At 67.3% G+C, this 42088-nt stretch carries 27 protein-coding genes and 2 pseudogenes (1 of these 29 running past the window's edge); 6 read left to right on the top strand and 23 right to left on the bottom strand.

Annotation, left to right across the window (positions count from 1 at the left end; all coding sequences use genetic code 11):
• The first annotated feature begins 518 nt into the window (after window positions 1-518).
• Complete coding sequence (locus O3W51_RS21105) at window positions 519-2903, top strand: RICIN domain-containing protein (protein ID WP_269287150.1); 2385 nt, start codon at window positions 519-521, stop codon at window positions 2901-2903.
• Between the two features lie 322 nt (window positions 2904-3225).
• Here the strand turns inward: O3W51_RS21105 and O3W51_RS48490 are convergent, their stop codons facing one another.
• The 12 genes from O3W51_RS48490 to O3W51_RS21045 all read right to left on the bottom strand — a co-directional run bounded on the left by O3W51_RS48490 (window position 3226) and on the right by O3W51_RS21045 (window position 18929).
• A complete protein-coding gene (locus tag O3W51_RS48490) occupies window positions 3226-3666 on the bottom strand; it encodes a hypothetical protein (RefSeq protein WP_138357531.1) in 441 nt (146 codons plus the stop codon).
• Window positions 3667-3970: 304 nt separating this feature from the next.
• Window positions 3971-4855 carry an ABC transporter permease gene (locus O3W51_RS21095; RefSeq protein ID WP_138357530.1) on the bottom strand — a complete coding sequence of 295 codons (885 nt, stop codon included), beginning with the start codon at window positions 4853-4855 and terminating at the stop codon, window positions 3971-3973.
• Window positions 4852-5778: an ABC transporter permease gene (locus O3W51_RS21090; protein WP_138357529.1), complete on the bottom strand. Its 927-nt coding sequence runs from the start codon at window positions 5776-5778 to the stop codon at window positions 4852-4854. The genes O3W51_RS21095 and O3W51_RS21090 overlap by 4 nt, the downstream gene beginning before the upstream one ends.
• Complete coding sequence (locus O3W51_RS21085) at window positions 5775-6944, bottom strand: ABC transporter ATP-binding protein (RefSeq protein ID WP_244809550.1); 1170 nt, start codon at window positions 6942-6944, stop codon at window positions 5775-5777. The genes O3W51_RS21090 and O3W51_RS21085 overlap by 4 nt, the downstream gene beginning before the upstream one ends.
• Window positions 6941-8194 (bottom strand): extracellular solute-binding protein, encoded by a 1254-nt coding sequence (locus tag O3W51_RS21080; protein ID WP_138357528.1) that lies wholly within the window; start codon window positions 8192-8194, stop codon window positions 6941-6943. The genes O3W51_RS21085 and O3W51_RS21080 overlap by 4 nt, the downstream gene beginning before the upstream one ends.
• A 67-nt stretch (window positions 8195-8261) precedes the next feature.
• Window positions 8262-10043, bottom strand: a complete 1782-nt coding sequence (locus O3W51_RS21075; protein WP_269287149.1) for an IlvD/Edd family dehydratase — start codon at window positions 10041-10043, stop codon at window positions 8262-8264.
• Window positions 10043-10972 (bottom strand): dihydrodipicolinate synthase family protein, encoded by a 930-nt coding sequence (locus O3W51_RS21070; RefSeq protein WP_269287148.1) that lies wholly within the window; start codon window positions 10970-10972, stop codon window positions 10043-10045. Before O3W51_RS21070 ends, O3W51_RS21075 begins: the two co-directional genes overlap by 1 nt.
• 7 nt (window positions 10973-10979) lie before the next feature.
• Complete coding sequence (locus tag O3W51_RS21065; RefSeq protein WP_244809548.1) at window positions 10980-11651, bottom strand: GntR family transcriptional regulator; 672 nt, start codon at window positions 11649-11651, stop codon at window positions 10980-10982.
• 74 nt (window positions 11652-11725) lie between these two features.
• Window positions 11726-14533, bottom strand: a complete 2808-nt coding sequence (locus O3W51_RS21060; protein WP_244809546.1) for a glycoside hydrolase family 2 TIM barrel-domain containing protein — start codon at window positions 14531-14533, stop codon at window positions 11726-11728.
• Window positions 14534-14910: 377 nt separating this feature from the next.
• Window positions 14911-16395 carry a glycoside hydrolase family 28 protein gene (locus tag O3W51_RS21055; protein WP_269287147.1) on the bottom strand — a complete coding sequence of 495 codons (1485 nt, stop codon included), beginning with the start codon at window positions 16393-16395 and terminating at the stop codon, window positions 14911-14913.
• Between the two features lie 140 nt (window positions 16396-16535).
• Window positions 16536-18629, bottom strand: coding sequence for a PQQ-dependent sugar dehydrogenase (locus O3W51_RS21050; protein ID WP_269287146.1), 2094 nt, complete (start codon window positions 18627-18629; stop codon window positions 16536-16538).
• Window positions 18630-18746: 117 nt separating this feature from the next.
• A complete protein-coding gene (locus tag O3W51_RS21045) occupies window positions 18747-18929 on the bottom strand; it encodes a hypothetical protein (protein ID WP_269287145.1) in 183 nt (60 codons plus the stop codon).
• Window positions 18930-20337: 1408 nt separating this feature from the next.
• On the opposite strand from O3W51_RS21045, the gene O3W51_RS21040 reads away from it, so the two are divergent.
• Window positions 20338-20820 (top strand): glycoside hydrolase family 88 protein, encoded by a 483-nt coding sequence (locus O3W51_RS21040; RefSeq protein WP_138357521.1) that lies wholly within the window; start codon window positions 20338-20340, stop codon window positions 20818-20820.
• A gap of 631 nt (window positions 20821-21451) precedes the next feature.
• Here O3W51_RS21040 and O3W51_RS21035 read toward each other — a convergent pair.
• Both O3W51_RS21035 and O3W51_RS21025 read right to left on the bottom strand, forming a co-directional pair.
• Window positions 21452-23197 (bottom strand): glycoside hydrolase family 27 protein, encoded by a 1746-nt coding sequence (locus O3W51_RS21035; protein WP_138357520.1) that lies wholly within the window; start codon window positions 23195-23197, stop codon window positions 21452-21454.
• 1105 nt (window positions 23198-24302) lie between these two features.
• Window positions 24303-25955, bottom strand: coding sequence for an ATP-dependent nuclease (locus O3W51_RS21025; RefSeq protein WP_187145095.1), 1653 nt, complete (start codon window positions 25953-25955; stop codon window positions 24303-24305).
• Window positions 25956-26183: 228 nt separating this feature from the next.
• Here O3W51_RS21025 and O3W51_RS48910 point away from each other — a divergent pair, with 228 nt between their 5' ends.
• Window positions 26184-26402: a transposase gene (locus tag O3W51_RS48910; RefSeq protein WP_138357519.1), complete on the top strand. Its 219-nt coding sequence runs from the start codon at window positions 26184-26186 to the stop codon at window positions 26400-26402.
• A gap of 106 nt (window positions 26403-26508) precedes the next feature.
• Here the strand turns inward: O3W51_RS48910 and O3W51_RS21015 are convergent.
• Both O3W51_RS21015 and O3W51_RS21010 read right to left on the bottom strand, forming a co-directional pair.
• Window positions 26509-26667, bottom strand: a pseudogene (locus O3W51_RS21015) (IS110 family transposase); the annotation flags it as partial.
• Between the two features lie 174 nt (window positions 26668-26841).
• Complete coding sequence (locus tag O3W51_RS21010) at window positions 26842-27543, bottom strand: SDR family NAD(P)-dependent oxidoreductase (RefSeq protein WP_269287144.1); 702 nt, start codon at window positions 27541-27543, stop codon at window positions 26842-26844.
• 100 nt (window positions 27544-27643) lie between these two features.
• On the opposite strand from O3W51_RS21010, the gene O3W51_RS21005 reads away from it, so the two are divergent.
• The gene (locus O3W51_RS21005; protein WP_138357517.1) at window positions 27644-28525 is read left to right on the top strand and encodes a helix-turn-helix transcriptional regulator; all 882 of its coding nucleotides are present in this window, start codon (window positions 27644-27646) and stop codon (window positions 28523-28525) included.
• 76 nt (window positions 28526-28601) lie between these two features.
• Here the strand turns inward: O3W51_RS21005 and O3W51_RS21000 are convergent, their stop codons facing one another.
• The 4 genes from O3W51_RS21000 to O3W51_RS20985 form a co-directional block, all read right to left on the bottom strand.
• Window positions 28602-29588, bottom strand: a complete 987-nt coding sequence (locus tag O3W51_RS21000; protein ID WP_269287143.1) for an MBL fold metallo-hydrolase — start codon at window positions 29586-29588, stop codon at window positions 28602-28604.
• Window positions 29585-30733 carry an ABC transporter ATP-binding protein gene (locus O3W51_RS20995; RefSeq protein ID WP_138353675.1) on the bottom strand — a complete coding sequence of 383 codons (1149 nt, stop codon included), beginning with the start codon at window positions 30731-30733 and terminating at the stop codon, window positions 29585-29587. Before O3W51_RS20995 ends, O3W51_RS21000 begins: the two co-directional genes overlap by 4 nt.
• 91 nt (window positions 30734-30824) lie before the next feature.
• On the bottom strand, window positions 30825-32507 hold the full coding sequence (locus O3W51_RS20990; RefSeq protein WP_138353674.1) for an ABC transporter substrate-binding protein: 1683 nt from the start codon (window positions 32505-32507) through the stop codon (window positions 30825-30827).
• Between the two features lie 205 nt (window positions 32508-32712).
• Window positions 32713-33729: a LacI family DNA-binding transcriptional regulator gene (locus O3W51_RS20985; RefSeq protein WP_138353673.1), complete on the bottom strand. Its 1017-nt coding sequence runs from the start codon at window positions 33727-33729 to the stop codon at window positions 32713-32715.
• 417 nt (window positions 33730-34146) lie between these two features.
• Between O3W51_RS20985 and O3W51_RS20980 the strand changes: the two are divergent.
• Window positions 34147-34881: pseudogene (locus O3W51_RS20980) on the top strand (family 1 glycosylhydrolase).
• A gap of 110 nt (window positions 34882-34991) precedes the next feature.
• Complete coding sequence (locus O3W51_RS20975; protein WP_187145090.1) at window positions 34992-37085, top strand: beta-galactosidase; 2094 nt, start codon at window positions 34992-34994, stop codon at window positions 37083-37085.
• A 415-nt stretch (window positions 37086-37500) separates the two neighbouring features.
• On the opposite strand, the gene O3W51_RS20970 is transcribed toward O3W51_RS20975, so the two are convergent.
• From O3W51_RS20970 to O3W51_RS48905, 3 genes are all read right to left on the bottom strand, one after another.
• On the bottom strand, window positions 37501-38094 hold the full coding sequence (locus O3W51_RS20970) for a putative collagen-binding domain-containing protein (RefSeq protein WP_138353671.1): 594 nt from the start codon (window positions 38092-38094) through the stop codon (window positions 37501-37503).
• Between the two features lie 106 nt (window positions 38095-38200).
• Entirely contained in the window at window positions 38201-39553 is a 1353-nt protein-coding gene (locus tag O3W51_RS20965) for a DUF1996 domain-containing protein (protein WP_244809534.1), read from the bottom strand.
• Window positions 39554-39719: 166 nt separating this feature from the next.
• Window positions 39720-42088 carry the 3' portion of a discoidin domain-containing protein gene (locus tag O3W51_RS48905; protein WP_443048308.1) on the bottom strand. It continues 673 nt past the right edge of the window, so the window shows 2369 of its 3042 coding nt (coding positions 674-3042); the start codon falls outside the window, past its right edge; the stop codon is at window positions 39720-39722.

The raw sequence follows: 42088 nt of genomic DNA, 5'->3' as shown, positions 1-42088 counted from the left end.
GGGAGTTCGAAGAGCACTACAACTCCCACCGGCCCCATCAGGGCATCGCCAACGCCCGCCCACTGCACCCGCTGCCGGTTCCCGTCACCGATCCAGAACAGATCGACCGCCTAGACATACGTAGACGTGAACGACTCGGCGGCATCCTCCACGAGTACCAACGTGCCGCGTGACCTGCACGGATGAGGTTATCGGCAGGGGCAAGGTCATCGCGTCGTAGCGCTCGTCGGAAGCCTGGTGCATGAAGTCCCCTCCAAGGGAAGCACGATCGGAATGCCGCAAGCCGCCGTAATCGCCCGGACCCCGGGGCCGGGATGAGGACCGTCTTGACGCCGACCTCCGCGCCTGTGACCTGTGGTGTCGCAGTAATCGGAAAGTGTGTGAACTTGTTTCCTTGTCGTGAGGGTTGACCTAAAAAGAAACACGACAGCACAATGTGAACCATCCTCCTGGCGGTACGCGGCGCTCCGTTCGGGCTTGCCGCGCTTCCTTCCGCCCCCATGTCGAAGGATGGCTTCATGCCAATAATCAAAAGATTTGCCCCGTTATGGGCCTTGGCGCTGCTCGCCGCCGTGTTGTCGGTGACCAGCACGCCGGCGCAGGCGGCGACCACGTCCATCGCGGTGGACGGTTCGCAGAGCGGCCGGACGTTCGACGGGATCGGTGCGATCAGCGGTGGCGGTGGGAACTCCCGTCTGCTGACCGACTACCCCGCGGCCCAGCAGTCGCAGATTCTGGACTACATGTTCAAGCCCGGTTACGGGGCAGCCCTGCAGTCGCTGAAGATCGAGATCGGCGGTGACGCCAACTCCACCGACGGCTCGGAACCCTCCATCGAGCACTCCCGCGGCACCATCAACTGCAACGCAGGTTACGAGTTCTGGCTGGCCGAGCAGGCCAAGGCCCGCAACCCCGACATCGCCCTCTACGGCCTGGCCTGGACCGCACCCGGCTGGATCAACGGCGGCTTCTGGTCCACCGACACCATCAACTACGTCGTGTCCTGGCTGGGCTGCGCCAAGCAGCACGGCCTGAGCATCAAGTACCTCGGCGGCTGGAACGAACGCGGCCACGACGCCAACTGGTATATCCAGCTGCGCTCCACCCTGAACAGCGCCGGCTACGGCAGCGTGCAGATCGTCGCCAACGACAACGGCTGGGACGTCGCCGACGATATGGCGAAGAACCAGGCGTTCAGCAACGCCGTGTCCATCATCGGAACGCACTACACCTGCGGATACGGCAACGACAACATCGGCCAGACCTGCTCGACCACCAACACCGCCCGCAACAGCGGCAAGCCGCTGTGGAACTCCGAGGGCGGCTCCAACGATATGAACACCGGCGCCCCCGCCCTGATCCGCCAGATCACCCGCGGCTACACCGACGCCCGCCTGACCAGCTATTACAACTGGCCACTGATCGCCGCGATCACCCCCAACCTGCCCTACTCCACCGTCGGCCTCGCCACCGCCGGCTCCCCCTGGTCGGGCAACTACACCATCGGCGCCAGCACCTGGGCGACCGCGCAGGTCACCCAGTTCACCAAACCCGGCTGGAAGTTCATCGACTCCGCCTCCGGCTACCTCGGCGGCTCCGAGAGCAACGGCAGCTACATCACCCTCAAGTCGAACACGTCCTCCGACTACTCCACCGTCCTGGAGACCACCACCTCCGGCTCGTCGCAGACCGTCAACGTACACGTCCAGGGCGGACTGTCCACCGGCACGGTGCACGTGTGGGCCACCAAGCTCAACGCGAGCAGCGACGCGACGTCCTTCGGCCACACGCAGGACATCACGCCGAACAACGGCTCGTACTCCCTGACGATGCAGCCCGGCTACGCCTACACCGTCAGCACCCTGAACACCGCGGGCAAGGGCACCGCGACCGCGCCCGCCGTCCACTCCCTCGCCCTCCCCCACAACGACAACTTCGACGGCTACGCCACCGGCACCCAGGCCCGGTACATGTCCGACATGCAGGGCTCCTTCGAGGTCCAGCCCTGCACCGGCCGCTCCGGCAAGTGCGTGCAGCAGATGGCGCCCGTCAAGCCGATCGAGTGGCAGAGCGACTCCGACGCGTACACGCTCGTTGGTGACACCGCCTGGTCGAACTACACCGTCAGCGCCGACGTGCTGCTGCGCGGCGCCGGCACCACGGAACTGCTCGGCCGGGCCAACACCCAGCTGCGCCCACAATCGCACATGAACGCGTACTACCTGCGCATCCGTGACACCGGGCAGTGGTGGATCGAGAAGATGTACACGGACGGCTCGAACCACACTCTGGCCACCGGCACCACCACCGCACTGGGCACCGGGACCTGGCACAACCTGTCCTTCGCCTTCCAGGGCAGCCAGATCACCGCCAAGGTCGACGGCAAGCAGATCGGATCGGTGAACGACTCCTCCTTCCAGTCCGGACAAGCCGGACTCGGCATCCAGGGCTACCGCACCGACCAGTTCGACAGCCTCTCCATCACCCCGGGCTCCGGCACCGGAGGCGGAACGGGCACCGGACCGGTCACCTCGGCCCTGAACGCCGGCAAGTGCCTGGACGACTACACCGGCTCGACCGCTCCTGGCGCCGTGGTCGACATCTGGGACTGCAACGGCTCCGGCGCCCAGCAATGGACCGTCGGCAACGGCGCCGTCACGAACAACGGCCTGTGCCTGGACATCGTCGGCAACGCGACCGTCAACGGCACCCTGGTGAACCTGTGGACCTGCAACGGGCAGGGCAACCAGCAGTGGAACGTCAGCAACGGCACTCTGGTCAACCCCGCCTCCGGGCGCTGCCTCGACATCCCCGGCGGCAACACCGCCAACGGCACCAAACTCGCCATCTGGGACTGCAACGGCGGCACCAACCAGAAGTGGAACATCCCCGCGGCCTCATGACGTCCGTGGACATGTGACGAGCTCGCCCTCCAACGGCACACACCCACGCGACCGGTCGACCCGGTCCAGGCAGGTGCTTCGTCAGACAGACGCCCGCCCGGACCGCCATCCACCGAAATCCTCTCCCCAGGTCGGAGAGGACTCATATATGAGGTACCGCACGGCAGGCCGGCAGTGGCGGTGACGCCGCTACCGGCCTGCCGTGCACCCCGAGCACGATGGACCGACGCCTCCGCCCCGACCGCTGCGGTCGGGACGGAGGCGTCGGTGTGGCGCGGGACGCATTCCCCAACATCGGTCAGAGCGACGTCAGAACCTCGGCTCAGCGCTTGGGGTGACGGGAGTTGAGCCGGGTGAATAGTCGGTCGGCCCGAGCGATCGTCGCGGAGTCGATGTCCGGGCCGAGGTCGGCCTGCTCGCGAAGGAAGATTGCTGCGGGCTTGTAGTGGTTGAACCGCGCAACGAGGCAGACGCCGCGGGCGTCGCAGACCTTGCCGGGGCCGGGCTTGCCGGGGGCAGGCTCGCCGCGGGTGGTGAAGACCGGGCCGTGGGTACGGCCTGTGAGCAGGCGGGGCAGGAGGCGGGCGGTGCCAGCATCCCAATAGACGGTCTGCAGCACGTACTGGTCGCGGGCGGCGCCGCCGCGGCGCGTGATGGGGATCGCCCCCTTTGGCCTTGACCTGGCCACAACGAACGGCAAGGTCAAGTCTTCGATGTCGAGGGGGAGGGTTTCCTCAGCCCGCGCGCAGGTCTCGTACAGCATCCGCCACAGTGTCCTCTCCCGCACGTGGATGCCGCGGCGGCCGATGAGCCGGTCGATGGCGGTGCGGGAGTGGGCGGGGGTGTCGGAGTCGAGCGGGGTGAAATGCTTGGTCCAGGGGGCGCGGCGGGGGCGTCGTGGCCGCGCTCGACGCACCGAGCGAGCCAGGACTGAACGGCGGCGCGGCGGGCGTTCCCGGTGTTGACTCCATTGCTGCCCAGGCAGGCTGGATGGACCGTCCAAGCCGCACCGAGCTGTGTCTCATGAGACATATCGAAGTTCGGAGAAGCTTGGCACGGGTCGGGGGTCAGCTCGCATCGCGTGCGACCAGTTGGGTCGGGTTCACGAACCGCAGGGCGATCAGGAGGAGCACCGCCATGGACGTGGTGTAGATGACGGCCATGGCGTCGATGGACTGGGGGCTGCGGATACCCGCGGAGAAGACGGCGGAGAAGAGAGCGACAATGAGGGTTTCGCTGTCGGGCCCCGACGTCAGGAAGGTGAGTTCGAACATGCCGAACGTGCGGACCAGCACGAGGATGCCCGCAGCGAGCATCCCGGGCAGCAGCAGCGGCCCGAGAATGCGGACGAGGACCGACCTGGTCGAGGCGCCGCACATCCGCGCCGCGGCTTCGAGACGGGGGTCGATCTGCTCGATGAAGGGCGTCATGGTGAAGATGACGAAGGGGATGGACGGGACCAGGTTGGCGAGAACGACGCCGGTGAGCGACCCGGCCAGGTGGAACTTGTACAGCACGGTGGCCAGCGGGATGCCGTAGGCGATCGGTGGCACCAGGATCGGCAGCACGAACAGCGTGTTGACGAACTTCTTGCCGGGGAAGTCGCGGCGGGCGAGGGCGTACGAGGCCGGGACGCCGACCAGCAGGGACAGGGCGACCACCAGGAAGGACACCTCGACGGTGACCCACATGACCTGGCCGAGATCGAACTCGCTCCAGGCCTTGCTGTACCAGGAGGTGGTGTAGCCCTGCGGCCCCCAGCCGGAGAACCAGGTCCGGCCGAAGGAGTTGAGGACCACCGCGCCGATGACGCCGAGCACGGCGAGGAAGAACGCGGCGAGAGCCGCCCAGACCACCCAGGCGCCCGGGCGCAGCGTGATGCTCCGGCGGCGCACCGGGGCAGGGCGGGGCGATGACTTCACGGGAGCTGTGGACATCATGGGGACGGTCATCCCTTGCCTCCTGTGGAGCCGCGGTAGAGCCGCGAGCGCAGTGCCATGGTGAGGCCGATGACGGCGAGCATCAGGGCGGTCATGACCATGGCGATGGCGGAGCCTCCGGAGTAGTTGAAGCGCTCCAGGGCGGTTTCGTAGGCCTCGATGGAGATGACGTGGGTCTTGCCGTCGGGGTCGCCGACCATCATCGCGGAGGGGAAGACCGCGAAGGCCAGCACGAAGGTCAGCACGAACGTCGTCATGAGCCCGGGGAGGAGCAGCGGGAAGGTGACGTACCGGAAGCGCTGCCACCAGGTGGCGCCGAGGGTGGCGGCGGCGCGCTCCAGGGCCGGGTTGATCCCGGAGAGGTAGGAGTGGGTGAGGAGGAAGGCGAAGGGGAAGCCGCTGATGATCAGCGAGAGCAGGACACCCGAGTAGTTGTGGGTGAGCCGGACGGGCGAGTCGGTCAGGCCGAGCCACTGCAGGGTCTGGTTGAACCAGCCGACCGGGCCGAAGAACTCCAGTATGCCCTCGGCGGTCAGGACCGTGCCCAGTGTGATGGGCACGACGAGCAGCGCGAGCAGCAGCCGCTTGCCGCGGAAGTCCTGCCGCATCCGGTAGGAGATGGGGACGGCCGCCCCGACGTTGATGAGTGCGGCGGGTACGGCGAGTTTGAAGGTGATGGCGATGGAGCCGACGGCGAAGGAGTTGGTGAAGAAGTCGCGGTAGGAGCCGAAGACACCGCCGTGTTCGGGCTGGAAGGAGAGCTGCAGCCCGTACAGGAACGGGTACGCGAACAGCGCGATCACCGCGAGCAGGCCGGGGACGAGCAGCAGCAGGGTGCGGTCGACACCGCGTTCTGCCAGCCGGTGCCGCAGCGCGGTGCGCCCGGGCGCGGGCGGGGCGGACCGGGACTCGGGGGGACGGCCAGCGGCGCTCATCCGGTGGCCTCCCGCCCGTCCTCGGGATCGCGTGCGAATACCAGCGCCCGCTCGGCGGGGACGATCAGGCCCACGGCGTCGCCCGGGTGCACGTGGGTGGCGGACTTGAAGTGCACGCGGTCGCCCGCAGCCGTGATGGCTTCGATGTGGAAGAGCCGCCCGTGGTACTCGACGATCTCGGCCACGGCTTCGACGTCGGCGCCGTCCTGGGCGAGGTGGATGTCCTCGGGACGGATGGCGACTACGACCTGCTCGCCGGCGGCCGGCGTACGGTCGCCGACCGGCGTGCCGCGCAGTTCGAGCCCGCGCCCCCGGGCCAGCAGCCCACGGGAGTCGGCGGACGCGACCTCCAGGTGCAGCAGGTTGCGGTAGCCCATGAAGGCCGCGACGTGCGAGTTGGCGGGGTGCTCGTACAGATCGGCGGGGGTGCCCATCTGGCTGACCCTGCCCTCGTGCAGCACCACCAGGCGGTCAGCGAGCGACAGCGCCTCCTCCTGGTCGTGTGTCACGTACAGCGTGGTCAGGCCGAACTCCTGGTGGATGCGCCGGATCTCGCTGCGCATCTCAAGACGCAGGGCCGCGTCCAGGTTGGACAGGGGCTCGTCCATCAGCACCAGGGGCGGCTGCAGGACGATGGCGCGGGCTATCGCGACCCGCTGCTGCTGGCCGCCGGAGAGCTGGCCGGGGTGCTTGCGTGCCTGTTCGTCGAGCCTGACCAGGGACAGGACGGCTTCGACGCGTCGGTCGATCTCCGCCTTGGGCGTCTTCCTCATCTTCAGGCCGAAGGCGATGTTGGCCCGGACGGTCAGATGCGGGAAGAGCGCGTAGTTCTGGAAGACCATGCCGAAGCCGCGCTTTTCCGGCGGCAGGGTGTCCATCCGGCGTCCGTCCAGACTGATCTCACCACCCGTCAGCGGCAGCAGGCCGGCCAGGCAGTTCAGCGCGGTGGTCTTCCCGCACCCGGACGGGCCGAGCAGGGCGACGAACTCGCCGCCGTGCACGGTCAGGTCCAGCGGGTGCAGCGCGGTGTGCGTGCCGTAGTCGCGGGTGACGCCGTGCAGGCGCAGCTCGCCCAGTTGCGAGCCGGCCCGGTCGTCAGCGGACCGCGCCTCCATCGGTCGGTCGCCGGCGGGGGTGATGGGGTTCGTCGGGGTCACAGCACTCACTTCGTCGATCCGATCCTGCGGTCCCACAGGTCGAACGCGGTGACCTGGGTCGTGGCCGGCAGGGAGTTCTTGATCGGGTACTGCTGGATCCAGCTGTCGAACTGCGGCTCGCCGAACTGGGCGATGACCTTCTGCGACGCCGCGGGTGCCTTGCTCAGCGGCACGTCCTTGACCGCGGGACCGGGGTAGAAGTAGCCCTGGTCATAGGCGAACGCCTGCTGCTCCGGGGTGAGCATCCACGCCAGCAGCCGCAGGACCGCGGTCAGCGTGTCGGACGAAACGCCCTTGGGCACTACCCCGTACTGGGCGTCGCACACCCAGGTGAAGGTCTGGAACTTGGCCACCTTCATCCGCGGCGGCACCGTGCCCAGCACGCGCGGGTTGATGTACCAGCCGGTCGTGGACGCGATCATGTGGACCGTGCCCGCCGCGAGGTTCTTCATCGTGTCGGTCGTCCCGGACGGGTAGGACTCGATGTGCTTGTTCAGCTCCGTCAGATACGCCCACGTCCTCGACCACCCGTTCGTCGGGTCCGTGGGGTCGGAGTCACCGAGCAGGTAGGGCAGACCCATCAGGAACGTCCGGCCGGGGCCGGAGTTGGCCGGGCGCGCGTGCTGGAACTTCCCCGGGTTGGCCTTCGCCCAGTCCAACAGCGCGTCCGGGGTCTCCGGGGGGCTGGTGACCTTGCCCGGGTCGTATTCCAGCAGCGGCCCCGACGGGTACCAGACCAGTTCGATGCCCTGGTCCTGCGCCAGTGTCGTCATGGAGGCCGCGGCCGGCTGGTAGTTGGCCATCAACCCGGGGAAGAACGCGTCGTAGTATGGCTTGACGTTGTACCACAGGCCCTTCTGGATGCCCGCGGCCAGCCCGTCGGTGCCGGTGAGGACCAGGTGGATCTGCGCGTTGCCCGCCTGCTGCTGCGCCTGCACCTTCGACGAGAGCTGCGGTGCGGTGCCGGTGCTGTAGGTGACGCGGGAGACGACGTCGGGATGCGCGGACTTGAATGCCTCGATCATCGGCTTGGTCAGGGCCAGGTTCCCGGCCACGTCGAGAATGTTGAGGGTGACCGGCTTGCTCGGCGTGGTGCCCAGTGACGTGGGTGCGGGGTCCTTGCTGCTGCTGGGGCTGCTCGGGGAGGAACAAGCCGCGAGGACCGGTGCGGCGGCCCCGGCGACGGCCAGGGTCGACAACACCCGGCGGCGCGGGAGACCGCGGGGGGTTGGGACGGATCTTCCGGGGAGTTCAGACATGACGCATCGAACCTTTCGTTGGTGCGGTGGCCAAATCGGCTGTGCGGTGGGCAGGTGGTGTGTCGCCTCAGCGCGGGTCGGGTGCCGGGTTGCGGCCGGGTGAGGCGAGGAAGTCGAAGTCGCACCCCTCGTCCGCCTGGGTGACGTGCTCGTTGAAGAGGGCGCCGTAGCCGCGGGTGGCCTGGAGCTCCGGCGGCCGCCAGGCGCGACGCCGTTCCTCCAGCTCGACCGGGTCGATGTCCAGTTGCAGGAGGCGGCGCCCGACGTCGAGGGTGATCATGTCCCCGGTGCGTACCAGCGCCAGCGGGCCGCCCGCGTGGGACTCGGGGGCGATGTGCAGGACGCAGGTTCCGTAACTGGTGCCGCTCATCCTGGCGTCGGAGATCCGCACCAGGTCGGTGACCCCCTTCTCCAGCAGGTACGCGGGGATGGGCAGCATTCCGTACTCCGGCATGCCGGGCCCGCCGAGCGGTCCCGCGCCGCGCAGCACCAGGACAGTTTCCCGGGTGATGTCGAAGGCGGGATCGTCGATGCCCTCCCTGAGCTGGGCGTAGGAGTCGAAGACGACGGCGGGGCCGGTGTGGCACAGCAACTCGGGCGCGGCGGCCAGGTGTTTGATCACCGCGCCGCCCGGCGCGAGATTGCCGTGCAGGACGGCTACGCCGCCTTCGTCGTGGAGGGGTTCGTCATGTCTGCGGATGGCGGGTCCGTGGATCTCGGCGTCGGCGAAGTACGCCGCGAAGGAATGGCCGGCCACAGTGGAGCGGTCCGGGTGCAACGCCCCCGGGATCTCGTTCAGCTGCCGCAGCAGTGCCGGTAGTCCGCCGGCGTAGTAGAAGTCCTCCATCAGATAGGCGCCCACCGGGCGGACGTCAGCGAGGACCGGGACGCGGCGGCCGATGGCGTCGAAGTCCTCCAAGGACAACGGGACCTCGAGCCGTCCGGCCATGGCGATGAGGTGGATCAGCGCATTGGTGGAGCCGCCGAGGGCCAGTACGGTCGCGGCGGCGTCCTCGAACGCCTCCCGGGTCATGACGGACGCCGGAGTGACGTCCTCCTTCACCAAGCCGACGACGCGCCGTCCGGCTGCCGCGGCCATCCGGTGATGGGCGGAGTCCACCGCCGGAACGGCCGAGGAGCCGGGCAGGGCCATGCCCATGGCCTCGGCGGCAGCGGTCATCGTGGATGCCGTGCCCATAGTCATGCAGTGGCCCGGCGACCGCGCGAGGCCGCACTCCACCTGCGACATCTCGCACTCGCCGATCCGTCCTGCTCGGTACTCGTCCCAGTACGCCCACAGGTCGGTGCCACTTCCCAAAGTCTGCCCGCGGTAATGGCCGCGCAGCATGGGACCTGACGGGACGAGCAGGGCGGGCAGGCCGGCGCTCGCCGCTCCCATGAGCAGCGCGGGCACGGTCTTGTCGCAGCCGCCCATCAGCACGGCCCCGTCCACGGGGTACGAACGCAGCAGTTCCTCCGTCTCCATCGACAGCAGGTTGCGGTACAGCATGGGCGTGGGCTTCTGGAAGGTCTCCGAGAGGGTCGCGACGGGAAACTCCAGCGGGAATCCGCCGGCCTGCCACACCCCGCGTTTGACCTGCTCCGCCCGTTCCCGCAGGTGCATGTGGCAGGGATTGATGTCGGACCAGGTGTTGAGGATCGCGATGACCGGCTTGCCCAGGTGCTCCTCCGGGAGGTAGCCGAGCTGCCGCATGCGTGAGCGGTGACTGAAGGCCCGCAGGCCACCGCCGGTGGCGTCGTGGGTACTGCCGAACCAGGCCGCGCTGCGCAGCGGCTTCACCCGCCTGTTCCCGTCCCCGGCATGGGCTCCCCCGTCGTGGTGCGCCATCACAGCCAGCCCTCCGTCCGCCACCGCGTGATCAGTGCGTCGATGTCATTCCGGACGGCCGTCGGCAGGGTCCGCGACGGCGGCCGTACCGTCCTTCGGCTCAGGCCGAGCTGGGTGAGCGCCTCCTTGACCACACTGACGTTGTCGGCGGACGCGTCGGCGGCCCGCAGCTCCTCGAAGGACCGCACCGACTCCCACACCCGCATGGCGCCCGGGTAGTCCCCGTCCTCCAGGGCCCGCAACAGCGCGAACGGCAGCCTGGGAACCACGTTGACCAGGCCGGAAGTGAAGCCGACCGCGCCGGTCGCCCAGTAGCCGGGGGCGTGCAACTCGGCCATCCCGACGATCCACGCGAACCGCCGCAGCCCCGCGTCACGTGCCACGCACGCGAAGCGCACCGGGTCGGGAACGGCGTACTTCACCCCGACGACGTTCGCGCAGTAGTCGGCGAGCCTTCGGATCTGCTCGCCGCTGACGCGCTCGTCGCGGATGTAGAGGACGACGCCGAGGTCGGGCACCGCCTCCGCGATCGCCCGGTGGTAGTCGATCCACCCCTCCGCCGAGCGGTAGGGGTGAACGGGCTGGTGCACCATGATCGAACTTGCCCCCACGCCGCCGGCGTGCAGTGCCGACGCGACCGCTCCCGCGGTGTCCAGGCCGACACCGGCCATCACGTCCGCCCGTCCTCCGGCCGCCGCGACGGTGGACTCTACCGCCCGCCGTGCCTCCGCCGTGCTGAGGGTGTAGAACTCGCTGGTGTTGCCGTTGGGCGTGACCACGTGCACGCCATGGTCGATCAGCCGGCCGATCAGCGCCGCGTGGCTGTCCCAGTCCACCGCTCCGTCGGGGGAGAAGGGTGTCACCGGAATCGCGATCACCGTAGCCAGCCGGGCGCGCAGGCCGTCGAAGTGTGAGGTGCCCAAGGTCATGACGCTCCTAATCCGTCGACTTCTCGGGGAAGTTGCGCGCCATGAAGGCGCCTATGTGGCCACGGAGCAGGTCGCCCACCAGGTCGGGCCTGCCGCTCTGTGCGGCGCGAAGAATCTCCCGGTGCTCCCGCGCCTCCATCTCCCAGGACGGATGGACGGCCCAGGCGGCACTGGACACCAGAGCCGTCTGGTCGCGCAGCCCGTCCAACGAACCGACGAGCAGCGGGTTTCCGCAGTCCGCGTACAGCGTCCGGTGGAAGTCCCGGTTCGCCAGCGATCGTTCGGCGGTGTCCACGGCCCGGTCCGCACGGTCGAGGGCGGCCTCCGCCGCGTCCCAGGAGCGGCGGGGGGTCGCCACGGTCCGCGCCGCGGCGACCGGCTCCAGCAGCAGCCTCATGTCGTATACGCTGCGGGCGAGGGCCTCGTCGACCTCGCGCACCCAGGCCCCCCGGTAGGGACTCATGATCACCAGACCGGTGCCCGCCAGCGTCTTCAACGCCTCGCGCACCGGCGTCTTCGACACCCCCAGCAGGGCGGCGAGTTCGGTCTCCACCAGCGGTTGCCCCGGCTTCAACTCACCAACCAGGATTCCGTGTTTGACCGCGTCCAGCACCGCTTCGGTACGCGAGGGCAGCGAGCCGGGGCGGAGTTGGCCGTAAGGGGCGAGCGCATCGGACACAAGCAGGCTCCAAGGGGATCTCATGACGGACGTGCGGACGGCAGCTGTGGGCTGCGCCGAGGGGACGGCGCCGGTCAGCTGGCGAAGTGGAAGTAGACGGTGCGTGCGTAGGTTCCGTTGGCCGTGTTGGGTTGGCCGGCGGGGCCGACGGCGTTCGCGGCGTGGAACTTGTTGCCGATCGCCGGGATCCCGTCCAGGAGGGAGAGGTTCCCGCCGGGGAAGGGGGCGGCGGCGTTGCCGGAGTCAGACGGCTGGCTCGGCGTGAACAGCCGCAGAAAGACGTTCTCCTGGGCGGACACGATGGTGATCGTCCCTTCCGTGGTGTGGAGCGAACCCCAGTACAGGTTGGCGTGGTAGCCCTTGAACTCCGGGTACGTGAAACCGGTCTTCCCCGTGGCGGTGTTGTTGTACGCCTTGGTCCACACGTCGGTGGTCACCCCGCGCAGCCGGTTCTTCCAGACGCGGTAGGGTCCGCGGCCCAGCCAGGTGACGCCGGTGACCTTCGACTCCGGGTAGTCGAAGTTCACGCCGAGATAATCGTGGCTGCCGGTGAGGTTGTAGGTGTAGTCCAGGCGGAGCCACCCGTTGCTGTCCAGGCGCCACCGCACCGTCTGCAGGTTCCCCGAGTAGGTCGCGGTGACGGTGTGGGCGGCACCGTCCTGCGCGTGGGTCAGGCCGGTCAGCGTCGAGGAGCCGGCCGCCGGAGCGGGTCCGTTCGCCAGCGACACCGCGGTTCCGTTCCTGCTGATCGAGGTCAGCCGGCCGCTGGCGCGGGCGATGCGCACGCTGGTGGTGCCGGCGTTCATCGTGACCGTGTCGGTGCTCTGGGACGCGGTCACCGACGGGGCGCCCGGAACCGCCACGACGATCCGGCGCATGTGGTCGGCGGCCTTCTTGATGGTCCAGACCCAGGCGGTGATCTCCGCCCCCGACGCGTCCGCGACGCTCACCCGCAGCGCGTCGGAGTCCGCCCAGTTCCCGGGGAGCCCGAGGATGAGTTTCCCGCTGCCGCCGGGCGCGATGTTCGGGCTGGCACTCGACCCCTGCGCCTTCACCGTGTGACCGGCGCCGCCCGGCGTGGCGTAGTTGATCAGCTGCCAACTGAACCTGCAAGACGAGAGGTTGGTGAACGCGTATCGGTTCGTCAGTCCGACGGTGGCATCGAAGCTGCTGGGGAAGGAGGACTCGTAGTACGAGGGGCTGCTCAGCTGGACCGGTGACCAGATGTCCTTGATCGTGTAGAAGCTGCCCTCCTTCTCCCGGAATGGGCCGACGATGCCGTCCGGCCCCCGGTTGCCGTTGGTGTCGATCGCGCCGCCGCCGTCGTCGCGGCGGATGCTCTCGTCGATGAGCGACCAGATGAATCCGCCGGCCGAGTGCGGGGCGGTGGCCATCAGCTTCCAGTAGTCGTCGAGTCCGGCACCGGCCCCGCCGTCGTAGAGGCCGTGCAGGAGCTCGGTGGGCATGAAGACCGTCGAGCCCGCCAGTTTGGACTGGACCGCGGAGTACGTCGGGTAGTGGTTGGTGTCGATGTTGCCGAAATTCGACCAGGGGTGGAGCACCGTCCGCTTCTGCGGGTCCCAGGAGCCGAAGAGGCCGTCGAGAGCGGTGTTCCAACCGCCCTCGTTGCCGTTGTCCCAGAACAGGATCGAGGGGTGGTTGACGTCCCGGGTGACCATCGCCTGCACCAGCGGGGTGCCCGCCGCGGTGTCGTAGCTGTGCTGCCACCCGCCGAGCTCGTCCAGGACGTAGAGCCCCAACTCGTCGCACAGGTCGAGGAAGTAGGTGTCCGGCGGGTAGTGCGACATCCGCACCGCGTTGACGTTCATCGCCTTCATCAGCGCGATGTCCTCGCGCGCCAGGCGCGGGCTGGAGGCGCGGCCGAGGGTCGGGTAGAACGTGTGGCGGGTCACGCCCTTGAGGACGACCTTCGTCCCGTTGACGTAGAGGCCGTCGCCGGCGCGTACCTGTACCGTCCGGAAGCCGAACCGCTCGGTGAGCCCGTGCACCTGAGCGCCCGATGAGTTGGTCAGCACCACCTCCGCCTGGTAGAGGTTCGGGGTCTCGGCCGTCCACTGCTTCGGGTTCGAGACGCTCGTGGAGACGGTCACGCGCGAGGTGCCGGCCGACACCGCGGTCGAGAAGCTGCCGCCGACGTTCGTGCCGTCGAGCGTCTTGATCTGGACGGCCACCCGGCCGCTGGCCACGTTTCCGCCCAGGTAGGCATCGACGGCGAACGCCCCGTTCGACTCCGCCTTGATCGCGACCCGGTCGACGCGCGCGGCGGGGAACGCCTGCAGGTACACCGGCCTGAAGATGCCGCCGAAGTTCCAGTAGTCGCCTTGCCGCTCGGCCTGGTTGACCGAGGTGTTCGAGGAGTCCTTGTCGACGGTGACCTCGAGCAGGTTGCTCTTGCCCGGGAGGATCAGCGCGGTGACGTCGTAGCGGAACCGGTAGAAGGCTCCCTGGTGCTTGGAGCCGGCTGACTTCCCGTTCAGCGTGACCGTGGTGTCGGTCATCGCGCCCTCGAAGACCAGGAAGACCTGCCGGCCGGCCCACGAGGCGGGCGGCGTGAAGCTGTGGCGGTACTTCCCGCTCTCCCCCGGCGTGAGCGCCCCGCCGTAGTTGTACGTCCCGTAGCCCGAGAACTCCCACTGCGACGGCGTCGGCAGGGTACCCCACGCCCCGCTGCGGCGTCCGGCCGTGCACAGGAAGTCCCACGGGACGGTGCTGTCGGTGTCCGTGCCGGTCAGGTACATCGTCTGCGTCGCGGCGCCGTCGGCGATGCTCGCCGACGCCGGTAGGGCGGCCCGCGCTCCCGCGACGGCGGACAACCCCAGCGTCGCGCCGAGGGTCAAGAACCTGCGTCGGTGCACATTCATCGGAGTCCTCCAGAGGAAGGGGGTGTCGAACGGCGAGCGGGGTCGTCGGACGAGGCGCCCCCGGACCGTCGCCGCGTCCCAGCTCCAGCAGCCGGCCGTCCGCCGCCGCCTCCACTCCTGCGGCGCGGACAGCCCGGTACTCGGCGGAGTGCGGGTCCAGCACGGGGTTGGTGTTGTTCAGGTGGGTGTACAGACAGCGCAGTCCCGGCCGGGTGGCGACCCATGCCAGGCTCTCGCAGATGGGCAGGTGGCCCATGTCGCGCGCGGTCGCAGTCCGGCCGGTGGTCCGGGCCATCTCGTACCCACTGCCTCGGCCAGCGCCCGCCAGTCCCCGAGGCCGCCGTCGCCGTTCGGGGAGATGCTCCGGGGACCGGCGCTCAGCACTTCTGGGTGGAGTTGGTGGTGTTGACGCGCAGCCCGCCGCCGGTGGTGGTGCTGCTGGTCACGCAGTAGCCGGTGACCGACTGGAATCCGAGGTCGTACGCGCTGCCGCTGCCGCGCTGCGCGGTGAAGTGGTCGAACGCGACAGGTCCGCCGCCGTTGGCGATGACCGCGGGGCGGTTGTCGTTGGCGGCGAACTTCACCGAGGAGTTGACGAACCGGATGTTGTCGGCGTTGTGCAGGTACCAGCCGAAGGACGGGCGGGTGCCGATGCTCGTGGGGTCGTAGTTGTTCGCGTTGTTGCTCGGCAGCCCGGTGTTGATCTCCTGGCTGCCGCCGGGGACGGTGATGTTGACGTTGGTGAACGTCACATTGCTGATGTGGTTGCTGCCGGACTCGCCCCACAGCGTCGGGGTGACGCTGGGGCTGCCGCCGGGGACGGTGATGTTGTCGTACGTGATGCCGCCGATGTGGCCGACGCCGGGGTTGTTGCCGCAGCGTTTCCTGGTGGCGATCTTCTGGAAGACCGGCGAGTGCACGTTGGTCATCGTGATGTCGCGGTAGTGGACGTAGGAGATGTTCCCGCCGTCCATCGAGACCATGCCGAGGCCGGACTTGTTGGCGCCGTTGATCCTGATGCCCTGGAACTGGTAGTCGGTGAAGTCGCCGCAGGTCTCGGAGCCGAACATCAGCGCGTTGCAGCACCGGGCGGTCAGCGTCGAGTTGGTGACGGAGACGTGGCCGTTGGGCAGCTTGGCACCGAGCGCGTAGTCGCTCTTGAAGGCGAGGGCGTCGTCGTTGGCGGAGATGTTGGCGTTGGTGACCGTGACATTGGTGCTGCTGATGATGTTCCAGCCGTCCTGGTCGCTCACCGTGTCGATGGTGAGGTGATCGGAGACGACGCGGTCGCAACCGTTGATCAGCGCGGCGAAGTGGCCGCCGTGCCGGATGGTGATCCCGCTCAGGGTGAGGTTGTGGCACCGGGTCAACGAGATGATCTTGTCTGCCTCGCCGGGGCCCGGATCCCTGGTGGCGGTGACGAGGAAGCCCATCCCGTCGATGGCACCGGAGCCGGTGAAGCCGATGTTGGTCAGGTTGTCGCCGTAGAACATGGCGTCGTGGAAGTGGCTGTGTCCGTAATCCTGGTAGGCGGAGTAGGGGTTGGGCTCGGCGGCGTCGTAGGTGTCGGCGACCGATCCCAGAATGGTGGAGCCCGCGTCCAGCTGGATCGTCACGTTGCTCTTGAGGTGGACGGTGTTCTTGGACTTGTAATTCCCGGCCGGGAACTCCACCGTCCCACCGCCCGCCGCGTTGGCCGCGTTGATCGCCTTGGTGATCGCGGGGCTGTCGTTGACGTGGCCGTCACCCAGCGCCCCGTAGTTCTTGACGTTGAAGACTGCCGCGGCCGTGGCAGCCGCCCGTGGCAGCGGACTGCCGGCATGCGCGGCGGTCGACCAGAACAGGCCGATCAGCACCGCCACGACGACACCCACTAAAGTGCCGGTTCGTTTCATGTCTCCTCGACTCCTCGATGGTCTGTCAACGGTTCTGGGGCCGTCGGCCGTGGGCCGGGAGGCCCCCGGCCCGGGGTCGGCAAAGACCCCGGGCCGGGCGCCTCTCATCAGCCGAGGGTGACGTGGAAGATCTTCTCGTTGCTGTTGTTGGGGGTACTGTCCTTATCGCCGTTGTTGCTGGTGGTGAGCCACAGGCCGCCGTCGGGTGCGGGTTCGACGGTGCGCAGCCGTCCGTAGGTGCCGTTGAAGTACGTCTGCACGTTGGTCAGCGCGTCGCCACTGATCACCTCGCGGTACATCCGGGTGCCGCGTTCGCAGGCCACGTACAGGACGTCGCGCACGATCGCGATGCCGGAGCAGGAGCCGTCAGCCGTCGGGTAGGTGCGCTTCGGAGCGATGTACCCGGCGGTCCCGCAGCTGCCGCTGGTGCCCTCGCAGGCCGGCCAGCCGTAGTTGCCGCCCTTGGTGATCAGGTTGGTCTCGTCCATGATGGCGTTGCCGAATTCCTGTTCCCACAGGCGGCCCTGGGAGTCGAAGGCCAGGCCCTGCGGGTTGCGGTGGCCGTAGGACCAGACGTAGTTCCCGAACGGGTTGTCCGAGGGCACCGATCCATCGGGGTTCAACCGCAGGATCTTTCCGTTGAGGCCGTTCTTGTTCTGGGCGTTGTCGCCGTTCTGGGCGTCGCCGGTGGAGGCGTAGAGCTTGCCGTCGGGCCCGAAGCGCAGCCGTCCGCCGTCATGGAACTTGTTCCGCAGGATGCCGGAGACCAGAACCTGCTCGCTGCTGAGTGTGAGCTTGTCGTTCTCCAGCTTGATCCGCACGATCCGGTTGTCGGACGGCGAGGTGTGCATGATGTACAGCCAGTGGTCGCTGGCGTAGTTGGAGGAGATCGCCAGGCCGGTCAGGCCCCCCTCGCCGTCGGTGTTGTCCACGTTCGGCACGGTGCCGACCGTGGTCTTCGCGCCGGTGGCGGGGTTGAGGTGAACGATGTCGTGCGCGTCGCGCCGGTTGTACAGGATCGTCCCGTCCGGGAGGGTGACCAGGCCCCAGGGGATGTCGGTGTCGGTGGCGATCTGGGTCACCGTGCACACCGAACTTCCGCAGGCGGAACCGGTCCTGACGGAAATGGTGTTGCTGTGGCCGGAGCTGTTGGCCTGTGCGTCACGGGCCACCACGTAGTACGAGTAGCTCGTGTTCGCGGTCAGTCCGCTGTCGATGAAGGCGGTGGCCGGCGGGGTAGTCCCGTTCGCGGTGACTGTGCCTGCCTTGGTGCTGCCGCGATAGATGTCGTAATACTTCACCCCGACGTTGTCATTGGCCGCTGACCAGCTCAGCGACACCGTGGTGCCCGACACCGTGCCGGTCAGATTGCCCGGGGTGGACGGGGACTGGGTGTCGACCTGGCACTGCGGCGGAGTGATGGAGACCGTGGAACTGGCCTGCGAGACGTTCCCCGCGGCGTCACGGGCGTTGACGTACAGCCCCCACTTAACGCCGGAGACCACTGTCAGGGACGTCGACAGCGTCGAGCCGCTGACCGACTTCATCAACTGCCCGTCGTGGTAGACGTCGTAGAACGCCACCCCGACGTTGTCGGACGATGCGTTCCACGCGAACGTCACCGAGTCGCACAGCAGATTACTGACCCGCGGGCTGCCCGGAACGGTCGGCGGCTGGCCGTCGACCGCCGCGGTCCCCCACTGCTGATTGGATTGCTCGTTGCAGGTCCACAGGTCCACCAGCGTGCTGTTCGCGGTGTTCGCGCCCACCACATCCAGGCACAGACCCGACTGCACACCTGTGATGGTCCCGTTGCTGTTGACCTTCCACTGTTGGTTGGCTCCGCCGTTGCACGTCCAGATCTGCAGCGTCGCGCCCGGGGTGGTGGACGCATGGGCCACGTCCAGACACTTCGGGCTGTCGTAGACCCGCAGTTCACCGGCCGACGTGAGGGTCCACGCCTGGTTGGCCTGGGAGTTGCAGTCGTAGATGTTGATGCCCGCGCCGTCCGCGGTGCTCTGGCCGATCACGTCCAGGCAGCGTCCGGACGCCACAGCGGTCACATGGGAGCCGGTGGCCGCGGAAGCGGTCACCGCGTTGCTCGTCAGCATGGCCGCCAGAGCCGCGATCGCGGCCAGCGCGGCGACGGCGGCCGCCGACCATCGGCTTGAGCGCCGTTTGTGCAGGGCTTTACCTGACACGGAAATCTCCTTGCGGATCGATGAGGAATCGGAGGGCTGAAGTCACGTGATGCGTCGGCGCGCGGCAGGCCGTCGACGCGGTCGGCGGCATCCCCTGACCGGATGCGGGCGGCGACTTCAGAGGTTCTGATGGCCCCTGACGTCGGGGTGCGGCCGGTCGAACCGGTCGGCGGGGGTCAGTAGGCTCACGTCGACCGGGCAGGCGGGCGTTCCCACCGCCCGCCCGGTCGAAACGGTGCCGGGGACCTCGCCACCGAACGCGGGCCGGTCGAACTCCTCGGTGAAATGGGCCGACGCCATGAGGGTGTCGAACCGGCAGGGTCGCGTCGGGTGCGTTCCCCTCGAACCGGCCAATTAGCGCGTAGTGCCGGTCGGTACCTGCTGCGACCTGGTGGTTCCGGTTCAGGTCGTCGGTGCCCGCTCGGCTGCCGATGCCCGAGGCGATCGAATCACCCGCCGGTATCACCCGCGGTGCGGCCGGCGCACCCGCGGCTCGAACGCCGCAGCCTGGCGCTGCCGGAGTTCGGGCTTCGTCGGCCGACACCGGCGAGCAAGGCGCGGCACCGGAGGCGGCGGTCGTAGCGGCCGCCGAGGCCAACCTGTGATGCATCATATCTTTCCTTTGTCGTGGCACCCGATCGTTCGGGACTGGGTGACCGGGTGTACTACGCCCGCAGGAATGCGTTGACTCGAGGCAAGCGCGAACCGGTGCGGGAACGCTCCCGTCGAGGGGTCCCGGACGGCAGTCACGCCGCAGCGGGAATGCTCCACATCTGTCGCGCGTCGCCGACACTGTGCCGGACGTTCACCATGACCTGCCGTCTGCTGTGGTGGTGCCGCGAAGGTCCGGGCAGCGACCGGAGCGGGGGGCACGCTCCGGGCCAGGACCCCGGGGTGGCCTGAGTCGCATGACGTGTCGCATGAGGTTGTCCTTCACCGTGGGGAGAGAAGACCCAGCACATGGCTGGCGAGGGGACGCGCTTCGGGTTCCGCCGGGAAGATGGTGCACAGTGTGCTTTCTTGTTTCTTCAGAGGTCAACCCTCCTGACAAAGAAACAACTCCGAACAGAAGTCTCCAGGCCACCGTCGCAGGTCAAGAGCCTCGCGCAAGCGAACCGTCGCGCCGCGCGGGTCGCCTGTCGCACCGTCAGCCATCCATCTGGATGCCTTGAACCCCACCTCCCCGGCGTTCGCCGGATCGACCCTCCGCTTCCAGATTCGGCCGAGATAAGGAACATATGAACATGTCACGCCCATCAGGCACGAGAATCGACGGGCACCTTGACCGGCGCGGACCGGAGTCCCTAGGCTCGATCGTGTCTCATATATGAGGCAGCTGGAGCTGCGCGGACCGACCGTCGGGGAGCGGTCACTGCGAGGCCACAGTTGCTTGCTCGAACTGCTCAGCTGCGACACAGGAGCTCAACCGGGCGGCGCAACCTGGAACTTGGTGATCGCGAGGCAGTTTCCGGTCTCGTAAACAGCGGAGGGATACCCGATTCCAGCGTGGAGGCGTCGGCGAAACAACACGGGGTCAGCAGATTCGGCGGTGACCCGCTCGATGAGGGCAAGCACGACCCCCTCCAACAGGCCCATCAAATCGGGCTGAAGACCAACTCGACTCCCTGCTCGCCTGGCGGTGGGGGCAGCACGGAGCTGGGGGAGATAGCCGGCATGGAGGGGCGACATCAGCGAGTCCCTGCGCAGGATGGTGTACGGCGCGAACGCCTCCAACATCGACTGGACATGGGTCGATGCCCTGCACATGGCGATGCCCGTCTTCGTGCGGGTGTCGTCGTACCTGCGTGACACCGCCTACCTGAACAAGCTCTGGGCAATGTACTCCTACACCAAGCACAACCTGGCGGGACGCGGACTGTACAACTACACCGACGAGCTGTGGTTCCGCGTCGCCAACTATCCCCGGCCGAACGGGTCGGGTGCGCACTCGCCGAACCGTGTGAAGGTCTGCTGGTCGCGCGGGAACGGATGGGCCTTCGCGGCGCACGCCAAGGTGCTGGGACTGCTGCCGCCCGGCGACACGCGCTGGCCGGAGTACCGCTACAACCCGCAAGGGCTGAGCCGGGCGCTGCTGCCCCGGCAGCGCACCGCTGATCGCCCCGAATCGGACAGGTCGGTGGCCGGGTCGCGACTTTGGCCAGCAACGCCCGCAAGCCGGCGGGGCGTCTGAACTGCCTCGGATGTTCAGCTTCGGGGAAGGACTATGTCGTTCATCCGTTGTGGCACGGGAATTTTGACGCGGTGGCCGGCGCCCGCGGCCCAGACCGGCAGCGGTAGCCCGCGTGGCGCCGAGTTCGCAGGCGGTGGCGCAGCGAATCGGGAGATGCGAGAGGCCGGGGAGCCGTGGTGGAGAGCGTCCTGGCGTACACGCTGAGCCGGTGCATGGATTGGACCGCATGGCGGCCGCCGGCGGCGTCGAGAGCTCCACTTCGCCTGGGCCGGCGGCACGTCCATCGAGCAGCCACACTACTTCCGGATCCAGGGCAGGACGAAGGGCGCCCACCACCGACGCCGTCACAACCCCCTGGGAGAAGAACACGGGATGCCCCTCACCTCATAAGACTGAGGCGTGACCGGGTTGTCGTCGACGTTGAGTTTTGCGACGACGATATCGTCGTGCTCCGCGGCCACGGATTCCAAGGTTGGCGCCTTGAGAGCGGCCCCTGCGTCAGTTGGGAACCGGCAGCTCATGCTTCCCGGTCACGAACCCGGCGGGGTCAGCCTTGACGAGACCGCACGGACCAGAAGTCGGTCCGTGCGGTCACCGGGTCAATCAGAAACGATAGTCACGACTGGGTTTGTCAGGCCACCTTGACGCCGGACCCGAGGGTCCACTTCTGGTTGGCGCCACCGGTGCAGTTCCACAATTCCAGGCCGGCGCCGTTGGGGTTGGTGGCCCCGGTGACGTCGAGGCAGAGCCCGGACTGAACGCCGGTGATCGTGCCGTTGGAGTTGACGTTCCACTGCTGGTTCGTGCCGCCGTTGCAGTCGTAGATCTCAACGTGCGTACCGGCGGTGGTAGCGCCGCCGTGGGCGTCGAAGCACTTGCCCAGCACCTTCAGCGTCTTGGCCGAGGAGCTGTAGGTGATCTTCTGGTTGGCGCCGCCGTTGCAGTCCCACACGTTCAGCTGTGTGCCGTTCACCAGGGTGCTGTTCGGGTCATCGGCACAACGGCCGGAGAGGTCACTGGTCAGGTTGCCGCCGACCGGAGTCGAGGAGCCGGACGGGGTGACCTTGAACAACGCGGACTCGTGCGGGGCCAGGCTCCGGCTGACGGAGTTGGTGAGAGTCTCGTTCGACTTGCCCCAAAGGTTGCGCACCGTGGCGGAACCGCTGAACCCGAGGTCGGAGAAGTTGGCCGTCACCGTCGCGTTGCCAGCCCGGTCGGAACGGTTGAACAACGCCACCGTGTAGCTGCCGTCCGGGTTCTTCTGCTTCGTGGCCCACACCTGCAGATCGTTGTTGTTCGAGATCTGGCTGGCCACCACGGAGTCGGTCTGGTTGACGTTGGTCACCTCGGCGTTCTTCAGCATGTTGAGGTCACCGGCGTCCAGGTTGGTCAGGTCGCTCCCCAGCATCATCACCGAACGCGTGATCGCCCACAAAGTGATCACGCTCTGCCGCTCGTTCACGGTCAGACCATTGTGGTCACCGTTGCCGACCTCAATCGAGTCCGGGTCGTTCCAGCCACCCGGACCGGCGTACTGCCCCCACTGAGCCAGGTTCGCCCAACGCGGCCCGACATTGCTCCAGTTGGTAAGGGTCGAGCAATAGCACTCGATGTCACCTCCGGTCCGCCAGCTGTTGGAGTACTGCTGCCAGGTCTTGATGTTGTTGATGTCCAGGGTGTTCGACAGGCCGTAGTGGATGGTGCGGCCTGTCTGGTTCAGCGCCTTCGACCAGGCGATGACGTCGTCCTGGTCGCTGGTGTGCACGCCGTCGATCTTGATGTAGTCGACCCCGTAGGAGGCGAACAGGTTCGCCCACGAGTTCACGAACGCCTGAGCCGCGGTGGGGTTCTTGTTGTAGTCGATGAAATACATGACATCGCCGAACCCGCCGTAGTTCGACTCGAAGGTCGACGTGTTCGAGACGATGTCCCGTGCGTGGTACGACGTGCCCTCGATCGGGGTGTTCTGGTCGTACGCCGCCTTGGGGATGCCCGGCGTCACGTACATGCCGAACTTCTCACCCAGGTTGTGGATGAAGTCGCCCAGGTTCTTCATACCGTTCGGGAACTTGCCGGTGTCGACGACCCAGCGACCGTACTGATCGACGGTGGTGCCGGGGTTCTTGATGTAGTAGTCGTCCAGGTTGATGTACTTGTAACCCGCTGACAGTAGGCCCGAGTCGTGCATCGCCTGAGCCTGAGCCTTGAGCTTGGCCTCGGTCGGGTCGTATCTGAGGGAGCTCCAGCTGCTCCACCCCATCGGCGGCGTCCGCGATGCACCGTTGTCCTGGGCTTGCGCGGGCGTCGAGCCCGTCAGGGTGGATAGGAGCAACGACGAGGCCAGGGCAATCGTCGCGACGAGCGCGCGCTTGGACATGACTCTCCTTCGAGTCGATTCACTTCACGCAGGAGTTTCAGACTGTTCTGTATTGAGCCCCAATGTTCGATCAGGTGTCAATACATCTAACAGAGCGAGCTCAAACAGACAGATTCGATCAGATTTGGCTGATGCAGTGGCTGTAGTTCGTTGATTGGTGGGTCGTCGTTGCTGGTCAAGTAGTTTCTGTGGCGGTGATGTTGTTCCAGCGGGGGTGGGCTTGGGCGGCCTGGCGCTTGCCCCCGCGCTCTCCGCACACCTCAGCGCGCTCCGTGTTCCGCGCACCACGCCGCCGAGCCCGATCGTCCGCGCCCGCTGACGCCTGTCACGGATCTCCCACCGGCGTGGACGGAACATCGGACCAGACGCCGTCGCAAGGAGTACCACTCGCCATGGAAGTTTCGGCTGCCTCCTCATCTTCAACAGCGCCCGCCATCGTGACGTTGGCCTTCTTCGTCCTTGTGGCCTATCTCGTCAGCGCGCTGCGGACCACCCAACGCCCCGTCGGAGTGATCACAGCAATCGCGGGCCTAGTAGGAGCCCTTCCTGCAATCCTCTACGCCCTGCACTACGCCGCAAACACCGGAGTGGTCGACCCCGCAAGCTACTTTCCGCGGGCGACAATCCCGCCAATTCATGCTGATAAGCGGCAGTACACGCAAGGCGCGCAGCGGGACTGGAATCCCGTCGCGACGGGATGGCGGGCCGCATAGGCGGTCCGCCATCATCAGCGCGCCGGGGCAGGAACGTCCGTGCGAGGCCACTCGCTAGGTCGGGCGGCCTGGCACGGAAACGTGGAACGCACAACGCTTGCGGCTACTCCAGTACCTCCATCCAGGTCACCGGCGGCTGGAACTCTACGCAGACCACTGCTGCAAACTCCACCAGTGGCGCTCACGCTCCCTGTGGGGCTCGAAAAGTCATCGCTGCTGGTCAGGGTGGTGTTTGTGCGGTTGGTGGCAGGATGTGCGGGTGATCGTTCCGTTGCTGTACCGCGCTACTCGCACCTTGCTGGCGATGCCAGGGGTGTTGCTGCGTCGGGCTACGGTGACGGGTGCCGAGTTGTTGGTCCTGCGGCATGAGAATGCGGTGCTGCGGCGTCAGGTCACAGGTCGGGTGCGCTACGAGCCGGCTGACGGTTGTGCCTGACCGCGTTGTCCTCGCTGGTACCGCGTCGTCGGTGGGCAGAGGGGTCCAGGTCCGCGACGACTGCGACTCTCATCTCGAAGCGCTCGAAGAATCCGCGGTACCGCGCGATGCTGCCTTTCCCTTCGACCTTGGCGATCGCGGCACCATGCTTGTCGAAGTCCCACTCCGGGTTGAGGGTCCGCGCGATGTGAGGGATGAGGGTTCGGTCACTTGGGCCCTCCACGAGGAGCACGGAGGTGGCGAAGAACGCCGTCTCGTTGTTCTCATGCGTGATGATCTCAAACTGATCGCAGGCACCCATGTCGGACAAATCGATCACGCAGGCCCGGCTCGCCGGCGGCTTCAGCGTGTGATCCTTGACGATCTTCACGAAAGTGCCGGTCGCTCCCGGTGCGCTGAAAGCCGACGAGTGGGTGCTGACCAGCACATCGTTGTAGCCGGAGAAGACGGTCAGTGCCTCGAAGAGCTTGCGCTGCGCCTGTGGATGCAGGAACACCTCTGGCTCCTCAAACAGCAGCAGACAAGGCTGTTGCGCGCTGTCTGACCGGGTCGGATTCGCGGTTTTCAGGTCCACGTAGGCACGCAGGATGGCGAATGCCACCGACCTGCGCAGGCCGTCACCTTTGGTCTTGAATGTGCCGCTGATACCGTCATTGACGACGATCTGCGCCTCCTCCAGCAGGCTACGCAGCCGCGGCGGGGGAATCTCCAAGCGAACACTCGCACGGGGGAAGGACTCCTGGAGGTTACGCTGAATCAGCGATTCGATCTCGCGCACCTCCCGCAATCGGTCATCCGACTCGCTGCCGTCCGCCTGTGACACGACGTTCAGCTGGCCTCGAAGCAGATCGAAGGATGCTTCCAGTTGCGGAAGTTGATGCGCGATGTCCTCGAACAGGATGGACAGCAGCCGTCCGAACGTTGCTGTCGAACTGGTCTTGGGATCATCGTTGAGTTCCTTGACGGCCGGGATATAGATCGGTTCCGGCAGCAGGGGAGCCACAGACTTATCCAAGCCGGTCATCAGTGAGTCGTCGCCGGTGGTGTACTCCTCGTCCCCAAGGGCTGCGACGTGCTCGGCCCATTCCCGCCTGACAGCGGCACGGTTGATCTTGCCGGACAGCTTGGCGAAGATCTCCGGGTAGGTGTACTTAACGTTTTCCTCAAGCTCCTCGGCGGTGATTTTGGGCCTGAGTACCTCCTCCAGGACTCCCTTTCGGAAGCGCGGCTCACTCGGCACTTTCCGGACCACCCACATCCCGCCCTTGCCGGAGCCCTCGTACGTCCGCGCCAGCGTCAGACGTCCGTCCGCGATCACAGGTTCGATGCGCAAGCGGTGGCTCACTTCAAGGCGCTGCAGGTCTGCCGCACCGATGCCAGCGAAAGTAAGCTGGATGCGGATGGGCCGCACCGGGTTCAAGAAGTCGGTGTCGACCGCTGAGCTTGAGCGAAGGAACATGTTGAGGGCCTGGAACACCGACGACTTCCCTGCGTTATTTTCGCCGATGAGGCAGCCGAATCGGGAGAATGGCATGTCCACGTGGCTCAGCCCGCGGAAGTTGTCGATCCTGATGTGTTCGAGGCGCGTGGTGCTCCAGGGAAAGATCAAGTAGAGCGAACATCGTAGAGCCCCACATGACGCCGCCGCCGGACTTAACCCAGATTGACCCTCGCGTCCGAAGCGGTCTCGCCGGGTCGGCGGGGCTACGGCAATGGCCTCCATTTTGCGCAAGACACAGGGCAAGCCGCTGGGTCGTAGGCCGTGTTTCAAAAGATCTTGAGTAGTGGATCAAGATCATGGTGGGGTGATACGTCGCCATGAACTGTTCGATGTCGAGTGGGAGTTCGTCCGGCGCTGCTGCCCGTGTCGCCGCGAGGCAGGAGGCGGGCGGACGACCGCACCGTGCTCAACGGCATCGTGTGGAAGTTCCGTACCGGAACGGCTTGGCGTGATGTGCCCGACCGATACGGCCCGTGGGCCACGCTGCACACCCGTTTCCGCCGGTGGGCTCTGGACGGCACGTTCGAACAGATGCTCCAGGCCGCCCAAGCGTGAGCGGACGCGGCCGGCGCTATCGACTGGCTCGTGTCGGTCGACTCCACCGTGGTCCGCGCCCACCAGCACGCCGCCGGGGCGCGAAAAGGTGCCTCTATGGTTTTCGTCAAGCGGTAACCGGTGTGGGTGGTTGGTAGAAGGTGCCGTCGCGGAGCATGGCGACGCGGACGTCGATGCGGCGTCGGGCGAGTGCGATGAGGGCGGCGATGTGGTGTTTTCCCTCGCGGCGTTTGCGGTCGTAGTAGGCGCGTGACTCGGGTTGGGACAGTCGGGGCGGTCGTAGTCGGCGAGGCGGACCATCTGCGCCCGAAGCGGCGAGGTCTGCCGCGTTGGCGGGCGTTCGGACGGCTCCGGCGATCGGCTGGGTCGGCACGCCACGCCGGATCACTCTTCGGCGCCAGGCGTGCAGGGGCGCGGGAGCCGGGCGGCAGCCGGGTCATTACCAGGGACTGACGCCCTCCGCGTCGAAGAAGGTGCCGGTGGGTCCGGCGGGGGTGAGCAGTGCCGCCTGAACGATGGGAGCGGCGCCCTGCTCGACGCTCTGGAAGCCCTGGAACTTGTTGAGGTCGGTGGCGGTGGGACCGGGGTCGACGACGTTGATGCGCAGTTGGGGGAAGGCGCGAGCGTACTGGACGGTCAGCATCGACACCGCTGCTTTGGACGTCGGGTAGGCCAGGAGGTTGGGCACGCGGGATTCGGCGCGTTCGGGGTCGTGGACGCGGGCGAAGGATCCCAGGCCGCTGCCCACGTTGACGACGACGCCGTTGGTGCTGCGCTGAAGGAGGGGGAGGAAGGCGTGCAGGACGCGGACAAGGCCCACCACGTTGGTGTCCAGCACCGTGGCCATGTCCGCACCGGTGCACTCTCCCAGCGGTTTTTGTCCTCCGCCGTTGATGCCGGCGTTGTTGACCAGGACATCGAGCACCCCGTGTTCGGCGCTGAGGTGCGCGGCGGCGGCCTGGACGGAGGCGTCGTCGGTGACGTCCAGGACCAGAGGCGCCGCGCCCAGTTCCTTCGCGGCGCGCTGGGCGTTGTCAAGGTTGCGGGCGGCGGCATAAACAGTGTGGCCGGCGGCGACGAGCTGGCGTGCGGTCTCGAAACCCAGGCCCTTGTTGGCCCCGGTGATCAGCGTGGTGGTCATGGGGTCGAGTCTGCGGTGCGCTGCAGGCCGGGGGCCAGGGATGCTTCTTCCTGGTAACGGGAGTACCAGGCTGCTGTCGCCCTCGTGCGACGATGGGTGTGTGGGTGCATCGGGTGAGCTGGCCGCCGTTCTGCGGGTGTGGCGTGAGCGGCTGACACCGCGCGCGGTGGGTCTGCCGGAAAACACCGGACGGCGCACCAGTGGGTTGCGGCGTGAGGAGTTGGCCGTTGTGGCCGGGGTGTCGGCGGACTACATCGTGCGCTTGGAACAAGGCCGGTCCGCCGCGCCGTCCGCGCAGGTGTGCGCTGCGCTCGCCCGTGCGCTGCAGCTCAGCGACGCCGAACAGGAACACTTGTTGCGGCTGGCTGGTCATGCCACCGGCGGCGGGCGTATCAGCCGGTTGGTGCCCTCGAGTATTCGCCGTCTGGTGGAACGCGACGGCGACCGGCCAGTCGCCGTCTTCGACGCCATGTGGTCGCTGCTGCTGTGGAACCCGATGTGGGCGGCGCTGATGGGGGATCCTTCCCAGCTGCGGGAGAGCGAGCGCAACGTCCTGTGGCTGCACTTTGCCGGCATCTCGGATTGCCACGTCCGCCGGTCGGGCGAGACCGAAGCTTTCGACGCTTCCATGGTCGCTGACCTGCGGCGTAGCACCGGCCGCTACCCTGATGAACCCCAGCTGCATCATCTCATTGCACGGCTGAACGAGGAGAGTGCGTCCTTTCGTGAACTGTGGCAGCGCCACGAGGTCGCCGAACACGGCCCGACCGCCAAGACGATCGCCCACCCCGGCGTGGGACGGCTTGACTTGGACTGCGACATTCTCAGCACCCAGCGGCAGGATCTGCGCATCGTGATGTACACCGCCGAACCCGGCAGTGACTCCGACAGCAAACTCGCCCTGCTCGCCACCATCGGCACCCAGCATTTGCTGAGCAGACCCGAAGCTTCGGGAATCAGGGCTCTGCCTCAGGACGACTGAGCCGGCGGGGTGTGTTGCGCACGATGACGGTCCGAGCCTCGGGTGCTCCCGCCCAGCCGGCCGCCTTCGCCGTCGTTCAGCGCTGGCCGGTGTGGCGGGCCCGACGGGTGGCGGTGCGGAGGTCGGCGGTGACGGGTTGGCCGTGGCCGGGCAGGAGATGGGTCACGGTGGTCAGTTCGTCCAATCGGTCGAGGGAGGTCAGGGCGGCGTGGCTGTCGTGGGTGAAACCGCGGCAGACCAGGGTGGGGCCGGTGTGTCCGGTCAGGCCGTCGTGGGTGACGAGGGCGTCGCCGGTGAAGAGCAGTCCGCGTTCGGGGAACAGATATGCGGTGCTGCCCTGGGTGTGGCCGGGCAGGAGGACGGGCTGCGGTCTACCGGGGACGCCGTCCAGCCGCCGGTCGGCGTCGAAGACACGTACAGCGGGAACGGCGGGAGCCGTGAAGGCCCCCTTGCGGGCGAGGTGCAGCGGGGTGGTGATCGCGGCGGGTCGGCGTAGGAGATAGGGCAGCATGGAGCGTTCCGGTTTGGCGTGGCGCAGGGCGCTGCGCGGGCCGTCTCGCAGAATCGCGGCGTCGTGTTCGTGGATCCAGATGTCGGCGCCGGCCTGCCGCAGCCAGAAGGCGGGGATGGAGGAGATGAAGGTGGTCACCGGGAGCAGGATGTCCAGCCGGGAGCCGCGCAACCAGCCGGAGAGGACCCCGAGGAAGGTGCCGGCGGCGAAGCTGACGACGGTGGCGATGCCGGCCAGGGCGACGGTCCAGGGGAGGCTGTTCTGCAGGATGGTCAACACAGGGGTGGGGTAGTTGGAGAAGGAGATGCCCAGGTCGCCGCCGAGCAGATGGCTCCAGTAGCCGGTGTACTGGCTCCACAGGCTCTGGTGCTTGTCCAGTCCGAACAGTACGTAGAGCGAGGCGATCGACTTCGGGTCGATCTGGCCGCGGTTCTTGTTGATCAGCGACATCACCGGGTCGCCGGGGATCAGCCGGGGGATGAAGAAATTGACGGTGATCGCCGCCCACGCGGTGAACACGTAGAAGAAGAGCCGCTGCAGGAAGTACTTCACCGTGTCGCCTCCGTGCCGGCGGCCACCGGTGCTGTCGCGGTGGCCCGGGTCCCGTCGAACAGCCAGCAGGCCGCCCAGTGTGGGGTAACCGGGGCGGCTGCGGGGGCGGCGCTGCGCAGCGGGACCTCGAATCGGGGCGGCAGTTCGCTACGACAGATGTCCATGGCCTTGGGGCAGCGCGGATTGAAGCGGCATCCGGCCGGCGGGTCGATCAGGCTGGGCGGCTCGCCACCATCGGTGTCCTCGGTGCCCGCCCCCAGGCTGTGCTCGTTCAAGACCCGATCGGGGTCGGGGGCGGAGCTGATCAGCAGCTGGGTGTAGGGATGGGCCGGGAACTGGGTGACGGTCTCGCTGTCGCCGCCTTCCACCATCCGGCCCGCGTACATCACCATGGTGTCATCCGCGAAGTAGCGGGCTGAGGCGATGTCGTGGGTGATGTAAAGGATGGCCAAACTCAGCCGGTCCTTGAGGTCGCGCAGAAGATTGAGCACGCCCAGCCGGATCGAGACGTCCAGCATGGAAACCGGTTCATCGGCGAGCAGGACCTCCGGGTCGGCCGCCAGGGCGCGGGCGATAGCGACTCGCTGGCGCTGGCCGCCGGACAGCTCGTGCGGGAACTTGTCGAGATAGCGGGTGGCCGGGATCAGTTGGACCCGCTCCAGGAGCTGCTCCAACGCCTGTTGCAGTTCGGCGGCGCGATTCGTACCTCGTCCGCTGCCGGCGTTGTCGTGGATCCGCAGCGCCCGGGTCAGGTGGTAGCGGATGGTGTGCACCGGGTTGAGTGAGGCGAACGGATCCTGGAAGATCATCTGGACCTTGCGGTTGTACGCTCGGAAGCGCCGTCCGCCGCGCACCGTCACCGACTGGCCGTGCAGTCGGATGTCGCCACCGGTGCGCGGGTAGAGCTGTGCGAGCAGCCGTGCCACGGTGGACTTCCCCGATCCGGACTCACCGACGAGCGCAGTCACCCGCCCCCTGCGGAGCTTCAGGCTGACGTCGTCGACGGCGTGCACTACCCGTGGAGCGCGCGTCATGGCCTGCCGGCCACTGCGGCGCATCGCGAAGTGCTTGGTGAGGCCGTCGGCCTCAAGGACGGTCTCATGGTCCGGTGGCGCCGGAGGAGAGGACGTTTGGTGCAACGTCATGCCCGGATTCCCATCATGGTAGGTACCTTCCGGTCCTCCACCCCGGAGCGGGGGAGGGACCGGAAGGGGCGAACTGTGGACGGGTGCTTCGTTACTTGGTGGCGGGCGTGAGGTGCAGCACCACGTCCAGGGCCCCCGGGATGGTCGGCTGGGCGCCCGCGTAGGTGTTGTTGTCGTCCGGCCAGCCGATCCAGTTCTTGGTGGAGTACTCGCCGCCGACGTTGCCGGCCGAGGTAGCGATCATCGGGACGTCGTTGACCATGATGTCCTGGAGGACCAGCATGGCCTTGGTCCGGCCCGCCTCGTCGGGGGCGTTGGCGTAGTCCTTGAGCGCCTGGGTAGCGGCCGGGTTGTTGTAGCGGCCGTAGTTGCCCCCGGGGCTGTCGGTGCCGATCGGCTTGAGGACGGTGCCGTCCATGATGTTCTGGTACATGTCGTACGGGGTGGATCCGCCGTTGCTCCAGTGCATCGCGGCCTGGAAGTTGCCGGTGCCCATGTTCTTGCCCCAAGCGTTCTCGTCGGCCTTGTCGATGGTGGCCTTGATACCGATCTGGGACAGGTTGTCTGCGATGATCGTGAGCGCGGTCTGGTAGTCGGACCAGCCCGCCGGGTCGGTGAGGGCGATCGTGACCGGCTTACCGCTGGGGGCCGTCAGCACACCGCCCGCCAGCTTGTAGCCGGCAGCGGCCAGCAGGGCCTTGGCCCCCTCCAGGTCGACCTTCTGGGTCTTGTCCTTGTACTTGGCGTCGATGAACGGCACGCCAGCCGGCGTGGGCAGCCCGGTGACGCTGTCGACCAGGGGCTTGAAGTAGCCGGCTTCTGCCTGATTGAAGATGTCATCCCGGTTGATCACCAGGGACATCGCCTTGCGCAGCTTGGCGTCGTTGAACGGCGCGACGGTGGTGTTGATCCACAGGCCGTCCGCGCTCAAACTGGGCGGGAAGAACAGGTGGTTGTGGGCCCGGTCCTTCGCCACGTAGACCGTCTTGGCGTTGGGGATGAAGACGTAACTCCACTCGGCCGCTCCGCTGGTCAGTGCGGTGGTCATCGAGTCGTTGCCGACGTAGGAGGTGTAGAGCAGTTTCTTCACCTTGGGCGGGGTCTGCCAGTACCCGCTGGAGCGCAGGCTCAAGGTGGCGTTCTGGGTGGTGATGGAGTCCAGGGTGTACGGGCCGGTGCCGACGGGCTTGGCCACCACGTCCTTGGTCGGGTCGGCCATCTTCGACCAGATCGCCTTGGGCACCACGAAGGTCTTCAGGACCTTGGCCTGGGTGACGAACTGGGAGACGTTGAAGCCCACGGTCACCGTGTTGCCGCCACTGGCGACCGAGGCTATGTCCAGGCCGTTGAAGTTCAGGCCGGAGTTGTCTTTCAGGAGTTGGAAGGAGTAGGCGACGTCGTCGGCGGTCATGGCGGTGCCGTCGGAGAACTTCACGCCGTCACGGACGGTGAAGACAACGGACTTGTAGTCCGGGCTCCAGACCCACTTGGTGGCGAGCCACGGCTTGGCCGGGTCGACCGGCTTGGCGTCGTTCACCATGCCGAGCGGCTCATAGATCATGAAACGGTAGCCGAGCCCCGCGGCGGCCGAGGAGTTGAGGTACGGGTTGCTATTGGCGGTCAGCGCGTTGTTCGGCATGCCGATCTTCAGAACCGAGGCGGCAGTACCGGAAGCTCCGGCCGTATTCCCCGCGTTGGTGCTGCTGCAGGCCGCGAGCGCGGTGAGCGCCAGACTGCTGGCAAGTGTCACGGTGATGGTGCGGCGTATACGCATGGATCCCCACTTCAAGGAAGTCAGCTGAGGGTTGACCGGGGTGGAGCCGAGGGTTGCGGATGGTGCTTCTTTTGGTGCCTTTTGAGGCGAGATGTGCGCCTGAGTATGTCGAGCAGCGCGTCAGGGCGCGCGGGGCGATCCCTGGCCTGGCCGCGGGGGGTGTCTGTGGGAGCGGGGCCCTACACGGGGTCGGACTGCGGTCGGGTCACAGGCTTGGGTCGCGCCGGGGTCGGGTGGAGTCCCGGACGACCAGGTGGGTGGGCAGGACGGTGGCTGCGGTGGGCAGGTCCGTGCCCTTGAAATGTGCGAGAAGCATGCGGGCGGCTGCGTCGCCCATCTCGCGCAGTGGTTGGTGCACGGTGGTGAGCGCCGGGTCGCTGTACGAGGCGAGCGGGACATCGTCGAAGCCGACGACGGCCACGTCCTGCGGAACGCGCAGGCCCGCCTCGCGCAGGGCGTGCAGAGCGCCCGTTGCGGAGAGGTCGTTCTGGGCGAACACGGCGTCGAAACTCATCCCCGCGCCCAGGATCGTGTTGACGGCGGACCGTCCCAGCTCGAAGGTGAAGTCACCGACCACGACCTGCTCGGGGTTCAGGGGTAGTCCTGCCTCCGCGTAGGCCTCGGTGAATCCGGCGAGCCGTTCCCGGGCGCAACCGAAGTTCATCGGCCCAGTGATCACAACGGGCCGATTCCTGCCGAGTTCCAGCAGGTGCAGGCCCGCCTGGGTGCCGCCGCTGCGGTCGGTGGTGGCGACGGAGGGGAAGAGCGGCCGGTGGCCGCGGTCGTCGATCAGGACGACCGGCAGGCCGGCGTCGTGCAGTTCGGTGATGTACTCGAGGGTTCCTTCGGGTTCGATCACCAGGAGTCCGTCGAAGGACTTCGCCGACACCTGCTGGGCGAAGCGGCGGAGCGACTCCTCGCCCCGGTCGCAGGTGAACAGCAGCAGTCCGAACCCCTCGGCCTCCACGACGTCTATCACGCCCTGGAGCACCTGGCCGATCCACGGCCAAGTCAGTGAGGGGACCAGCATGCCGACGATCTGCGTGCGGCCACGGGCCAGTCCGACGGCGCCCGCACTGGGGACGTATCCCAGCTCGGCGATCACCTGACGAACTCGTTCGGCGGTAGCCGCGTTGAGTTCGCCCTTGCCGTTGAGGACCCGGGACACCGTGGTCTTGCTCACTCCGGCGCGGGATGCCACGTCGGCGATGGTGATGGGCACGTCCGCCTCCGTTGGTGTCGCACTGCACTGGTGGGCTACAGGAACCTGTAGCGCTCCTCAGTTCGAAGACGGGTTCCGCAACCGGTTCCGCAACCGGTTCCGAGGCGGAGTCAAGCAGGGTAATCTCCGTCACGTCAATCACGTTTCGGCAACAAACAATTAACACAGGAGAGCGCTCTCCCCCCCGGAACCCCCGCCCTCGGTCCGTTTTGCTGTCAAGACTCGACGTCAACGCACTTGCGGGGATGCTCCGGTCTCCACCTCTCGTGGCGCGGCGAACCTGCCAGTTGGTCTTGACGCTCACGGAGAAATGGCGCGAGACTCCCATCAGGAGAGCGCTCTCCCACTGGCGTTTCGCATCGCGGCGCCCCTACAGCATCTCGCCGACTGTCCTGCCGCTCCTCCGACTGGAGAACCATGACGACCCGTCTCGACCGAGTGTCGGTGCCCGAGTCGGCGCGCATCGACTCCCGCTTTCCCACCGACTTCCTCTGGGGCGTCGTCACCTCGCCCTACCAGATCGGAGGCGCGGCGTTCGAGGACGGCCGGATGGCCTACATCTGGGACACCTTCAGCCGCGTCCCGGGAGCCGTCCTGGGCGGCCACAACGGCGACATCGCCTGCGCCCATTACCACCGGATGCACGAGGACGTGGACCTAGTCGCCGGGCTCGGCGTCGCTCCTACCGCTTCTCGCTGTCCTGGCCCCGAATCCAGCCCGGCGGCCGGGGCCCGGCGAACCGGCGTGGCCTGGACTTCTACGATCGCCTGGTGGACCGACTGCTGGGACGCGGTGCGCTGCCTTGGGCCACCCTGTGTGCGGCTCGGCCGCGAGTACCCGGCCGTCCCGCTCTACGTCACCGAGAACGGTGCGGCGTTCGACGACGCCGCACCCGACCAGGACGGACTGGTCCATGACGCAGACCGCGCCGCGTACTTCCGCGAGTACCTGGACGCCGTCGCCGACGCCCGTGCCGACGCAGCCGACGTCCGGGGCTACTTCGCCTGCTCACTGCTGGACAACTTCGAGTGGGGCTACGGCTATGGCAAGCGCTTCGGCATCGTCCACGTCGACTACGGGACCCAGGTGAGCATCGTCAAACAGAGCGGTCGCTGGTTCAGCGACGCCATCTCGGGCAACCGCAAGGGCTGACCGCCCGCTCCGCTCCTACCGCCGCCATGCCCCGCACCGCCCGCAGGGGCCCCGCAGGGCCACCGCGTTCTACGTGTACTTCCCATGTGTCACCCCCGAGAGGAATTTCTGTGCGCATCGAGCTCCGTGACGGCATATTGCACACCGACGGCGTTCCCGGCCTGCTCGCCACTGCCGACTACCCGTACTACCGGGACCACGCGTCGGTGTGGCGAAAGCGGTTGCGCACCTTGCGCGACGAAACCGGCATCCGCGTGATCAGCAGTTACATCCCCTGGCGGCACCACCAGCCGGACGCCGACTCGCCGCCGGACTTCACCGGCGCCACCCGCCCCGACCGCGACCTGCTCGGCTTCCTGAGGATCTGCGCGGAACTGGGGCTCAGCGTGATCGCCAAGCCCGGCCCGTTCATCCACGCCGAGACCAACTACGGAGGTCTGCCGGACTGGATCTGCCCGCTGACCAACCCGCGGGTCGAGGCCACCCTCGATGCCGACGGCGAGAGGGTCTGCTGGAACGGTTCGCGACGCGGTGCGGACGGTGCGATGGAGCGCTGGCCGCTGCCAGCCCCGCTCGGCGCGCACTTCGCGGCCCGGGTCGGCGAGTGGATGAGCGCCGTCGACAAGGAGGTACTGCGGGCCACCACCGCCCCGGACGGACCGGTGGTACTGGTCCAAATCGCCAATGAGGGCCTGTTCACCGACGGGGCGCAGCCGCTCTGGTCCTACGACTACAGCGCGCCCGGCCTGGCGTTCTTCCACAGCGGCCTGGCCCAGCACTACGCAACGCTGGACGCGTACAACGAGATCCACGGCACCCGGCATCAGGACTGGACCGCGATCGAGCCGCCACGTAAGCCGCGTAGCCCCGGCGACCCCGGCACTCCCGCCGAGCAGCTGGCCCTCGCCGACTGGGGCCGCTACCATTCCGAACTGCTTTCCGAGGCCTACTACAGTTGGACCGAGGCTCTGTCTCCCACCGTGCCGGTGCTGGTCAACCTCAATCCTCCAGCCGAGCACCACCACTCCTTTGATGACTGGCTGACCCGGGTCCGTCCGGAGACCTGGAACGGCATCGGCTACGGGTTCACCAATTGGATGGGCGTGGTGTCGACCGACCACACCGCGCACGCTCGTTACGTGATCGCCGCGAAGCGCGCGGCCGGACCCAATTTGGAGGAGAACTGGGGGTTTTCCGAGCTCTACGACCGCGCCTACGCGGCCGGGGCGACCAGCTTTCACCAGAGTCTGCTTGCCCTGGCGGCGGGGGCGACCGGCATCAACGTCTACACCGGCATAGCAACCTCGGACTGGGGCGAGGACCTGGACGTGATGCACACCCCGCCGTATCCGGACTGTCCGCCGATTGATGCCCAGGGCCGACCCACCCAGAAGGCCGCCACCGTTCGGATGCTGGTCGACTATTTCGACGCCCACGGTGCCGAGTTCCTGGCTGCCGAGCAGGTCACCGGGGCCAGTTGGGCGCTCTACGCCCCGTACGCGGCGGTCGCAGCATGGTCCCCCGAAACGAATCACAGCGCGAACGACGCCGGCGCTGCTTGCGGTCGTCCGCTGCGGGCCTTCCACGATGCGATGCGCGCCGCTGGAAGGGATTACCGGATCGTCGACCTGGAGAGTGCGAACCGGGAAACCCTGGCCGCGCATCCGCATCTGGTGCTGCACGGCGGTCCGTTTATGCACCGCCGGGTTCAGCAACTGCTCGCGGATCACCTGGCGGACGGTCAAACACTCGAACTACACGGTCAGGGACCGCTGTTGGATGAATTGCTGCGCCCCTGCACGCTGCTCATCGACGCGCTGGCGGCGAAGACCCCGCAGCGCCCGCAGGCCGTCGGCTTCCCCGTAATCAGTACCGGCAGCGCGGACGCCTACTGGCGCACCGTCAGCCCGGACACCGGTCACCTGACCGTGTTGGTCCAGAGCGACAACGAGGGCCCGGTCACCGTCGATTTGCCGCTCGGCGCGGGCCGCACCGCCACCGTGCGCATCGACGCCGCCAGGGGTGGCGCGGCGGTCATCCGGATCGCGGCGGGAGAGTTGGACGACTTCCTGGTCATCGGCCTGAACCCGTTCCTGGACTCCGCGGTGGCACCGTCTGTCTCACTGGACGGCATCACGGTCGACGCGGCCGGCGCGTGCGACTTCGCCCGGGTGAACGGGGAGACCCGTACGCTGACGCACTGAAAGAGACCGGCGTGCGGCGCGAGCCGTCCGGTGTCCTGTGGGCCGGGCGGCGGTGGACTTGTGACTTCGTCGTTCCTTTAGGGCAGCCGATCCTACGGCTGCAAGTCGTCCGGACACCCTCCAGGTGAGCGGTGGGCCGGTGCGGCGGTGTTTGGCCACAACACTGTGTGCGGGGGTGCTGAGCGCGCAGGGGCGCTCCACCGTAGTGGGACCGCTGTCTGGACGTTCGGGGCGCCTCAGTCTCTGGTTGTCGTTGACGGGGCACGCGCAGGACGTGACGCTCAGCGTTTGGCCGCAGGGGGCGCGGCGTCGGTCGAACTGACGGTCTCGATGAGGCTTTGTGCAGCCAGTCGGGGCCGCGGACGGTGTTCATGCAACAGGGGTTCTTGAGGAACGGCGGATGCCGGCGCCGGGATCAGGCTTCCTTCCAGCAGATCAGGATCGTGGTGGCCACCGTGCGGGCAGCTACCGCACGCTCCCGGGGCGGCACACCGACGCGCGACGGCAGGGCGCTGACATCGACGACCAGAACGGTGGTGTCCTTGCGGACGATTACCGTCCCGTCGGGCTCTTGGAACGCCGCGTCACCCATGCCGATCAGGGGCGTGGTGGACCGTGCCGTGCCGCGCCGCGCTTGGAACCAGGCGGTCGTGGCCGCGGCGTCGGGGAGGTCCTTGACAGAGAGCTGCAGTGTGCCATTCGGGTAGTGGTATGCGCAGGCGTAGAGTCGGTCCGTCCAGGTCGGTGCGAGTGGCTGGGTCAGTGTCAGGCCGAGCGCGCCGGAGATTTCCTCCTTGGCGTCGACGGTGCAGATCAGGTGGGCCGCGTCCGAAGGACCGTTCCAGCTCGGGATGCCGCTGGCGGCTTTCACCTTCGCGTTCGCCGTGCTGGGTGCGGCGGCGGGAGTCGCGGTGGAGCCCTGGGCGGCGCAGCCACTTGCGCTGAGTGCGAGGAGTACCGCTGCGGTCGGCAGTACGAGGCGGTAGGCGGGGTGGGGGTGCTTCTGCATGCCGGCTCCAGCCCGTTGGTCGCTAGGTACAGGGTGGGGCTTCCGTCCCACCCGCTGTGCGCGGGTGGGACGGAAGCCCGGTGATGATGCTGTGCCAGGTTTCCGATCAGGGCAGTTGGTACTGGGCGTTGAGGACGGCGCCCTTCTGCGGGAAGGCCTGGTCGTAGCCGTGGTCGTCGCACTGGAGTCCGCCGACGATGCAGTGGGTGATCATCGCGGCGAGCGTCCTGGTGTCCCAGGCGTTGAAGAAGTCGTAGTGGAAGGAGAAGCCCCGTCCACTGGACAGGTGGACCTGGGACATGTCGCCGCTGACCGGGAACGCCATTTTGAACTCGATCATCGGCAGGGCGACGGGGTGGTCGGTGGGGCAGACGCCGTTGACCGGGTAGGCCATGTGGCTCTTGTGGTCGGGGGTGTCCAGGTAGAGGCCGTTCCAGCAGCTGGGAGCCTGCATCCGGATCTCCAGATTGCTGCCCGCGTCACAGGTCACGGGGATGTCGATGCTGTTGTAGGTGTTGCCGCACTCCCATCCGGCGACGTAGCCGGGGTCGGTGGCGAACTGGGTTGCGGTGGCCTTGGGGCTGCCGACCAGGAAGCGCAGTCCGGTGGGGAAGGGACGGACGCTGGTGTAGTCGTTGATGCCGGTCTTGTAGTAGATCGTCTGGGTGCCGACGGGCAGGATCTGCTGGGCGCCGTTGAGGACGGTGGGCATCCAGTAGCCGGACTTGTCACCGGGCGCGTTGCAGGTGGTGGTGCCTGCTGCCAGGGAGGCGTCCGTGGTGTTGGCGTTGGTGGTGGTGTTCCCGAGGAAGGTGTGCAGGTGTGAGGCACCGGCCTGGCCGGGGTACACGATCGGGTCGTCAGGCAGCACGTGGTTGGAGCTGCACTGCGCCTGGAACTCGTGGAAGTAGGCGTGGGGCGGGTTGTAGGTGGACGGGGTCACACCGGTGATCTGCGGTTGTGCCAGAACGTATCCCGTGGTGGGCGCGACGGCGCTGCCGTAGACCTTGAACTCGTACAGGGAGTAGCCGTACTGGGTACCGCGGGCCGTACCCAGCATCCGGATGTAGCGCCCGGCTCCGGTCACGTTGAGGACTTGGTTGCCTCCGGTGCTGGTCGTGGTGGAGTAGATCGTGGTCCAGGCTGCGGCGTCGTCGGAGGTCTGGATCTGGTAACTCTTGGCGTACGCGGTCTCCCAGTCCAGCTCGACCTGGTTGACCGTGGCGCCGGCGCCCAGGTCGATCTGGATCCACTGCGGGTCGCTCCACGCGCTGGCCCAACGCGTGGTCGAGTCACCGTCGACGACCGCACCGGCGGGGGTCTGGGCGCTCTCGATGGAGGAGGCGGTCGCCGGGCGGGACTGTGAGATCAGCGTCCCGGCGGCACTGGCAGTGCTGAGTGCGCCACCGATGCCGAGCATCGACAGCAGGGAGAACAGCACCGCGAGGGTGACGGACAAGGCGGTGCGCCTGAGGCGGCGGGGACGCTGGGTCCACCGTCCGGCGAGAAGGGGGCGGGGCCTCATGAGACCTACCAATCCAAAGGGGGTGAGTGGGGGTGTGCGCCGTCCGGGGCCTTCGCTGCCTGCGCGGTTCGGGCCCCGGACGGTCGTCTTCTCACCTGACTCAGCTGTAGACGCCGAACTCGTACAGCGAGTAGCCGTATGCGGTGCCACGCTGGGTGAGGTTCAGCCGCACGTAGCGGCCTGTCGCGGCGACGTCGAAGTCGTCGATGCCTCCGGATCCGGTGGTGGTCGAGTAGACGTTGGTCCAGTTGGTGCCGTCATTGGAGACCTGGACCTGGTACGCCTTGCCGTACCCGGCTTCCCAGCCGAGCTGGAAGTGTTTGATTGCCGTGCTCTGGCCGAGGTCGACCTGCAGCCACTCCGCGTCGTCCCAGTTGCTGGCCCAACGGGTGCTCCAGTCACCGTCCGTGCTCTGACCGGGGGTGAAGTTGCCGTTGGTGGTCTGGAAGGACGAGGCTGTGGTGGTCTTTCCCTTGGCTACGTTGGTGCCGTTCACGGCCGGGGCGACCACCCGGAACGAGCGGGTTTCCACCCCTACGTTGCCGTGGCCGTCGTAGGCGTATACGTATACCTTCCAGACGCCCAGGCTCTTCGGCGCGGTGACGGTGAACTGCCCGTCGCCGGTCTGGTTGAAGTTGACCTGCTGGAGCCCGCCGGTGCCGTTGACGTACTTGGTGGAGTACATGAGGTTGTAGCGGATCAGGTCGCCGTTGGGGTCGGTGGTGCTGGTGGCGACGTTGAAGGTGCCGCCGGCCGGGACGGTGGTGGTGTTGCTCAGGGTCATGCTGCTGATTACCGGCGGTGTGTTCGCCTGCGGGGCGCCGCCGTAGTTCTTGGCCACCGAGTAGTAGGCGAGGCGTTTCCAGCGCTCGGGAACCAGGTTGAACCAGATCCCGCCGAAGTCGTTCTCGGTGCCGTAGCTGAACATGGTGCCGCCCAGCGAGACCCCGGTGTGGCCGGAGATGGCGTTCCAGGATGTGGTGTAGCCGTCGCGCATCTGCTGGTCGGTCGGCTGGGTGGGAACCCCGTTGGCGTCGTTGGGCACCTCCCACTCGCCCGCGTCGCCGGCTTCGGTGACGATGTAGGGCTTGGTGTAGCCGCCGTTGGCCCAGGCGGCCTTGACCGTGCCGATGGCGCCGTAGGAGTTCACGGCCATCAGGTCCAGGGACGGGGTGTACTGCTTGTAGTAGGGCCAGGCGCCGGTGTAAGCATCGGTGGAGGTCACCGGGTGGTTGGGGTCGGCGGCGTGGATCGCCTGGACGACCTGCTCCACGTACTGGGCGTAGGCGATCCGCTGCTGTTCGACTGCCGCACCGGTGTAGTGGTCCTGGGTGGTCAGGATGACCTCGTTGCCGACGTCCCACATCAGCACACCGGGGTGGCTCTTGTAGGTGTTGACCCACTGGACGATGGTGTTCAGCGTGTTGGTCTTGTAGGCGGCGTCGTTGACGTAATCGGCGCCCTGGTTCAGCCAGAAGCCGTTGACCACTTTCAGCCCGTTGGCTGCGGCGTTGTCCAGCAGCGGCTTACTGCTCGCGTCGGTTCCCCAGGTGCGCAGGGTATTGACGCCCATCGATTTGAGGTCACGGATATACGCGTTCGCGGTGTCCGCGGACGGCCCCCAGGTGACGCCCTTGACCTGCCACGGCGAGCCGTTGACGGTCAGCTGCCAGTTGCCCTGGCTGCCGGCGACCTTGACCACGCTGGGCGTGGTCGGCACGGGCGGGTCGGTGAGCGGGGCCGGGCTGCTGCCGGTGATCTGCGCCACGGTGACGGCGCCGATGCTCAGCGTGCCACCGGAGCTGGTCGCGGCCGACGGGGAGGTGCAGCCGCAGACGGCGTTGGGGTAGGAGCCGCCGATGGACAGGTTGGCCTGCAGGTAGAAGCCGTGGCGCACAGCTGCTTCCCAGGTGGCGATGCCGACCTGGGACTCGTTGACCTGCCACACCTGGCGGCCGTCGAGGTAGAAGCGGATCTGTTCGTCGGAGGCGGTGCGGTCGATCACCTCGGAGTAGGTGTGATAGCCGGCCTGGCAGCCGGTGCAGCTGGCGAGACCGCTGGTCATGCCGTTGTACTCCTGGCAGTTGCCGTTCGGAGCGGTGCCGCAGTGCAGGGTCGCCGAAAGCTGGCTGCGGCCGTTGACGTCTTCGAGGATGTCCGCCTCGCCCATGGCCGGCCAGGTGGTGGGTGCGCCCCGGTACTGGGAGCCGACGGCCTTGAAGGCCGGCCAATAGCCGAGTCCGTTGACCGGGTTGGGCTGTTTGATGGAGGCCTGGATCAGCAGTTGCCCACCGGCGGGCGCCGCGAAGTCGCTGCGCTGGGTCTCGACCCGGCCGGAGGTCCAGTTACCGCTGCCGTCCCTGACCGCGGTCAGATTGAGGTGGTTGCCGCCGTCCAGGGAGACGTTGGCGGCTGCGTTGGTGTTGGTCTCGACCTCGCCGGTGCCGTACTTGGCCGGACCGCCGGCGT

The sequence above is a fragment of the Streptomyces sp. H39-C1 genome (assembly GCF_027158125.1).
Classification (GTDB): Bacteria; Actinomycetota; Actinomycetes; order Streptomycetales; family Streptomycetaceae; genus Actinacidiphila; species Actinacidiphila fildesensis.
Note: the sequence above shows the minus strand (reverse complement) of the source record. Positions and strands in the feature narration are given on the sequence as shown.

Coding starts and splice junctions, on each gene's coding strand:
- O3W51_RS21090 (WP_138357529.1), bottom strand. CDS start 5,778: ATGAGCGCCGCTGGCCGTCCCCCCGAGTCCCGGTCCGCCCCGCCCGCG.
- O3W51_RS20970 (WP_138353671.1), bottom strand. CDS start 38,094: ATGCAGAAGCACCCCCACCCCGCCTACCGCCTCGTACTGCCGACCGCA.
- O3W51_RS48490 (WP_138357531.1), bottom strand. CDS start 3,666: ATGCTGTACGAGACCTGCGCGCGGGCTGAGGAAACCCTCCCCCTCGAC.
- O3W51_RS21035 (WP_138357520.1), bottom strand. CDS start 23,197: ATGTCCAAGCGCGCGCTCGTCGCGACGATTGCCCTGGCCTCGTCGTTG.
- O3W51_RS21075 (WP_269287149.1), bottom strand. CDS start 10,043: ATGGCGCACCACGACGGGGGAGCCCATGCCGGGGACGGGAACAGGCGG.
- O3W51_RS21105 (WP_269287150.1), top strand. CDS start 519: ATGCCAATAATCAAAAGATTTGCCCCGTTATGGGCCTTGGCGCTGCTC.
- O3W51_RS21080 (WP_138357528.1), bottom strand. CDS start 8,194: ATGTCTGAACTCCCCGGAAGATCCGTCCCAACCCCCCGCGGTCTCCCG.
- O3W51_RS20990 (WP_138353674.1), bottom strand. CDS start 32,507: ATGCGTATACGCCGCACCATCACCGTGACACTTGCCAGCAGTCTGGCG.
- O3W51_RS21045 (WP_269287145.1), bottom strand. CDS start 18,929: ATGGCGTCGGCCCATTTCACCGAGGAGTTCGACCGGCCCGCGTTCGGT.
- O3W51_RS21010 (WP_269287144.1), bottom strand. CDS start 27,543: ATGACCACCACGCTGATCACCGGGGCCAACAAGGGCCTGGGTTTCGAG.
- O3W51_RS20995 (WP_138353675.1), bottom strand. CDS start 30,733: ATGACGTTGCACCAAACGTCCTCTCCTCCGGCGCCACCGGACCATGAG.
- O3W51_RS21040 (WP_138357521.1), top strand. CDS start 20,338: ATGGTGTACGGCGCGAACGCCTCCAACATCGACTGGACATGGGTCGAT.
- O3W51_RS21095 (WP_138357530.1), bottom strand. CDS start 4,855: ATGACCGTCCCCATGATGTCCACAGCTCCCGTGAAGTCATCGCCCCGC.
- O3W51_RS21060 (WP_244809546.1), bottom strand. CDS start 14,533: ATGAATGTGCACCGACGCAGGTTCTTGACCCTCGGCGCGACGCTGGGG.
- O3W51_RS21070 (WP_269287148.1), bottom strand. CDS start 10,972: ATGACCTTGGGCACCTCACACTTCGACGGCCTGCGCGCCCGGCTGGCT.